Raw genomic sequence first — 57,671 nt, 5'->3', positions numbered from 1 at the left:
CACATTACGACGTTGACGACGAACTTTTGGCTTTTGCTCTTTAGGCTCAGCGTTTTGTTTAGTCTCAGCTTCATTCGCTTTAGCGTCTGTTTTAACTTGCTCTTTATCTGCATTACGATTGTCGTTATTACGGTTATCGTTACGCTTACGCGAGTTAGCGTTACGACGACGCTTGTTACGGTTCTCGTTTTTCTCTTGGCTTTCGTTCGCTGTAGAATCAGTTTTCACTTCTTCTTCACTAGGGCGTTCACCACGAGGTTTAGAGCGTGAGTTGTTACGACGACGCTGGTTGTTATTACGACGACGATTGTCACTGTTACCACGGCGATTGTTATTACGCGTTTGCTGTTGCTTTTCTTGCTCAGCTTTTTCTTTTGCTTGTTTTTCTTCTTCGCTTTCACTAGAGAATAACGACTTGAACCAATTACCAATAGCCGCGAGTAAACCACCTTCAACTTTAGGTACTGCAACAGGGGCTGCTGGCTTATCTACTTTAGCTTGTGGTGCAGGTGTTGAAGGCATAACAACACCTTTAAGCATAGGTTCTTCACGTACCGGCGCAGCTGCTGGTTTAGCCATTTCGAACGATTCAGGCTCTGGGGCAACAACTTGGTCGTAACTTACTGTTTCCAGTGTTTCGTCTTTACGTAAACGCATTACTTCGTAGTGTGGTGTTTCCATGTGTTGATTAGGAATAATCACCACATCACATTTGTGATGTTTTTCAATACGGTGAACGCTTCTGCGCTGCTCGTTTAATAAATAAGCGGCAACAGCTACAGGCACTTGGGCGTTTACTTGTGCAGTGTTGTCTTTAATTGCTTCTTCTTCAATTAAACGCAAAATAGAAAGGGCGATTGACTCATTAGAGCGAATCGTGCCTTGTCCGCTACAACGCGGGCACGGGCCTTGGCTTGCTTCACCAAGCGAAGGGCGTAAACGCTGGCGCGACATTTCTAGTAGACCAAAGCGCGAGATTTTGCCAATTTGTACACGCGCACGATCCGGGCGAGCCGCGTCTTTTAAACGGTTTTCTACTTCGCGTTGATGGCGTGGCGGTGTCATATCGATAAAGTCGATAACAATTAAACCACCTAAGTCGCGAAGACGTAATTGGCGGGCAATTTCATCAGCCGCTTCTAAATTAGTATTGAGTGCTGTTTCTTCAATATCACCGCCTTTAGTTGCCTTAGACGAGTTAATATCAATAGAGGTAAGCGCTTCTGTTGGGTCAATTACTATAGAACCACCTGAAGGCAAACGTACTTCACGTTGGAACGCAGATTCGATTTGGCTTTCAATTTGGTAATGTGTGAATAATGGCGTGTCGCCTTGATATAGCTTTACACGGCTCATAAAATCAGGGCGAAAACGCTCAATGTGCGCTTTAGCTTCTTCAAATACACGTGGTTTATCAATTAAGATTTCGCCAATATCGCGGCGTAAATAATCGCGAATAGCGCGAAAAATTACATTGCTTTCTTGGTGTATCAAAAACGGAGCTTTAGCACTATCGGCTGCTTGTTGAATAGCATCCCAATGGACTAAAAGCGCTTTTAAATCATAGTTTAATTCTTCAAACGATTTGCCAACACCTGCGGTACGTACAATTAAGCCCATGCCTTTTGGTAGTTCTAAACGGCTAAGTGCTTCTTTAAGGTCTGTACGCTCATCACCTTCGATACGACGAGAAATACCGCCTGCACGAGGATTATTAGGCATAAGCACTAAGTAACTACCCGCTACGCTGATAAAAGTAGTAAGGGCTGCGCCTTTTTGGCCGCGCTCTTCTTTATCTACTTGTACTATTACCTCTTGGCCTTCTTTAATCACGTCGCGAATATTAGGACGACCATGAAAAGTGTAACCTTGCGGGAAGTATGTGCGGGCAATTTCTTTTAAAGGAAGGAAACCATGACGATCGGCGCCGTAATCTACAAAAGCCGCTTCTAAAGAAGGTTCAATGCGTGTAATTTTGCCTTTATAAATATTGGCTTTTTTCTGTTCGTGACCTGGGCTTTCTATATCTAAATCATATAGGCGCTGGCCATCAACCAGTGCTACGCGCATTTCTTCTTGCTGCGTTGCATTGATTAGCATACGTTTCATATTGTTACTCTACTTATTTTGTGTCGCTGACATGACGAAACGTGTTCGCCTGTTCAGTTGTTCCCTTTTTTAGAATGTGCAGCCTCACGACTGGGTCTGTTACGGAACGCTCTGTAATGTGTATGCAGTATTTTTTAAATGCTGGCTAACAATAACGTACGCTTACGTTATTAAATTCTTTATGGTGCTAAAACTGTTGGCTCTTACGCTCTTTACAAGTTTTACCCAGAAGTTGGCCTGTCATATCAATCTTTTTAGTACGTTTATGTTAGGCGCGTAGGGCTCGTTAAGTTGCGTAAATACGATGAGTATTTTCTAAGTACTTACGAGCAAAGTTCGCTGCCGAATGTTAATAAACGCTTATTTGCTAGATTTTTAGTTCTAAATAAGCTGCTATACGGTACTACATGTGAGCAAATGCTGAACAACGTATTTACGTCGTCACTATCAAACAAATTATTTGTTCATTGCTTTTATTTTTACATTAAATGTCAATTCATGTTCAAACTTAATCAGTAATATATTACGCGCATTACTGTTAGTTGAGCGCACGTGTTAACTGAGTAGGCATAAAAGCTTTGGAAAACTTAACTCGGATCTGTATGATCGGCTACCCAGAATGTGCATCACGAAAGTTTTAATGTGTTAAAAAGCACCGTTGTTATTTTGCAAATACTAAATATTTGCGCTGCTGATTATCCCACTATTATAACCGTGTTAGCAACTAAATTATTTTACTTAAATCAGTGATTAGGCAATGTCAGAAAAAACCGGCTTACAAGTAACTTTTGTCACAATCAACGAAGACCATTTAGGTCAGCGTATTGATAACTTTCTTATTACCCATTTAAAAGGGGTGCCTAAAAGCGCTGTTTATAAAATTTTACGCAAAGGCGAGGTACGCGTTAATAAAAAACGCATTAAGCCTGTTTATAAATTACAACTTAATGATGTCGTGCGTATTCCGCCAATTAAAGTAGCAGAACGCGAAGAGTTTGTGCCTAAAAAGCTAGATAAAGTAAAACAATTAGAAAGCGCCATTTTATTTGAAGACAAGTACCTTATTGTTATTAATAAACCTTCTGGCATGGCTGTACATGGTGGTAGTGGCTTAAGCTACGGTTTAATAGAAGCGCTGCGCGTATTACGCCCAGATGAGCGTAATTTAGAGCTCGTGCACAGACTTGATAGAGACACATCGGGCTGTTTATTAATTTCGAAGCGTCGCTCAGTGCTCACTGCGCTGCATGAGCAGCTGCGTGAAAAAACCATGGAAAAAAACTACTGGGCATTGGTAACAGGGCAGTGGGACTCATCGGTTAAAAATGTGACCGAAGGCCTGCGTAAAAACACGCTCAAGTCGGGCGAGCGCGTGGTGCGCGTAGATAATGTTGAGGGGAAACCTTCACATACTCGCTTTAGAGTAATTGAGCGTTTTAACGAGTGCTCACTAGTACAAGCTTCTCCTGTAACAGGGCGTACTCACCAAATACGTGTTCATACCCAGTGTAAAGGCCATCCTATTGCGTGCGATGATAAATACGGCGACCAAGGTTTTGATGAATCAATGCGTAAAATTGGTTTAAACCGCTTATTTTTACACGCTCACGATTTAAGCTTTTATCACCCTAAAAACGAAACCACTCTGCGTGTAGAAGCACCGCTTGATAACGCACTTAAAAATTGTATTTTAAAATTAAGAGATGCTAAAGCGTAATGACTGCCGCTGTTTTTAAAAAGTATAAACTGGTTATTTTTGATTGGGATGGCACTGTCATGGACTCAATTAGCAAAATTGTTAATTGTATTCGTCACAGTGCACTTGCGCTTAATATTGAACCGCCAAGCGACACTGCAATTAAAAATATAATTGGTATGTCGCTTGAACTTGCCATTGAGGTACTTTTTCCTGATGACGTAGCGCAGCATCCTGCATTAATTAACGGCTATAAACAACAATACCGTGTTGATACTACCCCAACACCTGTATTTGATAATGTGGAAAATGTACTAAGTACATTAAAAGCGCAAGGTGTTATTTTAGCGATTGCCACCGGTAAAGGGCGCGCGGGGCTTGAGCGCTTGCTTGATGAAAGCCAGCTGCGCGTATTTTTTAGTGCAAGCCGTACCAGCTGCGAAGCGCAGTCTAAGCCATCTCCCGACATGCTTTACCAACTTTTAGATGAGTTGGAGGTTAATGTAGATGATGCCCTTATGATTGGCGATACAAAAATAGACATGGCAATGGCAAAAGCAGCGGGCATGGATAGGATAGGTGTGACCATGGGGGTCCATAACGCAGAGCAATTAAACGAATTTACCCCTGTTGCAACCGTTGATAGTTACCAACAGTTGCAACGTATTTTAGTTGGTTAATTTTTTGTCTGCTCGGCAAGTATATCAAGATTAAACTCAGCTAATAGCTGGCTGAGTTTAATTAGTGGCAAGCCTATTAAACTATTTGGATCGTCCCCGTTTAACTTTTCAAATAAACAAATGCCTAATCCTTCACTTTTAAAGCTCCCAGCGCAGTTATAAGGTTGCTCTGCATCGCAGTAGGCGTCTATTTGCGCTTTGGTGAGTGTTCTAAATACCACTTCAAAAGGCTCTATTAACGTTTTTGCTTTATCGCTCGCAATATCGTAAACACACAGGCCGGTTAAAAACGTAACGGTTTGACCGCTAAATAGCTCAAGCTGTTTTAAGGCGTTTTCTTTATTATGAGGTTTACCAAGAATTTGCCCGTTAAACACAGCTACTTGGTCAGAGCCGATAGCTAAACCTTGGTCAAAGTGATTGCAGGCTGCTCGTGCTTTGCCTTCGCTTAAGCGCATTACGAGTTGCTCAGGGGTTTCGTTTGGTAAGGCGGTTTCGTCAATATTTGGCGAAAAAGTACTAAAGGGCAGATTAAATTTTTGCAATAAAGACTGCCTAAATGGCGAGCTTGAGGCTAATATAAGCGGGTGCTTCATAAATTATTATCCTAATTAAAATTAGTTTGAGTTAGGATAAATCAGATCCGTAATGAAAACACGTGAAAAACCATGTAAAAATGCTTTTTTGCTTTGACTAACCTATTAACTATCTATATGATGCAGCCCCTATGCAAAAGGTAAAAATTCCCATCACTCTTCATCCTGGGAAAGCAGCGCAACACCGTTTATCTTACGATGGTATTGTACCGCTTGAAAAACTTGCTCGTTTACGAGGTGTTGTACAGGAAGAAGTAGGTGAAATAGCGGTAAAAATTCAGTGCAAAACTGATGAGCAAGGTTTAGTTGTGATTAGCGGCAATTTGTCCACGCACGTAACTGTAACTTGTCAACGTTGTAATGATGATTTAGGGTTGGATTTGGATCAAGACTTTATGTATTCGCCAGTTGGTTTGGATGCTGAGTCAGATGATCTTCCTGAAGTCTACGATGAAGTAGAGCTTGATGAAAACGGCGAAATTAACGTATTTGAGTTAATCGAAGACGAACTAATTTTAGCAGTGCCATTAGTGCCTACACACAACGAAGCTTCGTGCAATTACTCGTCAAAGCCTGCTAGCTTTGGTGTGTTAAAAGCGGAAGATGATAAACCAAATCCATTTGATATTTTGAAACAACTTAAGAAAGATTCTTAGGAGAAGACTAATGGCTGTACAAAAAAGCAAAAAGTCTCGTGCAAGACGCGGCATGCGCCGTTCACACGATGCGATCAACGGTCCAACTTTAACAGTTGACCAAACTTCAGGTGAGACTCATCGTCGTCACCACGTAACTGCTGACGGTTACTACAAAGGCGTTCAAGTAATTTCTAACTAAGAGATTGCTTTATGCTGACTAATCTAACCATAGCGTTAGATATGATGGGGGGCGATTATGGCCCCCGTTCATCTATCCCCGCTGCCGTTTGCGCAGTAAATGCTCATGCCAATTTAACGCTTATTTTGTGCGGCAACGAGCAAGTTATTACAAATCAATTAGAATCCCTCGATTCGCTTTCACACCCACGTTTAATTATTCGCCATTGCAGTGAAGTTGTTACTAATGCTTGCGAACCCGCTTTAGCTGTACGTTCTAAAAAAGATTCTTCAATGCGTGTTGCCCTTGATTTAGTTAAATCGGGTGAGGCGCAAGCTTGTGTAAGCTCAGGTAACACAGGTGCTTTATTTTTTATGGCTCACTATGTATTAAAAATGTTACCAGGCGTTAAACGCCCCGCATTAATATCTGCTGTGCCTACAGAGCGAAAAACCCCAGTGTATTTGCTCGATTTAGGCGCAAATGTGCATTGTGATGCAGAAATACTTTATCAATTTGGCATTATGGGGTCGGTGGTCGCTGGTCAAGCACTTGGCTGTGATAGCCCAAAAGTGAGTTTGCTTAATATTGGCTCAGAAGACATAAAAGGCCACGAAGACATAAAACAAGCCGCACAGCTTATGCAACAAAGCCCTTATATTAATTACACCGGTTACAGCGAGGGCAGTGATATATTTTCGGGGAAGGCCGATGTTATTGTGTGTGAGGGGTTTGTAGGTAACGTTGCGTTAAAAACCTGCGAAGGCATTGCTAAGCTAATTATGAAAAAGTTTACAAGCGCCCTCGAAAAGCACTTAATTTACAAATGCATGGCGTTTATTTTAAGTCCTATCATAAAAAAACTCTATAATCGGGTGAACCCCGACCAGTATAACGGTGCTTCTCTGGTAGGATTGCGCGGTATTGTCGTTAAAAGCCATGGAAATGCATCAGCAAAAGCATTTCAAGCAGCAATCGATGAAGCGGTAAAAGAAGTTGAACGCCAACTTCCAGATAAAATAGCCGCTATTTTCGAAAAAACACATTCTAAAAACTCGGCGGCCGAATAAACGTTAGGTGCCGTAGTTACATTAAATTTTTGTTTAATTAAAAAGAGCAAAGTATGGCACAAAAAATTGCACTTCTATTTCCAGGTCAGGGCTCACAAAGCGTTGGCATGTTAAGCGAGCTACTAGAGAGCTCTGACATTGTAAAATCAACCTTTAGTGAAGCGTCAAGCGCACTTGGCTACGATTTAGCAGCGCTGGTACTAAATGGCCCAGAAGAAGAACTCAATCAAACTCATCGCACTCAACCTGCATTATTAACAGCCAGTGTGGCAATTTACCGCCATTGGTTAGCTCAAAACCCTGATGCCGAAGTTGTTATGGCTGGTCACAGTTTAGGTGAATACTCTGCACTTGTGTGTAGTGATGTTATTAGCTTAAGTGAAGCGGTAAAACTGGTTGAAAACCGTGGCTTATACATGCAAGAAGCTGTGCCAGCAGGCGTAGGGTCTATGGCCGCTATTATTGGTTTAGGTGATGACGAAATAAAAGCTGCGTGTGAAGAGTCTGCACAAGGTGAGGTCGTTTCACCTGTAAACTATAACTCACCAGGCCAAGTGGTTATTGCAGGGCACAAAGCTGCGGTAGATAGAGCTTCGCAAGCGTGTAAAGACGCAGGCGCAAAACGTGCCTTACCACTGAGTGTAAGCGTGCCTTCACATTGTGAATTAATGAAGCCAGCGGCTGAAAAACTAGCTAACGATTTAGCGGCTTTAACATTTAATACACCTAAGTGTGATGTAATTAATAATGTTGATGTAAAAGCTGAAAATTCAGCCGATGCCATTAAAGATGCATTGGTGCGCCAACTATACAGCCCAGTACGTTGGACAGAAACAGTGCAAGCTTTAGTTGCCCAAGGCATAACACAAAGCTACGAATTTGGCCCAGGTAAAGTTTTAACTGGCCTTGCAAAACGAATTGATAAAGCAATGGTATGTGGTGCAGTAAACGATGCTGCCTCTATCGACGCTGCAAAATAAGAGTATATAAAATGACTAATTTATTTTCATTAGAGGGCAAAGTTGTCCTAATTACTGGCGCAAGCCGTGGCATTGGTAAAGCAATTGCAAACACCTTAGTAGCACAAGGCGCAAAAGTAGCAGGTACTGCAACAAGTGACTCAGGCGCAGCTAAAATTAGCGAATATTTAGGTGATAATGGTAAGGGTTATGCTTTAAACGTAACCGATCCTGCATCGATTGAGGCAACTTTGGCTGCAATAAAAGCGGATTTGGGTGATGTTGATGTGCTTGTAAATAACGCGGGTATCACCCGTGATAATTTATTAATGCGTATGAAAGACGGCGAGTGGGACGATATTATCGACACTAACCTAAGCTCTATTTTCCGTTTATCTAAAGCGGTATTACGCCCAATGATGAAGAAAAAGAACGGTCGTATTATTAATATTGGCTCAGTTGTGGGCACTATGGGTAATGCAGGTCAAGCTAACTATGCGGCGGCAAAAGCAGGTGTGATTGGTTTTTCTAAATCGCTTGCTCGTGAAGTTGCATCACGCGGTATTACTGTAAATGTAGTAGCCCCTGGTTTTATTCAAACCGATATGACCGATGAGCTAACAGAAGATCAAAAAGCGGCCACCCTTGCAAATGTACCAGCAGGTCGATTAGGCCAGCCTGATGAAATAGCAGCGGCAGTGTGTTATTTAGCATCTGACGCGGCTGCGTATGTATCGGGCGAAACTTTGCATGTAAATGGTGCGATGTACATGGTTTAAAAACCATTGCCTGTACTTTGAAAGCAAAATAACTTAAGTAAGTGGCCTCAAAAACATTGAATTTTTTGTGATCTTGCTTTAAACATACTTGAAATCGCTGTGAAAATAAGCGATAAAAGACCTAACAAACACTCAGAGGTTTGACCAGACAATTATTTATGGTCAAATCATTGAATCAGAGAATTATGCGGCGTAAACTACGCCGCAATCTGAAAATAACGCATTGGCGTTTTTAATAAAGGAAAGAAGAATGAGCGATATCCAAGAACGCGTAAAAAAAATTATCATTGAACAACTAGGTGTTAAAGAAGAAGAAGTTAAAAACGAAGCTTCTTTCGTAGATGACCTAGGTGCAGATTCTCTTGATACTGTTGAACTAGTTATGGCTCTAGAAGAAGAGTTTGATACTGAGATCCCAGATGAAGAAGCTGAAAAGATCACTACAGTACAATCTGCAATCGATTACGTATCAGCTCACGCTGAGTAATTAATCGCATATTAAAGGCAGCATTCGCTGCCTTTAATCTATATATCCAAACCACCTCAAAGTTCATGATTCAAATTCACCCGCTTTTACTCTCTACTACATTTATGTGTAATAGCATATCCTTACTTGAATTTGAGACTCGCACTTTGAGGTCGCTTGGGTATGAATTCCCTTTGTAATGCCAATAGATTTAAACTTAGTAAGACAAACTGCTTACTAAATAACAATACATTAATCGATTGGTTTAAATATCCCTTATTGGAGGCAAACCGTGGCTAAACGTCGAGTCGTCGTAACTGGCTTAGGAATGTTGACGCCGCTAGGTAATGATGTGCAATCAACCTGGCAAGGCTTATTAGATGGTAAAAGTGGTATACAAAACATAACCCACTTTGACACATCAAAATTTGGTACTAAATTCGCTGGACTCATCAATGACTTTGATGCAACTGCATACATGTCGGCGAAAGATACTAAAAAAATGGACTTATTTATTCAGTATGGCATTGCAGCGGGTGTTCAAGCCTTACAAGATTCAGGTCTTGAAGTAACTGAGCAAAACGCAACACGTATTGGTGTAGCAGTAGGTTCGGGTATTGGTGGACTCACCCTCATTGAAGAAAACCACATAAAACTGCTTAACAGTGGCCCACGTAAGCTTTCGCCATTTTATGTGCCATCAACCATTATTAATATGATCTCAGGCCATTTATCAATGATGCATGGTTTACGCGGTCCTAATATTTCTATTGTAACGGCATGTACTACAGGCTTGCATAATATTGGCCATGCAGCGCGTATGATTGCCTACGGCGATGCAGATGCCATGGTTGCCGGCGGTGCAGAAAAAGCCTGTACGCCAATTGGTATGGGTGGCTTTAATGCTGCACGCGCGCTTTCTACACGCAATGATGACCCACAAGCGGCATCTCGCCCGTGGGATAAAGACCGCGATGGTTTTGTATTATCTGATGGTGCAGGCGTGGTAGTAGTTGAAGAATACGAACACGCTAAAGCCCGTGGCGCTAAAATATACGCTGAACTTGTTGGTTTTGGTATGAGTGGTGATGCATACCACATGACCTCGCCACCGGAAGACGGTGCAGGCGCTGCACTTGCAATGCAAAATGCACTAAACGATGCACAAGTAAATGCAGAGCAAGTAGGCTACATTAACGCACACGGTACATCGACTAACGCAGGCGACAAAGCCGAAACGCAAGCTGTTAAAACTATTTTTGGCAGTGCAGCTAAAGATGTAATGGTTGGCTCGTCTAAGTCGATGATGGGTCACCTATTAGGTGCAGCGGGTTCAGTAGAGTCTATTATTTCTATTTTATCGCTGGCCGATCAAAAAGTATCGCCAACCATTAACCTTGATAACCCAGATGAAGGCTGTGACCTAGATTACATAGCCCACACTGCACGTGATGCAAAACTCGACTTTGCATTGTGTAACTCATTTGGTTTTGGTGGGACTAATGGCTCGTTGCTATTTAAAAAGGTATAATCTTTTTTAACAACGAACCACATTATAAGAGCTCAGTTGTTTAACTGGGCTTTTTTTATGCAAGCCATTTAATATGCAAACAATAATAACAACCGATGATACAAGTGCGATAAATACGCGCGATAGAGGCCTTAACTACGGGGATGGCTTTTTTACCACTGCCAAAGTAAGTGCAGGGCAAGTAGAGCATTGGCAATACCATAAAGCACGTTTGATAGAATGCGCCGAGCGTTTAGCGTTTCCTGCCATTAATTTTATTGAGCTTGAGCAGCATATTAAAACAGCCATTACTGGCTGCAAATTAAATGTCCTTAAAGTAGTTGTTACCCGCGGAGAAGGTGGGCGAGGTTATGGATTACCACAACACACCCATTTAACCATTTTAATTACAGTATCAGCGTTTCCACAAAACTACTCAGCATTAGTTAAAAGCGGGGTAAATTTAGCTTTAAGCCCAATTAAATTAGCATCTCAGCCATTACTTGCAGGCTTAAAAACGCTTAACCGTTTAGAGCAAGTGCTTATTAAAAATGCCATGGCATCTCAACAGTGCGACGATGTTTTAGTGCTCGATCATCAAAACAATGTCATTGAAGCGTCAGCCGCTAATGTGTTTGCAATTGGCAATAATACACTCTACACACCTAGCCTTGAGCAATGCGGTATAAAGGGGGTTTATCTGCAATCGTTATGTGATAAATTAGCGGTTGAATTTAAGCACGTTAGCCTAAATGAGCTAACCCAAGCACGCGCTGTATTTATATGTAATAGTTTAATGGGTGCAGTGCCCGTTAACCGTATTGAGCAACACCCCTTTAATGTTGAGCAAAGCATGCGTTTATTAAATGAATTACTAGCCAAGGAGGCTAAGTGTTAAAAGTTATTTTATCGGTATTATTGTTAGCTTTAGTGACAACGCTAGTAGGGTATCAACAATTACAAGCAACAATAACAAGCCCGCTAAATATAGCTACCCCTGTGCAATTTGAAGTAAAAAAAGGTATGGGCTTTAACCAACTTTGTAAGCAATGGGAGGCTAATAATTGGTTAAAAAGTTGCTGGCGTTACCAAGTGATTGCAAAGCTTGACCCAACGCTAACTGATTTAAAAGCGGGTTTATACCAACTAACCAATACAAGTGTTATAAATAACATAAAAAAAATAAACAACGGTGAACAAATTAGCTTTAGCTTTACCATTATTGAAGGGCAAAACTTACGGGAAGTATTAGCTGCCATTAATAGCGCGCCGCATTTAACTAATAACTTAAATACAAAGCAACTTTCGCAGCAAATAGTAGGCGAAAAAGGCCATTTAGAAGGGTGGTTATTTCCAGATACGTACCATTACCACAGCGGTGATACGGCCAGTAGTTTACTAAAGCGCGCAGCCGTTAAAATGCAGCAAACACTTGAGCAAGCATGGCCAAAGCGCGCCAAAAATCTACCCTATAAAAACGCATATGATGCGCTAATTATGGCCTCTATTATTGAAAAAGAAACCGGCCTAGCCAGTGAGCGCCCGCTAATAGCCGCTGTATTTATAAATAGATTAAACGCCAATATGCGCCTTCAAACAGACCCAACCGTAATATACGGCCTAGGAGCGGATTTTGACGGCGACATTAAGCGAAAAGATTTACGCGATTACACACCCTATAACACATATCGCATTAACGGGCTGCCGCCTACACCCATTGCCATGCCCTCAAAAGCCGCTATTTTAGCAGCGCTTAACCCACCGCAATCAGAGTATGTTTACTTTGTGGCTAAGGGCGATGGCAGTCATCAATTTTCAACCACGTTAAAGCAACACAACGCGGCAGTTAAAACGTATATATTAAATAAAACGAATTAAACCTTATATGAAACCAAAATTTATTGTTATTGAAGGCCTTGAAGGTGCGGGCAAATCAACGGCTATTTCGTTATGCCAAGACTTTTTAAACAAAAAACAAATAGACTTTATTAACGTGCGCGAGCCTGGGGGCACGCCGCTTGCGGAGTCTTTACGAACGCTTGTAAAAGCAGAGCACAAAGAAGACATAGCCTTTGAAACCGAGTTACTTATTATGTACGCAGCGCGCTCGCAACTTATGCATAATGTAATTAACCCAGCACTTAATAACGGGCAGTGGGTATTAGCCGATCGCCACGATTTGTCATCTCAGGCCTACCAAGGAGGCGGGCGCGGCATTAGTGCTAATACCTTATCGTCTTTGTCGTCTATGGTGTTAAAAGGATTAAAACCTGATTTAACCATTTACCTAGATATAGACCCAGTAATCGGTCTTGAGCGTGCTAAAGGCCGTGGTGAGCTTGATAGGATAGAGCAAGAAGCCATAGAGTTTTTTCAGCGTACCCGTATGCGTTATGTTGAGCTGGCAAATGACGATAGCTCAATAAAAACGGTTGATGCCAATCAAAGTATTGATAAAGTACATCGCGATATAACCAATGTACTACGCACCTTTTTTGAAGGGTTAAAATAGTAATGGCATTGCCGTGGCTTAATAGCGTAGAGCAACAGCTCGCGCAAAGTTACAAAGCACAGCGTTTTCACCATGCGCAGCTATTATGCGGGCCTATTGGTGTGGGAAAGTTTGAGCTAAGCGAACAATTAGCAAATAGTTTATTATGCCAAAATATTAATACCCACATGCAGCGCGAAAACAGCACGCTTAGCCCTTGCGGCCAATGTAAAAGTTGCGCATTAACGCATGCGGGTAACCACCCCGACAAACGTGTAACGCAAGTTGAGGGGCAAAGCATTGGTGTAGACGATATTCGCGCGATAAGCGATTTTATGAACCACTCTGCTGCACAAAATGGCAATAAAGTAGCCATTATAGAAAACTGCGAAAAAATGACCACGGCTGCGGCAAACGCATTACTAAAAACGCTAGAAGAGCCCAGCAATAGTCGCTTTTTAATTTTAACAACAAGCAATACCGCGCAGTTACCCGCCACTATTTTAAGCCGCTGTGCCAAAACAGACATTAAAGTAACTAACCCCAATGAAGCTAAAAGCTGGTTAGCCAACTTAAATATAAATGATCATGTGTGGTTACCTTTATTTTATACGCAACCACTATTAATTAAACAGTGGCAAGCGCAAGAACAACTGCAACACATTGATACTTTATATAAATTTGCAACTGAGTTTAAACAAAGCCATAATTTTAGTCCGCTTGTTAATATAATTAATAAACAACCTGAGCTAATACGCATTTTTACATTATTTTTAAGCGAGCAATTAAAACAGCAGCTTATAAAAGGTTTAAGTTTTGACGCGTACCAAAGCGCGCAGCAAGCGGTGAATGAATTTTTACAAAATAGCACAGAGGTACTCGGGCTTAATTTACCTCTAGCAGTGTCGCGTTTAGCGCATGCCCTGCGTCACATTTAATAGGAATACTTATGCAAGAGCTTTTAGTTGATGTAGACAACCTTGACGAACTTTACCGCTGCTACATGCCATATTTAAAACAAGGGGGCCTTTTTGTGCGTACCAACATGCGCTACGAAATTGGCTACTCGTTAGCACTAAGAGTGACATTACCAGATGCGCTAGAAGATGACGTTGTAACGGGTAAAGTTGCATGGGTAACGCCTCAAGGCGCACAAAGCTCTAACCCACCTGGTATAGGGATTAGTTTTTTAGATGACAAAACAAATCTAAACGCTAAAATCGAAAAGCTATTAGGCACTATGTTAAACTCTGGTAACCCAACATATACCATGTAGCTTAATGGGCTATTTTGCCCGTTAAATCGTAATACCAATGTGCTTAATTAAGTAATTTTTTTTGGTAATAAAATCGGTGCAATAACAAACTAAACATTTCGGTATTTAGTCGTTCTAAATCAGAAATTTTTAATCTATTAGCGCCAGTTTTAGCCTCTAAAATTGATTAACTCTTATTGTGGATTGGTAAAACTTAACATTCAAAACAATACAGGCCGTATAGTGATTGTAGATTCTCATTGCCATTTAGATCGTCTTGATTTTGACAAACTAGATTTAAACTTAGATCAAGTACTCGACAACGCCCGCGCAAAGCAAGTAGAGCATTTTTTATGTGTAAGTGTAACGCTTGATCAATTCCCAAGCATGCTCGACAAAATTAAACACTACGATGATGTATCGGCCTCGTGTGGCGTGCATCCGCTTGATCAAAAAGATGCCCTAAATAAACAGCAGCTTATTGATTTAGCATCGCATGAAAAAGTGGTCGCAATAGGCGAAACAGGCCTAGATTACTATTATTCGAAAGACACGCACGCAGTGCAACAGGCAAGCTTTGTTGGCCATATTGAAGTAGCAAACGAGTTACAAAAGCCGCTTATTATTCATACCCGCGACGCCCGAGCCGATACGATTAACTTAATGCGTGAGCACAAAGCAGAAAATTGCGGTGGTGTACTGCATTGTTTTACCGAAGATTGGGATATGGCTAAAAAAGCCATCGACATGGGCTTTTATATTTCTATTTCGGGCATAGTTACTTTTAAAAATGCCGTAGAGCTTAAAGAAGTAGTAAAGCAAATCCCACTCGATCGATTACTTATTGAAACTGATTCGCCGTATTTAGCACCTGTACCGTACCGTGGTAAAACAAACCAGCCAGCGTATGTAGAAGATGTTGCCTACTACATTAGCGAGCTAAAAGGCATAAGCTTTAACGAGCTTGCAAAAGCCACCACAGATAACTTTTATTCACTTTTTAAATTAGCAGCAAAAGGCTAACACATGACTACTCAATCGGCGCAACTCCCGCTTTTATTAATGGGGCCCATGGTGCGCCGAGCTGAGCAACGTAGTATATGTATTCAATTTGCGACGTCACGCCCTGGCAATTGCCAAATTACACTCGTACACCATCAAAGCTACAGCGAGCAGCAAAGCATTGCACTAGGTAAACACCTTTACCTGCATTTTATTATTATAAAACCCGTTGATAACCCGTTTCCGCTCGATACTTTATTAGCCTATACATTGCATATTAACGAGCAGCAAATTGATTTAGCACCGTGGTGTTTTAAAGGGCAAGCAGCGCCTTCGTTTGTTATTGCTAATAAGCTAACCCATATTTTACATGGCTCGTGCCGTAACGCGCATCATCCTGCAAAAGACAGTTTAGTATCTGCAAGCGAGTGGCAAAATACACAACGTAGTAATAATCAGCAGGGCGCACAGCTTTTATTACTTAGTGGCGATCAAGTGTACGCCGATGATGTAGCCGGCCCTATGCTATTGGCAATTCATCAGCTAATAGATGTATTAGGACTTTATAAAGAGCAGCCGCTTGCGCTTAACTTACCAGCAGATATAAACGATCAGCTTTTTAACCGACACCATTACTTACCCAAAACGCCATGGCAAAAACGTTCAAAATTGGGTGTAGGGTATTGGCTAAAAAAAGACGAGCCTCATTTTTCTAGCGTAAAAGCGCATAATCACTTAATTCACTTTGAAGAATTTGTTGCGCTGTACTTGCTTAACTTTAGCGCTGCTGCATGGCAATGCGTTAATATTAATAATATGCATTACACGCAAGGTAATGAAAAAAACACCGCCATTTTTAACGCAGAAAAAAAGGCCTTAATAGACTACGCAAAAGGCTTAAATAGCGTAGAGCGATTATTTGCTAATGTATCTACCTTAATGATGTTTGACGATCACGATGTAACCGATGATTGGAACCTAACGGCAGGGTGGGAGCAAGCAATAAATCAAAACCCAAATAGTAAACGCATCATTAATAACGGGCTGATAAGTTATTGGTTATTCCAAGGGCTCGGTAACGACGCGCTACATAAAACCGGAGCATTAATAAACGATTTTAAACAAAGTCGTAGCGCCAACAATATTTGGCAGTTTAAAGCCTTTGATAAACCGCTAAATGAGTTTAATTATTGGCATTATGAGCTTAACACTACACCAAAAGTGGTTGTGCTCGATACCCGCACACACCGCTGGCGTAACGAAAGTAACTTTAACGAACCCTCAGGATTACTTGATTGGGAGCGCTTAACAGAGCTTGAAGAAAGCCTACTGAGCCACAGCAAAGTAATTATTGTATCACCAGCACCGGTATTTGGTGTTAAATCAATAGAGGCAATTCAAGCGGCATTTAATATGTGCGGCCAGCCGCTTATGGTAGACGTAGAAAACTGGATGGCACACGAAGGCTCCGCCAAAAAACTGCTTGATACATTTAGACGCACAGACACACCCAACGAAACGCTTATTTTATCGGGCGATGTGCATTATTCTTTTTGTTTTTCGGTGCAAAAGCGTTTTGGCGATCACCCCAATAGAATATGGCAACTCACCGCCAGCGGTATCAAAAACGAATTTCCGCGTAAGCTCATTAATGTACTCGATAAGCTCGACTCAATATTATACGGCCCCAAAAGCCCACTTAACTTTTTTACCAAACGCTGGCACATGGAAGTAGATAAACACCAAACCGTAGGCGAAGGCCAAAAGTATTTAGTAAGCGACTCAGCCATTAGTTTAATAACATTAGAGCAGGGCGACTTAGCCCGCTATCAACTAATCCACGGCGACGGCCATTTAACTGAGTTTGATTTAGAGCATAAATAAAACGCCCAGAGCCATTGTAAATAGCTCTGGGCTATAAATGGCTCTTAGTTGAGCCTTGCGCTAACTAAATACACTTTCGAAATTCTTAGGGAGAAGAAGAAAGTACCTTCTAGTGTAGTTAACTAACCCGTAAAACTCTAAATTTTGTTTGTTTATTAACCTAAAATAATAACAAAGGCTTAATGGAGTTGTGCACAGGTTAACTAATGTATTGCTTGTTTTATACCCAGCTTATTAACTGCGTATTTTGCACAAGATCGCGTGGCAAAGAGTTTTTGATCTTATTTTTTTGCCATTTACCCAGCCCAATAGGGCAGCCACACAAAGTTAATATTACTTCGCCGGTGGCTTTTGTAACGTCTTCTAGGCGCACATCTTTACCATTAAAGTAGTCGTTTGCTTGCTCGTTTGTTAAAGCATAGGTATTGCTTTTGCATTCATTACCAAACACGGTTGCAAATTCGTGAGTAAGCCTTACACCATTTTTATGAATAATCCCCAGCTGAATACCTAAACGTGCGTATTTAATTTTATTTTGCACGGCTTCAAACCCATCAGGAAACAACCACAGCTCTTTATCGCGTTGCATTAATTTACCTGGCAGCGCTTTTAAACCAAACTGCTTTTTAAGCTGGCTCATAAATAACGTGGTTTGCTTTTTATCAAACTCGTTAAACGGAAACGCACCTTTTTTAACTGTTTGGGCTGGGTTATTACAGCTTGCTCGTTTTTTAAATTTAGCAATAAAAAAGCCTTCACTGTCGTACGTTTGTGGCCACACATGTAAGTAGCCCTCGGCGGTGGTGGCTTTTTCTGCGCCTTCAAATAAATCATTAAGCGACTGCGGCTCAATGTAGTCGCCAAATTCACTGAGTAAATAATCACATACTTGGTGGTTTTCGAGCGGGGTGAGCGTACAGGTTGAATACACCAGCGTACCGCCTGGTTTTAATGCGTAAAAGGCGCTTTTAATTAAGTCTTTTTGTACTTGAGCAATCTCAATATTTGATTCTATTGACCAATTTTTAAGTGCGTCGGCGTCTTTTCGTACTGTTCCTTCGCCTGAGCAAGGCGCGTCGAGCAAAATGCTATCAAAGCATTCAAACATGTAGTTACCAAATATAACACCATCAAAATGCGAAAGCGCACAGTTACCTACACCCATACGTTTAAGCGTTGCGCTCAGTACTTTTAAGCGAGACGACGAAAGCTCGTTGGCAACCAGTACGCCTTGGTTATTCATTAGTGCGGCAAGTTGTGAGGTTTTAGAGCCTGGGGCTGATGCCATATCTAGCACATAGTTATTATTTTCGTCTGCGTTTTCAATACTTTTCTTAAGTGCCATAGGCGGTAGCATTGAGCTTGCCTCTTGCACGTACATGGCACCGCTTAGGTGTAGGTCGGTATTGCCCAGTGCTAAATTTTGCTCTTCATCGCTTGGGCGCTCTAGCCAAAAACCCTCGCTACACCAAGGTATAGGGGTAACTTGCCAGTTTTTTTGTTCTGCGCGCTTTAAAAATTCTTCAATCGAAATTTTTAATGTATTTACACGAATAGACTTTCTGAGCGGGCGACGACACGCGTTTATAAAGTCGTCTAAATTGAGGTGAGCAGGTAAATAGGTTTTTACGTCGTCAATAAAGTGCTCAGGAATATAAGTGTTGGCGTTCACGCAGTGGCTCGTACATTAAAAAATAAAGCGTGATATTAGCACTTTTAAAGTGTTTTTTCAGCGCTAAATAGCGGTTTTATAATTTGCTAGCATGTCGACATATTGTGTTTTTAGTTTAATTTTAAAGCAGTTTTATACGACTTTAGATTAACTGTGTCGACAATAGATGTGTTTTTTACTCATTTTCAACTTGTTTGGGGTTGACATGTTTTTTTATTAAGCACATAGTTAGCTCATTAATTGTCGACAATTTATTTATAAAGCCATGACGCAACCTTTTTTAATCGATACACCAATTACTACAGCTTCTGATCAAGTGTTTGTAGATATGCGCCGTGAAATAGTAGAGGGCAGCATAGAGCAAGGTAGCAAAATTTCAGAGCCAGAACTTGCTAAGCGTTACGGTGTAAGCCGCGCCACGCTTAGAGAAGCGCTTAATCGCTTAGAAAGCTGTTACTTAGTAGAGCGTAAAGCAAACGTGGGCTGCCGTGTAGTGGCACTCACTGCAGAGCGTTTAATTGAGGTTTATCAAGTACGCAGTTCTCTTGAAGGTTTAGCATGTAGGCTTGCTGCCGACAATATGGAACCCGATGAGGTTAAAGGTTTAAAGCAATTACTTAATCAACATTTGCAAACTCAACGCGTTAAAGAGGGCGAGTCGTACTATCAAGAAGCGGGCGATTTAGACTTTCATTATCGCATTATTAAAGGCAGTAAAAACGCGCACCTTATCCATTTGTTGTGTAATGGGCTTTACCAGTTAATACGTATGTACCGTGTGCAAATGGGTATGGTGGGGCCGCGTGTATCTAAAGCGTTTGACGAGCATTTAGCCATTATAAACGCAATAGAAAACCACGATGGTGAACTTGCTGAAATGCTGATGAAGCGACACATAAGTGCATCGCAAGCTAATATTCAAACCAAATTTGATGTATACCAATCAATATGAGTATTCGAACAATTTAACTGATTAAATCGCTCTATAACGTCGTTAAGAATTTTTTATTTAGAACCACTAAACATAAAAATTATTGCCTAGTTACAGAACGATTTTCTTAGCGTTAAATAGACCTCATACACATACAGATTGGTATTTGTCATAAACAAAAACTTTATAAAAGCTAAAGGTTAAAGGTTAAAGGTTAAAGGTTAAAAGCTAACAGCTAAAAACTAAAAAACAGTCACAATTTAAAATTAAAACACTAAGTTACTCCATGTAGCAACCGTTCAAAGTCAGGAGAAAGTAATGTCAGCAGGATTAAAATTTAAACAGGCTATTGCTAATAATCGCCCATTACAAGTTGTAGGTACTATTAATGCTTACACAGCCATGATGGCTGAAAAAATGGGTCACCAAGCTATTTACCTCTCAGGTGCCGGTGTGGCAAATGCCTCTTACGGTATGCCAGATTTAGGCATGACCAGCCTTGATAACGTACTTGAAGATATTCGCCGTATAACCGGTGCCAGCGATTTACCACTACTTGTTGATGCCGATACCGGTTGGGGCGGCGCGTTTAATATTGCGCGTACCGTTAAAGAAATGACTAAAGCCGGTGCGGCGGGTTTTCATATTGAAGACCAAGTAGCGCAAAAGCGTTGTGGACACCGCCCTAATAAAGAAATTGTAAGCCAAGGTGAAATGGTCGACCGTATTAAAGCGGCCGTTGATGCTAAAACCGATAGCGATTTTTACATTATGGCTCGCACCGATGCATTTCAAAAAGAAGGCTTAAATGCCGCAATTGACCGTGCCGCTGCCTGTGTAGAAGCGGGCGCAGACGCTATTTTTGCTGAAGCCGTGCATGACCTTGCCGATTACCAAGCGTTTTCGGATGCGTTAAACGTGCCTATTTTGGCTAACATTACAGAGTTTGGCCAAACGCCTATTTACACCAAAGAGCAGTTAAGTGAGGTAGGTGTTGAAATGGTGCTTTACCCACTTAGTGCGTTTAGAGCCATGAACAAAGCCGCGCTTAATGTGTACTCTGCCATTTTAAATGAAGGTTCGCAGCAAAGCCAAATTGAAAACATGCAAACACGCGCAGAGCTTTACGAATTTTTAGATTACCACACATACGAAAACACACTTGATAACCTTTTTTCATCAAAATCTGACAAATAATAATTATTAAAATCACACACAAATTTAAGATAGGAGAAGATCATGGTAGATAAAGCATTAGGCGGTGCAGGCTTACGCGGCCAAGTAGCAGGGCAAACAGCATTATGTACAGTAGGGCAATCAGGCTCGGGTTTAACGTATTGTGGTTACGATATTAGTGAACTTGCCGAAAAAGCGCAGTTTGAAGAGGTGTCTTTTTTACTTTCGCGCGGCGAGCTACCTACAGCCAATGAACTAGCTGACTATAAAGCTAAATTAAAAAGCCTACGTGGCCTGCCAGATGCACTAAAAACCGTGCTTGAAAATATTCCTAAAGACGCGCACCCAATGGATGTTATGCGTACCGGTTGCTCTATGCTCGGTAACCTAGAAATGGAACTTGATTTTAGCCAAGCAAACGATGCGATTGACCGTATGGTTGCAGTATTCCCAAGTATTATTTGTTATTGGTACCGCTTTACTCACGATGGTGTACGCATTGATACACAAACCGATGACGACTCAGTCGGTGCGCACTTTTTAACTTTATTGCACGACAAAGCACCGAGTGAGTTGTTTGCACAAGTAATGAATGTGTCGCTAATTTTATACGCAGAGCATGAGTTTAACGCCTCTACGTTTACGGGGCGCGTATGTGCATCTACTTTGTCTGATATTCATTCTTGTGTAACCGGTGCAATAGGCACACTGCGCGGGCCACTGCATGGTGGTGCAAACGAAGCGGCTATGGATATGATTCAAGGTTTTACAAGTGCTGATCATGCCGAGCAAGAAATTATGGGTATGCTAGAGCGTAAAGACAAAATTATGGGCTTTGGCCACGCTATTTACCGCGAGTCTGACCCACGTAACGTTATTATTAAAAAGTTCTCTGAAAAGCTGGCTAAAGAGGTGGGCGATGATGTGCTTTACCCTGTGTCGGTTAGGTGTGAAGAGGTTATGTGGCGCGAGAAAAAACTGTTTTGTAATGCTGATTTTTTCCATGCATCGGCGTATCACTTTATGGGTATTCCCACTAAGTTATTTACGCCAATATTTGTGATGAGCCGTGTTACAGGCTGGACGGCACATGTTAAAGAGCAGCGCGCTAATAACCGTATTATTCGCCCAAGTGCAGATTACACAGGGCCAGAGGCACGCAGTTACACGCCAATTGAATCAAGAGGCTGATTAGTCAGTATGTAAGGTGAGCAATACGCTCACCTTTTGCCTTTTATTTCCCGTCACTTATTAGCGAACCTGTATTATGACCATAATTAATAACACCCAATACCGAAAACCCTTACCCGGCTCAAATGTAGATTACTACGATACGCAAGAAGCCGTTGATGCAATAAAGCCTGGTGCGTATGCCACTTTGCCTTACACCTCACGCGTACTGGCCGAAAACCTAGTGCGCCGCTGTGAGCCAGATATGCTAACCGATGCGCTTAATCAGCTTATTGAGCGTAAACAAGATTTAGACTTTCCGTGGTATCCGGCGCGTGTAGTATGCCACGATATTTTAGGCCAAACCGCCTTGGTTGATTTAGCTGGCCTGCGCGACGCCATTGCTGCAAAAGGTGGGGATCCGGCAAAAGTGAATCCGGTGGTACCTACACAGCTTATTGTTGACCACTCTTTAGCGGTAGAGCACGCAGGTTTTGACCCAGACGCATTTGAAAAAAACCGTGCCATAGAAGATCGCCGTAACGATGACCGTTTTCATTTTATAAACTGGACTAAAACCGCCTTTAAAAATATTGATGTTATTCCGCCTGGTAACGGCATTATGCATCAAATTAACCTTGAAAAAATGTCGCCGGTTATTCAAAACCGCGATGGCATTGCATTTCCTGATACCTTAGTGGGTACCGACAGCCACACCCCTCATGTTGATGCACTTGGCGTAATTGCTGTAGGTGTAGGCGGGCTTGAAGCCGAAAGCGTTATGCTTGGCCGCGCCTCTTACATGCGCTTGCCTGACATTATTGGTGTTGAGCTAACAGGCACTCGCCAACCTGGTATTACTGCTACAGATATAGTATTGGCTATTACCGAGTTTTTACGCGAGCAGCGCGTGGTATCGACCTATTTAGAGTTTTACGGCGAAGGTGCAGATGCACTAAGCTTAGGCGACAGAGCAACTATTTCAAACATGACGCCAGAATTTGGCGCCACTGCGGCCATGTTTTACATAGACGATAAAACAATAGACTATTTACGTTTAACAGGGCGAGATGAAGAGCAAATAGCGCTGGTAGAAAACTACGCTAAAACAGCTGGTCTTTGGAGCGAGAGCTTAAAAACAGCTAAATATGAGCGCGTGCTTAAATTTGATTTATCAAGTGTAGGGCGCAACATTGCTGGGCCTTCAAACCCACACCGCCGAGTATCTACTAGCGATTTAGCCAAAGAAGGTATATCTGGCACGGTTGAAAACGAGGAAGGCTTCATGCCTGATGGCGCATGTATTATCGCGGCTATTACAAGTTGTACTAACACCAGTAACCCGCGCAATGTAATTGCTGCCGGCTTACTTGCGCGTAACGCAAATGCTAAAGGGTTAATGCGCAAACCCTGGGTTAAAACGTCATTAGCGCCAGGTTCTAAAGCGGTACAATCATACCTTGAAGAGGCAAATTTACTCCCTGAACTTGAAAAGCTCGGCTTTGGTATTGTGGGCTTTGCTTGTACTACCTGTAACGGTATGAGCGGCGCACTTGACCCTGTAATTCAACAAGAAGTAATTGATCGCGATTTATATGCAACAGCGGTACTTTCGGGCAATCGTAACTTTGACGGGCGTATACATCCGTATGCTAAGCAAGCGTTTTTAGCCTCACCGCCATTAGTGGTGGCTTACGCTATTGCCGGTACTATTCGTTTTGATATTGAAAAAGATAGTTTAGGGCAAGATCAAAACGGCAACGAAATAACCCTTAAAGATTTATGGCCAAGCGATGAAGAAATAGACGAGGTAATAAAGCAAAGCGTTAAGCCAGAGCAATTTAAAAAAGTGTACGAACCTATGTTTGATTTAACCGTAGATTACGGTGAAGAGAACGATCCCCTTTATAACTGGCGCGAGCAAAGTACGTATATTCGCCGCCCGCCATATTGGGAAGGTGCCCTTGCTGGTGAGCGCACTATGACGGGCATGCGCGCCCTTGCTGTACTTGGCGATAACATTACAACGGATCATTTATCGCCTTCAAACGCCATAATGGCAAGCAGTGCGGCGGGTGAATACTTAGCTAAAATGAACGTCCCTGAAGAGGATTTTAACTCGTACGCAACGCACCGAGGCGATCATTTAACAGCACAGCGTGCCACGTTTGCTAACCCTAAATTACTTAACGAAATGGTACGTGATGAAAACGGCGAGGTTAAACAAGGTTCATACGCACGTATAGAGCCTCAAGGTACTCATACCCGTATGTGGGAAGCAATCGAAACTTACATGCAACGTAAGCAGCCGCTTATAATTGTAGCGGGCGCAGATTACGGCCAAGGCTCGTCTCGCGACTGGGCTGCAAAGGGGGTAAGGCTTGCAGGCGTTGAAGTGATAGCCGCAGAGGGCTTTGAGCGTATTCACCGCACAAACTTAATAGGTATGGGTGTATTGCCGCTTGAATTTAAACCCGGCACTACCCGCAAAACGCTTAACATTGATGGCAGCGAAAGCTTTGATGTAAAAGGCGAACCTACACCTGGCGCTACCATTGATTTGGTGATTACGCGTAAAAATGGTGAGGTACTAACGGTACCTATGAAATGTAGATTGGATACCCAAGAAGAGCTTTCTATTTATGCTGCTGGTGGTGTATTACAGCGTTTTGCACAAGACTTTTTAGAAGCAACCCAATCAGCATAAGGAGTGTGCATTATGTTTAAACCACAAATAAAAGTACCGGCAACTTATATGCGCGGCGGCACGAGTAAAGGTGTATTTTTTAAATTAACCGACCTACCCAAACCTGCCCAAGTGGCAGGTGAGGCACGCGACAATTTATTGTTGCGCATAATTGGTAGTCCCGACCCATATGGCAAACAAACTGATGGTATGGGTGGTGCTACATCAAGTACCAGTAAAACGGTTATTTTAAGTAAAAGCGAGCAAAGCTATCACGATGTGGATTATTTATTTGGCCAAGTGGCCATTGATAAAGCCTTTATAGATTGGAGTGGTAATTGTGGTAATTTAACCAGCGCAGTGGGTGCGTTTGCAATAACGAATGGCCTAGTTGATAAAAGCAGAGTACCCGATAACGGTGTAGCCGTGGTGCGAGTGTGGCAAGCTAATATTAAAAAAAGCATTCTGGTTCACGTACCTATTACTAATGGCGAAGTGCAAGAAACAGGGGATTTTGAACTTGATGGCGTAACCTTCGCCGCTGCCGAGGTAAAGCTTGAGTTTTTAAACCCTGCCGACGGTGAAGGGGCGTTATTCCCTACAGGTAATGTAGTGGATGACTTAGAAGTACCAAGAATTGGTACCTTAAAAGCCACGATGATCAACGCGGGTATTCCTACTGTGTTTATTAACGCAAGCGATATTGGCTACAGCGGCACTGAGCTGCAAGATGACATAAATAATGATATCGACGCACTTAAAAAGCTTGAAACAATACGTGCCCATGGTGCGGTAAAAATGGGCCTGATCAGCAATATTAGCGAAGCACAAACACGCCAGCATACACCCAAAGTCGCTTTTGTGGCAGCGCCATTAGACTATAACGCGTCCAGTGGTAAATTTATTGAAGCTAAAACAATTGATTTATTAGTACGTGCTATGTCTATGGGCAAGCTGCATCACGCTATGATGGGCACAGCTGCAGTGGCTATTGGCGCTGCCGCTGCTATTGAAGGTACACTTGTTAATGTGGCCGCAGGTGGCGGCTCATTGAACGAAATTAATTTTGGACACCCCTCTGGTACATTAAAAGTAGGAGCCGAAGCTCAACAGATAGAAGGCGATTGGCAAGTAACAAAAGCGAGCATGAGCCGCAGTGCGCGCGTGCTGATGGAGGGCGTAGTGAGAGCACCTCAATAGTATTTAACAAAATTAACCTGAATTCTGGATAATAAACCTATCTCTATCAGCTATATTAAACGCTAACTGCGTTGGATTTACTTAAAATTTCTGGTTAGAGAAAATAAATCTAAATATCACCATGATTCGATATGTTAGTAAATATCTTAGCCAGAGTTCAGATTAATTAACAAAGCTAAAACATAATGTTTTTAATCTATTTGTTATTTTTGTAAAATATAAATAAGTCCTTATTTTAATTTAAGGACTTATTTTCAAAAATAAAGGGATTTAAAATGAATAAGATGGTTATTGGAGTAGCTTTTACAGTTTCATCGTTTGGCGCACTTGGCGAAAGCGCTGATAGTTGGCCAGAAGGTGGTGCAATGCATACAGGCAATATTTATAATTTAGAGGGTAATAGATACAAAACTAAAATCAGTAAAATGATGGATGAAATCTACCCACAACTAACTGATGATTACCAAGTAGATGCAGTTAAAGCGCAAATAAAAGCATGGGAGCACTATATAGATGCAACATGTAATGTTGTTGGCATAGCAACAGGTGCTGGTGGGAGTTGGCCTTCAACGTATAGTGTTAAATGCGAACGAAGCCTCAGTTATGATCGATACTTTGCGACTAAAAATGCGCTAAAGTGTGTTAATAAACTGAGCGAAGCAGATTTTGTAGGACGTAGCGAAAAGCTAAATTGTTTAATTCAAACACTAAATATAAAAATATTTTAAGAGTAACAGCAGTGCTACAGCCATATTATAAAGTTAACTGTAGCATTTTAGCATTACAAAAATTCTATTTCTACGGTTTCGTTTTTTTCAATATTGCCACTTTCTGCGGGCACTACAATAAGGCAATTTGCATGACTAAGCGATGAGAGTACCCCTGAGCCTTGCTTATTTATAGGCGTTACCAACAGGTTATTTTTTTCGTCGGTACTGGCAATACCGCGTTGAAAGTCGGTACGGCCGGGGCGCTTTTTAATCAGTGTGGTTGTAGTCGCTTTTAAACGTAACTTAGCAGTATGCTCATTTCCTGAAAGCTTTGTAAGAGCGGGTTTTACAAGTCGATCAAGCGTTACAGCCGCTGACACTGGGTTACCTGGTAACCCAAAAAAGTAGCTGTTAGGTAATTGACCAAAAGCAAAAGGTTTGCCCGGTTTCATGGCAATTTTCCAAAAATGGATATCGCCAATCTCATTTAATACTTCTTTGGTAAAATCGGCTTCACCAACCGATACGCCTCCAGAGCTTATTACAGCATCAGCTTGCTCATTTGCTTTTAAAAACGTGTTTTTAATCAGGCTTTTATCATCAGCGATAATGCCAAAATCAATAACTTCTATATTGCTATCATTAAGCTCGCTTAAAATAACAGCTCGATTACTTTCATAAATAGCGCCAGCAGGAAGCGCATTGCCCGGCTCTATAAGTTCATCTCCGGTAGAAAACACCGCAACTTTAAGTGTTTCATATACGCTTACTTGGCTAATGCCAATAGAGGCAAGTAAGCCTACATCGACTGCTTTTAGTTTTCTGCCAGCTTTAAAAACAACACTATCTTTTGCAATGTCTTCACCTGCAAAACGTACGTTAGCATTGAGTTCAATTTTGCCTGTAAATGTTATTTCGTCGTTATTTACAGTGGCGTTTTCTTGCATCACTACCGCATTAGCGCCAGAGGGCAGGGCTGCACCGGTCATAATTCTCACGCATTGCCCAGGGGTTAAGGTACCCTCAAAGGTTTGCCCAGCAAATACACTGCCTACTTGCTGATAAGTTGTTAAGCCTTCACTTAGGCAAAGCGCATAGCCATCCATTGCCGAATTATCGTGACCAGGCACATTTATATCAGATTTAATATCGCGTGCTAGAACACGGCCCACACTGTGCATTATAGAAATGGTTTCTGCGGCTTTATTAAAGTTAATGGCGTTGAGCATATTACTTATTGCGGTATCTACTGGTAATAAACCAGGTGCATTGCATACATCGTTCATATATATTGTTTTTTATAATGTGACTGATTTTTAAAACAATACTTATAATGTTAAAGCTTTACAATACATGGTGCGGTTATTTGTTGTTACTGTTCGTGCTATTTAGCAACCGCGTTAGCGCAAAAGAAACACTGCATATAGCCGTTGCGAGCAATTTTAAACCAGTGCTACAAAAGCTGATTACTGATCCTGCACTTAAAGATATAAATTTTAAAATATCGGCAGCATCTAGCGGTGTATTACACTCGCAAATTATGCATGGAGCGCCGTACGATGTTTTTTTATCTGCTGATGCGTCGCGTCCACAAGCACTTATAAAAGATGGTTTTGCAATTAAAGACAGTTTAACAACCTATGCAATAGGTTTATTAGCACTTTGGCAACCAAGTAGCAGCGTTATGAATAATAAATTAGCCATTGCGAACCCACGTTTTTCGCCTTATGGGAAATCATCAATGCATTATGCAAAAGCGTTTATAAAAACCCCCTATGAGTTTGTCTATGCAAATAATATTACTCATGCGTTTCAATTTGTTGAAACAGGCAATGCCGCTAAAGGTTTGGTTGCGTTATCTACGTTAAAGTCGGCTTATGGTAAAACTAAAAATAAAAAATATTTAAACTACACGCTTATCGACACTAAAAATTACCCTGAAATAACACAGCAAGGCGTTATTATTAGCGCGTCAAAGCATTTAACTGTTGCTAAAAAGTTTATGGCTTTTTTAAATGCCCCCGCAACCGCAAAAACATTATTAGCACTTGGCTACAAAGCAAAGGACAGTGATGCTAGCAAGTGATTTAACAGCGCTGTGGCTTACAATTAAACTTGCCTTTATAACAGCCGCTATCTTGTTAGTGATATGTATTCCGCTTGCGTGGCAACTTGCCAGTTACAAAGGTAAGTTAAAACCAATTTTAGAAGCACTTATAGCCATGCCTTTGGTACTGCCGCCTACGCTAATGGGTTTTTATTTATTGGTGCTGTTTTCACCTACGCATGCATTTGGCCAGTTTTGGTTTTGGCTTACTGGTACGCAGCTCGCATTTAGTTTTCAAGGGGTGGTTATTGGCTCATTATTTTATTCACTTCCGTTTGTGATGCAGCCGCTACTAGCGGGTTTTAAGCAAATAAATACCACCTATGACCAAGCAGCTATTGCTTTAGGAATAAGCCCATTTAAACGATTTATGTATTTAACGTTACCGCTATTAAAGCCAAGTATAGGCAGTGCCTTTGCGCTGGGCTTTGCCCATACATTGGGAGAATTTGGTTTAGTATTAATGATTGGTGGCAATATACAAGGCGAAACCCAAGTGGTGTCTATTGCACTTTACGATCATGTTGAGTCGCTTAATTATGGGGCTGCGCATCAATTATCGTTGGTGTTGCTCGCAATGGCGTTTGCGTGTTTAGTGTTGTTGTTTAAATTTAATAAAACCGTGATAAACGGAGCTGCTAATCGTGCTTAAAATACAATGCCATCAACGTTTGGACGATTTTGAACTCAATGTTGACTTAGCTATAAACCAATTTGATATTTTAGGGGTGTTTGGTCCTTCGGGCTCAGGTAAGTCGAGCTTATTACAGGCGATAGCGGGGCTTACTACGGCGAAAAAGGTGTGTATAAATAATCATAATATTACCCATCTAAAGCCAGATAAACGCCTACTTACTTTACAGCTGCAGTCGTGCCCGTTATTTCCACATTTAAATGTGATGGGTAATTTACTGTTTACTCACACGCATTGTAAAAATAAAAGTCACAACCTAACGCCTGATCAGGTAATTGATTTGTTAGCACTAAACCCATTACTTAATCGTGATGTGGCGGGACTTTCGGGCGGTGAGCGTCAGCGTGTAATTTTTGCCAGAACACTGCTAAGTGGGCAATCTGTTGTTTTACTTGATGAGCCATTTAGTGCATTAGATTGGTCAACGCGTTTTACTATGTTGGCGGGAGTGCAACAACTTAATAAATCCCATGGTATTAAATTTATTATTGTTAGCCACTCTTTAAAAGAGCTGCTTTATTGTAGCGATACATTAATACATATGGCGAAAGGTAAGGTGCTTAAGTGCGGTGCTACACAAGACGTGGCGCACAGTATTTATACAAATAAGAGCCAAACACCACTGAGTGTACTTAGTTTTAGTAAGTCTGAATTTAATGATGCATTTGGGCTATGTAAGCTAACCCTTAGTAACAGCTTACAACATGTATATGCAGTGCCTTCGCTGGTAAAACAAAGTCATAGGTTAATTATAGAAAGCGGGCAAATAACCTACAGCAAAGTAAAACCGTCTAACCAGTGCAGTGCAAACGTGCTAATAGGTATGCTTGAAAATACCCAGCAGCTTGATGAGCAATGGCTACTTACTGTTAATGTAGATACGCAGTTGCTGTATTGCGCGGTATCTAAAAGGCAATGGCAACAAAGTAATGTGCAACTGGGTGAGCAGGTTTACCTAACAATAAATAATTTAGAAACGTCACATTATTAGTCGGTATACAGTTTAAGTGCATCAAATTAAGCACTGCAAACTGGGCAGTGCTTATTTTTAACAATGTTAAAACGGTTAAACTCCATACTCAAACCATCTACTAGTAATAGTTGCTCAGTGAGTTTACTGTTAAGTCCTGCAATAATTTTAAGGGCTTCAGTCGCTTGAATACTGCCTATAAGTCCTACAATAGGGGAGAGCACGCCTGACTCGGAGCAGCTTTGAGTTTGTTCGCCAAAGAGCTGTGACACACACCCATAGCAATGGCTATTAGGCGCCATTGTAAAGCAGGCAACTTGCCCCTCAAACCGAATAGCAGAGCCAGAAACCAAAGGCGTGCAGGTGTTATAGCAGGTGCTATTGAGTAAGTTACGCGTTGCTAAGTTATCAGAGCAATCAATAACAACATCCACTTTGCTAAGTAAGTGCTCAAGGCGCGCGCTTTCATCTAAAAATTCATCAATCGTGTGTATTTCTATTTCATTATTTAAATGAGTTAATTGCTTTTTTGCACTGTGGGTTTTTAAGCTGCCGATATCAGTGTGTTTGTAAAGCACCTGCCTTTGCAAGTTTGTCGCATCAACCACATCGTTATCGACAAGCGTTAATGTTCCTACTCCTGAGGCAGCTAAGTACTGTGCAACAGGGCAACCTAGTCCACCTAGCCCAACTATAAGCACATGGCTTTGCCATATTTTTTCTTGCCCATCGATATCCAGCTGAGGAAGCATAATATGGCGTGAATAGCGTAATTGCTGCTGATAGGTTAAAGGCGGTTTTTGCATTTATATTTTTTCTCATAATTTTTTTAAACAATACCAATTAGTTAAATCTTAGAGCAAGTAAAGCTTAAAATTTCTTTGCACTGTTTACGCTCACAGTGGCTGCTTTAATAGTGCAAAGCAAAAAAAATAACATTTCCAAAAAATATAAGTGCATGAAAAGCCTAACTAATAATTATTGGCTTAGTAATTGCTGAAGGCGGTTAACGTTAATTTAACAATCGCCGCAGTGTTTTTACTACCAAAGTTGTATTCGCTGCGTAAAACAATAATCGTTACAAGGAAAAAAACATGCAACCGAGTACTGGGTTTAATCTCATATCGTTTAGCGGAAAAATGAAAATACTACATTTAAGCTGGATGGTGTTTTTTATCTCTTTTTTTGTATGGTTTAACCATGCGCCATTATTAGGTGCCATAGCGAGCTCGCTAGGAATATCCATGGCACAGGTTAAAACGCTACTAATTCTAAATGTCGCTTTGACCATTCCTGCACGTGTGGTGGTTGGCATGCTAACCGATAAATTTGGCCCGCGTATTGTTTATGCGGCTTTACTTATTTTATGTAGCATACCGTGTTTTATGTTTGCCATGGCGACCACGTTTGAACAAGCCGCTATTGCCCGTTTTGCACTTGGCTTTATTGGTGCGGGTTTTGTCGTGGGCATTCGTATGGTGAGCGAGTGGTTCCCAGCAAACGAATTAGGTACAGCAGAGGGTATTTATGGTGGCTGGGGTAACTTTGGCTCTGCAGCAGCTGCAATGCTGTTACCAGTATTAGCATTGATGTTTGGTGGCGAAGATGGCTGGCGTTATGCGATTGGCTTAACAGGTGTGTTAAGTGTCATATTTGGTGTTATTTGGTACTTAAATGTATCGGATACACCTAAAGGTGGCACGTACTTTAAGCCCAAAAAGGTTGGGGCAATGGAGGTAACCAGTAAAGGTGACTTTGTATTACTACTTATTATGAAACTGCCTATGTACGGCGCATTGGCGTTACTTACTTGGAAACTTTCGCCAGCGGGCGCCAGTTTACTGTCTGAAAACGTTGTAATTTGCACCTATGCCTTTTTAGTACTGCTTTATTTATACGAGGTATATAAAACCTACGATATAAACGGCCATATTTTTAAACAACCAGTGCCAGAGTCACACCGTTACGAATTTAAGCAAGTGGCAGTATTAAATATTCTTTATTTTACTACTTTTGGATCAGAGCTGGCTGTTGTATCTATGCTGCCATTATTTTTTAGTGAAGTGTTTGGCCTTGATATGGTGTACGCCGGTTTACTTGCATCTGCTTATGCATTTATGAACTTAGCCTCTCGCCCTGGTGGTGGTTGGATCTCAGATAGAATGGGTCGTCGTAAAACACTTATTGTACTAACCGCAGGTTTAGCTGTTGGTTACTTTGTAATGGGTTTAGTTGATGCTAGCTGGCCACTTTGGCTTGCGGTAGCAGCGGCTATGGCGTGTTCGTTCTTTGTGCAAGCAGGTGAAGGCGCTGTTTTTGCTGCTGTGCCACTCATTAAACGCCGTTTAACAGGGCAAATTGCAGGTATGACAGGCGCTTACGGTAACGTGGGAGCGGTTGTGTATTTAACGGCGTTATCGCTGGTGGACTACCAGACCTTCTTTATGATTATTGCAGCAAGTGCATTGTTAGGTTTGGCTGCATTATTTTTTATGAAAGAACCCGACGGTCATATCACAGAAGTTAACGAAGATGGCACCGTTGAACTTATTTCAGTGACTTAAGGTAGCGTTTAGTATGTTTGATGAAACCCAAAAAGCCAGCGCACTCACCAACGAACTTAACGTTGAGTTTGGTGGGCACAGCAGTAAAGGTATAAAAACCGAAAACCAAGATGCGTTTGCAGCCCTTAATACTCAAGCACAGGAAAAAGAGTCAAAAGGGGTGATTGCCTGCTTGGCCGATGGGTGTTCATCAGCAAAAAATGCTAAACAAGCGTCACAGTTATCGGTAACGCATTTTATAAATGAGTATTTAAATACACCACCCAGTTGGGCCGTTAAAAAGTCGGTATCTAAGGTATTGGCCAGTTTAAATCAGTGGCTGTATTCGCAATCGGTTAACTACAATCATGTTGGCCAACGCCAAGCTGATTGGATGACCACGTTTACAGCGCTTATTTTAAAATCGGCAACGGGTTATATTTTTCATTTAGGTGATACCCGAATTACGCGTTTACGTGAAAAAAATATGGAAGCAATAACACGCGACCATAAAGTAAACGATACCCTAACGAGGGCTTTAGGTGCGCAGCTTCATCAAGAAATTGATGTATACGAAGTTGAACTTAAAGCGAATGATATTTATATACTTACCTGCGATGGTGTACACGACGTGTTGCCATACAGTGATATACAAAAGCTAATTGATGAGCATACTAATTTAGAGCACGCAGCAAAAGCAGTGACAGAGCTTGCCATAGCAAGAGGCAGTGACGACAACGTAAGCTGCTTGCTTGTAAAAGTAAATAGTATTGCAAAACAAAATTTAGACGAGTTATATCACTCTTTAACGAGGCGAAAAATTCCGCCACCGTTAAAGGTTGGGCAAAAAATTGATGACTTTACTGTTATCCGCGAATTACACGCCAGTAGCCGTTCGCACATTTATTTAGTGCAACAAACACCCGATACGCCGCCAGTTGTATTAAAAGCGCCTTCGGTAAATTTTGAAGACGACGTGCACTACCTTCAAGGCTTTATAAGAGAAGGCTGGGTGGGGCAACGTATTAACCATCCCAACGTTATGAAGGTTTTAAATACCCAATCGCAAAGCCGATTTTTATATCATATTTGCGAATACATGGACGGGCAAACACTGAGTGATTGGAAGCATGATGTACCGCATCCTGAAATTACCCAAGTGCGCAGTATTATTGAACAAATAGTGCATGCACTGAGAGCATTTCAGCGTTTGGATATGGTGCATCGTGATTTAAAACTCGATAACGTGATGATAGACGCCCACGGCAAGGTAACATTAATTGATTACGGCACGGTAAGTGTTGCGGCAATGGATGAGTCAGTAAAGCAAATTGCTGATGATTGCCCACAAGGGACGGTAGATTACACCGCACCAGAGACACTTATTTCGCTGCATGCTGATTTTAAAAGCGATATGTTTTCGCTTGGGGTGATTGCTTATGAGCTACTGTGTTCAAAGCTGCCCTATAAAACATTGCCGATAAATCATACCCCTATTGATTACAGCCATTGGCAATACACAAGTATTCGTAAATACAGAGCCGATATCCCGTTTTGGTTAGATCAGGCTTTAATGAAAGCATTGGCGCCAAAACCAGAGCTCAGATACCACGCATTTTCTGAGTTTTTAGCAGATATTAATAAACCTAATCCACTTTTACAGAGTTCAGCCAATAAAATTTCAATAATGAAACGCGATCCAGTATTAGTTTGGAAGAGCATTTCGCTGTGCTTATTTATCATTTTATTGTGCGTACTCATAATTAAAAATTAAGAGATAAACATGTTAAATTATAAAAATAACTTACCTATTATTTTAATGATAGGGTGCATTGCTGCGCCTTCAATAAGTCATGCAGCACAAACCGACCTTAACTTTAGACTGCGCTTTGAAAGCGCAGAGCAAGATAACGCGTTAAAAGATGCAAGTAGCTTAACGCTGCGCACACGCCTTACGCATAAAACAGATGAAGTGAACGGCTTTTCTGCTCTTATTGAAGTTGAAGACAGCCGAAGCCTGTTAGGTGTGGACGATTATAATAATACACTAGGTAAAAATACTGATTATTCAGTAATAGCCGACCCAGAAACCACAGAAGTAGATCAAGCTTTTGTTAAGTACGCTAAAGATGCGTTATCTATTAAAGTAGGCAGGCAAGTAATAGCGCTTGATGGACAACGATTTGTGGGTCACGTTGGCTTTAGGCAAGACAGACAAACCTTTGATGCAGCAACAGTCAATTACACATTTAATGATATTAACCTCCATTATAGTTACATAAGTAAACGCAACCGTATTTTTGCCGATAGCAAAGATATTGATGCATCCGATCACCTTATTAATGCACGTTTTAAAACAAGCGTAGGTAAAGTGGTTTTATACGGTTATTTATTAAGTAACGACGCAGTAGATGACGACAGCTTAGATACTTATGGTGTTTCATTTACTGGGAATAAAACGCTCAGCGACATAAAGGTTTACTATAAGGCAGAGTACGCCACGCAATCTGCTTCAACGAGCATGAGTGATTTTGATGCTGATTACTATGCCCTTGAGGGTGGCGTTGATTTAGGCGGTTTAGGTATTAAAAACGTGACATTAAAAGCCGGTATTGAGTCGTTAGGTTCTGATAATGGTGAGTATGGTTTTGCTACGCCGCTTGCCACAATGCATAAATTTAATGGTTGGGCTGATTCGTTTTTAGCAACCCCAGCACAAGGACTTGATGATATTTATGTAAGTTTAAATGGTAAAGCCTTTGACGGTAAATGGTTAGTGGCTTATCACAACTATGATACCAACGATAATGCGAATGGGGTTGATGATTTAGGCTCAGAGCTAAACGTGCAATACGTTAAGCCTATTAATAAAACCTATGCTGTTGGCGCTAAATATGCCGATTATTCAGCAGGTGATAGCGCTGCAGGCAAAGTTGACACTCAAAAACTATGGGTGTGGGTAAGCGCTAAATTTTAAACGCTTAGGCACAGTTTAATCCTCGTAATTTAAAGCGTTACAAGTTGGTGCAATAACGCCAGCTTGTGGTGCTTTCACTTCTTTTTTACTGCACCAAGTTGGATAACTTACTGAAATATATTGATTATATATCTGGCTTGCATATTGCTATAACAGCTACATAACAAATTATATGTTTGAAGTACTAATGTATGCATTGAGAACTTTAAACAAAACAGGTGAATTTAATGCCAAGCAAGCAGCGTGTAGTCGTCGTAGGAAACGGAATGGTGGGGCATCATTTTGTACAGCAACTAGTAACGCAACAAGGTGATAGGAAAAATATTGCTATTACAGTGCTCAGCGGTGAAGACCGTCTCGCTTATGACCGTGTTCAGCTCTCGTCGTTTTTTAAAGGTAAAACCGAAGACGACTTAGCGCTTACCTCAAATAAAACCTATCAAGATTGGCAAGTGAGTTTTCATACTCACTCTAAAGTGGTTGATATAAACCGCGAAGAAAAAACAGTGACTACCTCAAAAGGTGAGTCATTTGCTTACGATAAGTTAATACTGGCTACGGGCTCATATGCATTTGTGCCACCCATTCCAGGTAAAGATCGTGAGCATTGCTTTGTTTACAGAACTATTAACGATTTACACGCCATAAAAAAATCAGCACATGCCAGTAAAGTGGGCGTGGTTATTGGTGGTGGTTTATTAGGGCTAGAAGCCGCAAATGCCTTAAAGCAGCTTGGCTTGCAAACTCACGTGATAGAGTTTGCACCCCAACTTATGGGCGTACAAATAGATGGTGCTGGTGGGCGGTTACTAAAAAATAAAATTACCGACCTTGGCGTTACAGTGCATACTTCAGTGGCGACAGAGCAAATTATTGAGGGTGAAAACAGCCGTTATAAAATGTGCTTTAAGGGTGGTCAAACTTTAGAAACCGACATGATTGTATTTTCGGCCGGTATTCGCCCATACGATAACTTAGCACGTGAGTTTAATTTAGAAATAGGTGAGCGCGGCGGTATCGTAATAAACAACCATTGCCAAACGAGTGATGAAAACATATACGCAATAGGCGAATGCGCCCTTTGGAATAACTTTATTTTTGGCCTAGTGGCGCCAGGCTACGCAATGGCAAAAGTAGCCGCAGGGCATGTTTTAAATCATTCAAGTTCAATAGATGTTGATGAATTTAGCGGCGCTGATATGAGCACAAAGCTAAAATTAATGGGTGTTGAAGTAGGTTCAATCGGCGATGCCCACGCACGCACTGAAGGCGCAATTAGCTATTACTTTGAAGATCAGCCAAACGGTATTTACAAAAAAATAGTCACTAATGAGCAAGGCAACAAACTTATAGGTGCTGTACTGGTTGGCGATACCAGCGAGTACGATAATTTATTGCAGTACCACTTAAATAATATAGAGCTTAGTGTGCCTGCAGAGTCGTTAATAATGCCGCTTGCAGGTGACGCGGGTGAACTAAGCGCTGATGATTTACCACGTGATGCCATTATTTGTGCGTGCCACAAGGTGACAAAACACACCATTGAGCAAGCTGTTATGCAAGGCTGTAGTGACTTAAATGCAGTGCAACACGCTACTAAAGCAAGTACGGGGTGTGGAGGCTGCGAAAAACTAGTGCAAAGCGTTATTAGCAGTGCACTTAAAAATAAAATAGCCACGTTAAACCCAGTAAATGAGCCTGTATCACAGAGCGCTTAACGCGAATAATAAGAGAGCAGTATGGAAACTTTAAACACATGTTCAAATAAGCCTTTGCTTAAACAAACTACTTGCGCTTATTGCGGTGTAGGGTGCGGGGTTGATATTTCATTATTAAATAATACCCCCACAAAACTTGAAGGCACGCGCGAACACCCCGCTAATTATGGCCGCTTATGTGTTAAAGGCACGCATTTGTTAGATACAACCGGCACAGACAACAGATTAACATCGCCCCTTATTGATAACGAGCCTGCCAGCTGGGATGCTGCAACCAGATATGTGGCTAATAGATTTAACGCCATTATTAAAGAGCACGGGCCAGATTCGGTTGCGTTTTATGTATCGGGGCAGTTACTTACCGAAGATTACTACGTTGCCAATAAATTAATGAAAGGCTACATAGGCTCAGGCAATATAGATACAAACTCAAGGCTGTGTATGTCATCGGCGGTTGCAGGTTATAAACGTGCGTTTGGTGAGGACGTAGTGCCATGTACCTACGAAGATTTAGAACAAACTGAGCTACTTATTTTAATTGGCTCTAATGCAGCGTGGACGCATCCGGTGCTTTATCAGCGTGTGGAGCGCGCAAAAAAACTTAATCCAAACATGAAAGTCGTGGTTATCGACCCGCGAAAAACCGATACAGCCGAACTTGCCGATACTTTTTTAAATATAAAACCAGGCAGCGACGCAGCACTTTATAACGGCTTACTTAATTATTTAAATGAACATGACTATTTAGATACGCAGTTTATTAACGCGCATACAAATGGCTTTGAAACCGCGCTTGCTGAGGCGAAAAAGTGGAGTATTAATGAGGTAAGTGACTTTTGTGATATTGACGCGCAGCAAGTGAAAGAGTTTTACGCCTTATTTGCAAAAAGTTCAACTGCTATTAGTTTTTATTCGATGGGTATTAACCAATCAAGCTCAGGGGTTGATAAGTGTAACGCCATTATAAATGCGCACTTAGCGTCAGGTAAGTTGTTAAAACCGGGCTGTGGTCCGTTTTCAATAACTGGGCAACCTAATGCAATGGGGGGGCGTGAAGTCGGTGGCTTGGCTAATCAATTAGCGGCGCACTTAGATATAGAAAATGAAGAACATCAACAGTTAGTACAGCGCTATTGGCTTTCACCAAAAATAGCTAAAAAAGCAGGCTGTAATGCGATTGATATGTTTGATGAAATAGCCAAAGGTAAAATAAAAGCGATTTGGGTAATGGCCACCAACCCTATGGTGAGCCTACCTAATAACGCAGCAATACAACATGCACTTGAGCAATGTGAGCTGGTGGTTGTGTCTGACTGTATTGCCAAAAGCGATACCCTAAAATTTGCTAATGTGGCGTTTCCATCTACCGGGTGGGGTGAAAAAAACGGCACAGTAACTAACTCAGAGCGCAGAATATCAAGGCAGCGGCCGTTAGTTGAGCCTTTCTCGGGGGCTAAAAATGACTGGCAAATAATATGCTCAGTTGCTCAAAAAATGGGCTTTGAAGGGTTTGACTTTACAGACCCAAGCGGCATTTTTGATGAATGGGCTCAGTTAACTAATTTTGAAAATAACGGCAGCAGAGCGCTTAATTTATCAGGCCTAGTAGGGCTTACGCAGCAGCAATACGATAATTTAAAACCGGTTATGTGGCCGGTACTAAAAAATGAGCCTTATAAAAATGGGCGGGTTTTTACTAATAAACAATTTAGCACCGCAGATAAAAAAGCTCGCTTTATACCTATAACGCCTAAACTTCCTGTGCAGCAAACATCAAGTGATTACCCTTTTGTAATGAACTCAGGGCGAATACGCGACCAGTGGCATACAATGAGCCGCACCGGAAAAAGTACTGCGCTTTCAACACATATTACACGCCCGTATATTGAAATAAACCCCATTGATGCCAGCAGATTAAATATAAAACCAAACGATTTAATAACCGCCAATGCTAAAACGGGGCAGGTTACAGCGCATGCAAAAGTGACCGATGCCGTGCGCAAAGGCGAGTGTTTTATGCCTATTCACTGGAACAAGCAATTTGCCTCATCCGCTACGGTAAGTGGGCTTTATCAATCGGTTGTTGATCCGATTTCGGGCCAAGCTGAATGTAAGCATGGTGCCGTTGATTTAGTCAAAGCGCAGTTTGCTCAGTACATGCAATTTTTTAGCAAAACTGAGCTTAAAATAAACAGTGATTTTTGGCTTAAAGTTAACGCAAGCAATTGTGTTAATTACCAGTTAGCGCTTAATGAGGCACAAAATGACTTACTTTATTACTGCCAAACATTAACTGGGTTACAAGGGCAGTGGTCGGCGATGAGCACGGCAAAAGCCATGCATGTTCAATGTATTCAAAACGAGCAATTAGTGTTTGTTGCGGTTATTTCGTCAGATCAAAAAGACATATCGCTTGAGTGGATAAATCATTTATTTGCAGAGCCTTTAATAACCTTTAGCCAATTACAGTCATTGCTGTATGCAACCCCCGATGAAGAGTTTACCCAAGGCGCGCAAGTATGTAGTTGCTTTAAAGTACGTGAGCAGCCCATTATAAATGCCATTAAAAGTGGTACAAATACAGTGGATCAGTTGGGGGCTAAACTAAAATGCGGCACTAACTGTGGCTCGTGTAAAACGCAGTTAAGCCAATTAATAAAGCAGCATGGTACAAAAAACGCTAACAGTATTGATGTTGCGGTTGTCATTTAAAGTGCTATTTAGAAAAATAACATAAACACCAAGGAAGCATATGCTTAATGATCAATTTGGTCGGCAGTTTAACTATTTGCGCCTCTCTATTACCGATGTGTGTAACTTTAGTTGCACCTATTGTTTACCAAACGGGTATCAGTGCGATACTCCGCGTAACTTTTTAAATAAAAATGAAATAAACACCTTAGTAAATGCCTTTGCGCAATTAGGCACTAAAAAAGTGCGTATTACAGGCGGCGAGCCGTGTTTACGCAGTGATGTAACCGACATAATAAAGCAATGTAAACACACGCCAGGTATAGAAAAAGTAGCCATAACAACGAATGGTTTTAATTTATTTAATAAAATTGATGAGTTTTACAGCGCTGGCCTAGATGCGCTTAATATTAGTATTGATAGCTTAAACCCGAGCATGTTTAAATTAATTACAGGGCACGATAAATTAGCCCAGATTTTAAAAGGGATAGACCGAGCAATTGAGCTGGGCATAAAAGATATAAAAATAAATGCCGTGCTGGCTAAGCAGTTTAATAAAAACCAATTAAAGGATTTTTTAAACTGGGTGAAACATAAAAAAGTAACGGTACGCTTTATCGAATTAATGGAAACAGGCAATGGCGCCACCTTTTTTGAACAAAATCATTTAAGCGGGCAAAGTGTTAAAACACGGCTTTTAGCACAAGGTTGGTTACAGGTAGTGAGAGGTAAATTAAACGGCCCCGCAGAGGAGTTTTGTCACCCTGAATTTGAGGGCCGCATTGGCTTAATTATGCCCTACAGCAAAGATTTTTGTAAAAGCTGTAACCGATTAAGAGTATCGTCATTAGGCAAACTACATTTATGCTTATTTGCCGAGCAAGGTATAGACTTACGCCCGCATTTAAATGAGCAAGATACGCCAGCCACTGTAAACGCTATTCAAGCGGCAATGGGCAACAAAACCATTAGCCATGAGCTTGATAAGCGCTTAACGGGCGCCACAACTCATTTAGCTATGTTAGGCGGCTAAAATGAGCAATAAAGCAGTATTTACGGGGGTTGTACTCGCGGGTGGGCAATCATCAAGAATGGGTAGCGATAAAGCCAATCTCATTTTAAAAAATAAAACATTACTGCAAAATGCCTGTGAATTATTAAAAGCAGCAGGAGCAAGTAATGTACTTATAAGTCGTAATGTACAAAGTGCTACTGCGCAATACATACCCGACATTTACCCTGATTCTGGCCCGCTTGGGGGGATTTATTCAACCTTAATGGCAACAGAGCAAGATATACTTGTAACCGCTGTTGATATGCCATTGCTTACTTGCACGTTATTATCGCAAATTGCATCTGCAGGCAGCGATAATTCCCACTTTCAATCAAATCAGCCACAAATACATGCGTGGCACTTTGAAAATGAACCGTTACCCCTGTATATTCGTAACACCCAAAGCGTTAAACGTCATTTAAAACAATTACTCATAAGCACAAATAGTCATAAATCAATTAAACAGTTTACCCGTAGTATTGGTGTACAAACGCTAAAATGTAATAAAGCGCACTCACTTGTTAATACCAATACACCGGCGCAATTTAGAGCTGTTAATGAGCAATTTGACCAACACAAACCTAATTTATTGAGAAGAACCCTATGAGCCACACAACTGAGTCACAAATCGCATTAAACATTGCCGTAATGACAGTAAGCGATACACGCGATGAAATTACGGATACGTCAGGCCATTATTTAATTAAAGCGCTAACTGAGGCAGGCCATCACTTAGCGGATAAAGACATCGTTAAAGATGATGTTTATCAAATGCGTGCAGTCGCCTCACAGTGGATTGCCGATGACACTATTCACGCTATTTTAGTCACCGGTGGTACGGGGTTTACCGAGCGCGACTCAACACCCGAGGCATTTGCACCGCTATTTGATAAAAGCGTAGATGGATTTGGCGAGCTATTTAGACATATTTCTTACGGCGAAATTGGTAACTCAACTATTCAATCGCGTGCATTGGCAGGCCTTGCTAATAATACCGTTATATTTTGCATGCCAGGCTCTACGGGCGCATGTAAAACAGCCTGGACAGGTATTATAAAAGATCAGTTAGACTCAATGCACAAGCCATGTAACTTTGCCCCGCATATTACAATTGGTAAAGAATGCGAATCGCGAGAGCAATAATATGCTAAGCCACGTAGACGAAAATGGCCAAGCAAACATGGTTGATGTATCGCTAAAAGAGGTGACTCTGCGCGATGCATCTGCCGAGGCCTATATTAAAATGAGCAAACAGGCTTTTGAGCAAGTGCTGCTTAATCAAAATAAAAAAGGTGACGTGCTAGGCGTTGCCCGTATTGCAGGTATTCAGGGCGCTAAAAAGTGCGCCGATTTAATTCCGCTTTGTCATCCGCTTGCACTGAGTAAAGTAGCTGTTGATTTTGAGCTTGATGAAGCAAATAGCCAAATTAAAGTCACCAGCTACTGTAAATTGGCGGGCAAAACGGGCGTTGAAATGGAAGCGCTCACCGCTGTATCTGTGGCGACCCTTACACTATTTGATATGTGTAAAGCCGCCGATCCGCTTATGGAAATACACGGTATGCGTGTCACGCAAAAAGCAGGAGGCAAGCATGGCAGCTGGCAGCGAGACTAATTTCAATGATACTGATGCAGCTGCAGGGCAGGTAAATGTACTATTTTTTGGCCAACTTAAAGAGCGCCTAAAGTGCGATAAGCTAACCGTTGAGATAGCGCACCCCCTTAGCGTTTCAGCGTTTAAACATATGCTGGTTGAGCAAAATCCGCATTGGCAGGCATGGCTTGAAGAGCGTGATGTTTTGTGTGCGCTTAATCAAACTATGTCATCAAGCGATGAGCTTGTAAAAGCAGGGGATGAACTTGCTTTTTTCCCACCCGTGACAGGTGGCTAATGAGTATAAGCATTAAAGTACAAACGCACGATTTTTCAGTCGGTGAGCAACACAATGCACTTTGTAGTAATAACAAAAGCGATGGTGCTGTAGTCACGTTTACAGGGCTTGTGCGAGAATTTAGCAGCGGCGATAACGTAATCGCCCTTGAGCTTGAGCACTACCCAGGTATGACTGAGCAACTACTGCAATCAATAGCCGAGCAAGCACAAACACGCTGGCAACTTGCCCGCATAAGCATTATTCATCGAGTCGGTTATTTAGCCCTTGGTGAGCAGATTGTATTTGTTGGCGTAACCTCCCGCCACCGCCAAGCCGCCTTTGAAGGCGCACAATTCATAATGGATTACTTAAAAAACCACGCTACGTTTTGGAAAAAAGAGCATTTTAAAGATTCATCAAACTGGGTTGAGTTTAAACAAAGCGACAAACAAGCACTGGATAAATGGCAAAGTATCGAACAGGATGCAATTGAGTAAATGCAGATAATCTCTACCAATATCTCTAAAATAAAAACGGTTGTTCATAACGGCAAAGAAGTTAAAACCGGTATTTTTAAAACGCCAACCAGTGAGCCTGTTGTTATTGAAAAGCTAAATATAATAGGTGATGAACAAGCAGATTTAGTTAATCACGGTGGGGTGGATAAAGCGGTTTATGCGTTTTCACATAATCATTATACTTACTGGAAACACACCCTAAAAAATGATGATTTAGCAGTCGGTGCCTTTGGCGAAAACTTTACCATTTCAGATCTTGATGAGCAAAACATTCATATAGGCGATCGTATTCGTGTAGGTACTGCACTGCTTGAGGTAAGCCAGCCGCGTGTGCCTTGCTTTAAATTGGCTATTGCACTTAATAATAAACAAAGCCTAAAACTGTTTACGCAGTATTATCACACGGGTGTTTATTTTAGAGTACTTGAGCAGGGGGTGGCTAAAACGGGTGATACAGTTACTATTGAATATAAAGCTTCGCATAATATTTCGGTTAAAACGTTGTTTCAGGCGTTCTTTGATAAACAATACCCAGATTATGAAAACGTATTATTAGCGGCACTTGAATTACCCGAACTTGCACTCGAGTGGCAAACTAAAATCAAAAAGAAATTAGGTATTTAAAAGAGCGTTATTAAAGCTGGATTACCCTTAATAAAAGCTCACTTTTAGCCAGTATTATTTAGTTTGTTAAGCAAGCGCTGATATGTATTTGCACACCAATTGGCTTAATGTGTCGTATTGATGGTTGTTGTTTATCGGCTTACTAAAATCACTACTTACTGCTACTGCGCATGCCCCCGCTTCAAACCAATCTGTTAGGTTGTCTAAGTTAATGCCGCCTACGGGCATTAATGGCACATCAGAAAAAGGCCCCGTTAGCGCTTTAAAGTAATTAACCCCCATACTGCCTGCAGGAAAAACCTTAATAATATCGGCGCCATAGTCTATAGCATTGGCGACATCGGTAGGGGTGAGTGCCCCCATTAACACAGGTAAACCATGGCGGTGGGCAAGCTCTACAACGGCTTGATTAGTATTGGGTGTAACTAAAAATTGCGCACCGGCATCAATCGCTTGTTGCGCAAGGGCGGTGTTAATTATTGTGCCAGCGCCAATCAGGGTATTTTTATAAGCAGCACGTGCTTTTGTTATTTCTTGCTCAAAGCCTGGTGTATTTGAGGTGATTTCTAGTGCGTTAATGCCTGCATTAACTAAGCAATTAATTAAGGTGGCTACATCGCTTTGTTGCTTTAAGCGAATAATAGCCACCAATTTATCTTGCCTTATTTTCTTGCTTATTTTTATTCTGTGGGCATTTAAAATTTGGCTTATAATTTTAATTCACTTTATTTTATTAAGAGACTTATCTATCAGCGTTTTTTTTAACTATAAAAAAACCGCTGATATCAGCGGTTTATTTTAAGTAATATATTACATTACACGCATACCAGGCTCAGAGCCATCATCTGGGTTAAGAATATAAATTTCTTTACCGCCAGGGCCTGCAGCTAATACCATACCCTCTGACATACCAAAGCGCATTTTACGTGGTTTAAGGTTTGCAACCATTACAGTAAGTTTGCCTTCAATGTCTTCTGGTGCATAAGCTGATTTAATACCTGCAAACACTTGGCGAGTTTCGCCGCCTAAATCAAGTGTAAGTTTAAGTAGCTTGTCAGCGCCTTCAACGTGCTCTGCTTTGGCAATTTTAGCCACGCGTAAGTCTACTTTTGCAAAGTCATCAAACTCAATTTCGTCGCTAATTGGCTCTTTTGCAAGTGGGCTATTAGGGTCAATTGTTACTTTTGATTCTAAGCTTTCTTTTGATTCTTCTACCATTTTGTTCACTTTATCCATTTCTACACGTTGCATTAACGGCTTAAACTTATTAATAGGGTGGTTTACTAGTGCATTTTGAACACCATCCCACGCTAAGTCGTCGTTTAAAAAGGCTTCTACGTTTGCAGCCATACCTGGTAATACAGGTTTTAAATAGGTAATTAAAACACGGAACAAGTTAAGACCAAGCGAGCATACGTCGTGCGCTTCTTGTTGTTTTGCTTCATCTTTAATAAGTACCCAAGGTGCTGCGGCATCAATAAATTGGTTTGCTTTGTCGGCAAGGGCCATAATTTCACGAATCGCGCGGCTGTATTCACGGTTTTCATAGTGGGCAGTAATGCTTGGAGCAGCAGCTTGAAATTCTTCAAGTAGCTCTGGCTGCATGATTGTACTGCTTAATTTACCGTCGAACTTTTTGGTAATAAAGCCCGCACAACGGCTTGCTATGTTAACTACTTTACCTACTAGGTCTGAATTTACACGTTGTGCAAAGTCTTCTAGGTTTAAATCAAGGTCAATAATGCCGCTGTTTAATTTAGCTGCGTAGTAATAACGTAAATATTCTGGGTCTAAGTTATCAAGGTAAGTACGTGCTTTTATAAACGTACCCTTAGATTTAGACATTTTTTCGCCGTTTACAGTTACAAAGCCATGTGCAAACACGTTAGTTGGCTTTCTAAAGTTAGCGCCCTCTAGCATGGCTGGCCAAAATAAGCTGTGGAAGTAAATAATGTCTTTACCAATAAAGTGGTACAGCTCAGCATCAGAACCCTCAGCCCAAAACGCATCAAAGTCGAGGCCTTTTTCGTTACACAAGTTTTTAAAGCTGGCCATGTAGCCAATAGGCGCATCTAACCACACGTAAAAATATTTACCAGGTGCGTTTGGAATTTCAAAACCAAAGTAAGGTGCATCGCGGCTGATATCCCACTGTTGCAGGCCATCGGTAAACCACTCATCTAGTTTGTTAGCCATTTCTTGCTGAATAGTACCTGAGTGTAACCACTCTTTTAGCATGCCTTCAAACGCTGGCAGGTCAAAAAAGTAGTGCTCTGAATCTTTTAAAATAGGTTCAGCACCTGACATTACCGAGCGCGGGTTTATTAATTCGGTAGGACTATAAGTTGCGCCACACGAGTCACAGCTATCGCCATTTTGGTTTTCAGACTTACACGTAGGGCAAGTGCCTGTTACAAAGCGATCGGGCAAAAATATGCCTTTCTCAGGGTCGAATAACTGTGAAATGGTGTGCTTTTTAATATGACCAGCATCGTTTAGACGGTTATAAATAAGCTCACTCAATTCTTTATTTTCTGAGCTGTGGGTGCTGTGGTAGTTATCAAACTTAATGTTAAAGTCGGCAAAGTCGCGTTGGCGTTCAATGCTTACATTTTTAACCATTTCTTCAGGCGTGATCCCTTGCTTTTGCGCATTAAGCATAATTGGCGTGCCGTGAGCATCGTCGGCGCAAACATAATACGCTTCATGGCCTTGTAGTTTTTGAAAACGTGACCAAATATCAGTTTGAATATATTCCAATAAATGGCCTAAGTGGGTAGGGCCATTAGCATAAGGTAATGCGCTGGTAATGAGGATCTTTCGCTGCGTCATAATCATTCCGAATTGAGGATAAATCACCCTTTTTACTACAAAAAAGGCGATTATCATTAATTTATCAATAAGCTTAGGACTAATAGGTCGCTTAGCTTATGGATTTTTGTTAATTGACTGGTGTTAATGCCCTGAATGTTACATAATTCTGTGGCACTTTTCATCAAAGAAACGCTATTTAATTGCTATGTTTGGACTGTCGAAACTATTCTCCTCTAAATCGGTTCAAAAACAACCGATTATTACCGCTTTAGCGGCGTATCGTAGCGCGGCGTTTGCCGTGGGTATTGATGAAAGCTTTATTGATAGCATTTCACAAAATGACGATAAATCAATACGTATAAAACTGATACTGCCTTTTGCAGCGCAATCAGAAATGCCACTTGTTGAGCAGCATGTAAGTGAAAGTATAAAAACACCAGTAACCATAGACTCTTCGGTTATCATAAATGAACCTGCAAAATTTAAAGCCATTAAACATATTGTGCTGGTTGCCTCGGGTAAAGGCGGTGTGGGTAAATCAACTACCGCGGTAAATTTAGCGGGTGCGCTTAAAAATGAAGGCGCTAAAGTAGGGATTTTAGATGCCGATATTTATGGACCATCTATTCCTATGTTATTGGGGCTTGTAGGCGCAGAGCCACAAACTAAAGATAACAAACTATTACAGCCGTTTAACGCTAATGGGATCAAAGCCCAGTCAATCGGCTTTTTAGTGCCAAGTGATGACGCAACAGTGTGGCGAGGCCCCATGGCATCTGGAGCGCTTAACCAATTGTTAAACGAAACAGATTGGGGTGAACTTGATTATCTGATTGTTGATATGCCGCCAGGTACCGGTGATATACAGCTAACTATGAGCCAAAAAGTACCAGCCAGTGGTACGGTTATTGTGACTACGCCACAAGATTTAGCTTTAGCCGATGCGCAAAAGGGCATTGCTATGTTTAATAAAGTAAACGTACCTGTGCTTGGTTTAATTGAAAATATGAGCCATTACATTTGTACTCATTGTGGTGAAGCAAACCATGTGTTTGGTAAAGATGGCGCAGAAAAACTGGCCCATAAACACGGCGTACCGGTGTTAAGCCATATTCCACTTGCTATAGATATCCGTGAATATTCAGAGCAGGGTAAACTTATTGCCAGCGATACTAGCGCAGCTATTAGCGACACATACAGTGCTGCGGCAAGACTGATTGCCAGCACGCTTTTTTATCAGCAACACCAAAGCAGTGTTGAAATTGTGATTACAGAAGATTAAAAATGAGACTTTCAGACACACATATAAAAGAATACCTAAATGACGGCCGTATTGTTATTGAGCCTGCGCCAACGAGCGAGATGATTTCGGGCGTAACAGCAGACTTGCGCCTAGGGAATAAATTTAGAACTTTTAACGCACACAATGCAGCGTACGTAGATTTAAGTGGCCCTAAAGATCAGCTTAATAAAGCTATGGAATCAATAATGAGTGAAGAGATTGAGCTTGCTGATGGGGAAGCTTTCTTTTTACACCCAGGCGAGCTTGCGCTGGCCATTACCCATGAAAAAGTAACATTACCTGCTGATATAGTCGGTTGGTTAGATGGGCGTTCATCGCTTGCCCGCTTAGGTTTAATGGTGCATGTAACAGCACACAGAATCGACCCAGGTTGGAGTGGCAATATTGTTTTAGAATTTTATAACTCAGGTAAGTTACCACTAGCGCTGCGCCCAATGATGAAAATTGGTGCAATGAGTTTTGAAATGCTTTCAGGCCCGTGCGAAAAGCCATACAACATCCGTAAAGATGCAAAATATAAAGATCAAAGCAGTGCGGTAGCAAGCCGCATTAGTGATGATAACTTATAACAATATAAAGTTTTTAAGCGTTTAAATGGCCGTGTTGTTAGCTAGTTTAAACGCTTAATTACTTAACTGAGCGAACTAATATTAAATCTGTTTTTTATTTCTGGCTTTATAAACGAGTAAAAGCTCTACTACAATAGATAGTAAAATTACAATAATTACAATACCTTGAATAGTATGTAGTTTTTTAATTCGATCAACACTTTCTTTTTCGTACTGTATAACCACCGCATTAAATGCTTTTAAAAGCGGCTCTTTTGCTAAAGAAAAAAAGCTTTCTTGAGCTGTATCTAAATTAAGTGTTTGTGTTTTTATTTTCAGTACCTCTTCAACTCTATCTGAAAACATCCTTAATTTTTTATCAACATTAATTGGCTCTTTAAAATACATTGCTAATAGCTCGTCTGATAGTGGGCTTTCGTTACCTAATACTTGCGCCCCGTAGTGCTCACTCAATAAGTACTTATGATTATTTTTTAAAGAGTTTAAAGCATTAATGGCCAGTAATTTTGAATCCTGCGAGCCATACATTAAATACTCTAATGTAAACATGCTTACCCGTTGTGAGAGCATTCTTTGTTGGCCACTTACATTAACTATTTTCCCCGTATCGGATTGCGCTTCAATGACTTCTTCAAGCATAAAGTGTATACAAATAGATAAAATCGCTATAACAGTTAAAGGAACAATATAAACAAAAGAGATAGCACTGCGCTTTTTATATGTAGGATCAGTATTTACCATTTAAATGCTACTTATTTAAACTATTTATTCTTTAGGATAGGATAGTTTAAATATAAGATTTTTCACGTAAATAAAATTTACAAGGTAGCTTGTGACTTATTGAAATTGATGAAGTGCATAACCTAGTAGTTCAAAATAATGGTTAAGCGCTTTATTTGCTTTATTAACATGTTCAGCACTTGGATATATTAAATTACTGCTTTTTAAGCCACTGACTAAAAAGCTATTTTGAATAGTGCTGTGGGCATCTATGCAGGCTTCAAAGCAGCGTGCTGCTAACTCCTCAGGCATGCTCATGTAGTTCATGTTATGCGCTTGGTCGTGTTTAATGCATGTTTGTACAAATTCATTTGCATCTTCTCCATGACAATCTAAAAATACTTCTTTGTAAAAATCGTTTAGCGCTTTATTTAGAGGGTGAGCTAAGTTAGGTGTATTTGAAAGCCATAATTTTGATGCAAATCCAAAGCGAGGTTTAGCTGCAAATAAATGCTCGCTTATATGGTGGTCAAATGCATGAAACCACTCGTGAGCAAGTGCGCCACCGCCCGCGTTTTTAGCAAGCGCAAGGGTTTGTGAGGCTGCGTTATAATGCGCTTGCACACCTTTTTGTCCACCGTGCCCAAAGGCAAAATTTAGTTTGCCGCGCAGGCCAATGGCTTTGGGCGGTAAATGCAGTATTTGAGCAAGGTCGGCGAGGGCATCGTAAATTAAGTTTGCACTAATAAAACGCTCTTCTTTGGTTACCCATTTACCGATCACCATAGACCTAAAACCAAAGGTGTCTCTAATATCGCTAAAGTCGACTTGGTCGTCAAAGCGGTAATCGGGGCCTTGGCGAGTAAAGCCTCGTTTTAGTCTGTTTGGGTAACTACGCATTATAATTTAAGTGTGGTTAATTTAAGTATCGGGCTTTTACGTGTTCAGGCATGTGTTGGGTTTGTTTTTTTATTAATTCGTCTAATAAATTATAAAGTGGAGCAGGGTCTAGCTGTTCTAATAAAGACAAACTATGTGCAACGGCCTCAAGTGTAGAGAGACTATCAGCTCTGGGGGCTTTTCGAATAGCATAACGGTTTTTCGGCAACTGCTTAAAGCTCACGGTTTTGAACTTACTTAGCAATGGGGTGAGCTGTAAAATTTTATAGGCTTTTTTCCATGTGCCGTCTATCACAATTAAATGAGTGATATTGTTTATCTCAGCGCTGCGAGCTTTCTCATCTAAATTTATAGCCTGCTCATTAGGGTAAAGTAAAACTGTAGATTCTAAAGGTAGGCTTTTTAGTATTGCAAAATCGTTATTATTTTCACCTTTGACTATTTCGCAACCAGTAAGGCTTAAATTAACTAATTTTGCAGTGTTTTTAGCTATTTTTTCTTCGCTTGGGTGTTGTAGAATAATAACTCTAACTTTGTTATTTATACGTGAAACAGCCTTGCATATACAGGTTGAGGGCGTGAACTGACAGCGTTCACAAATTTTGCGACTCATTACTTAAACTTTTTATAGTGAGAGTATTCTGATAATTATACATTTATAAAGCAATAAAGTTGGATTTTTTTACGCATAGATATACAGTAATACTATTAATTATAAAATGACACGGAATGTTAAAAAGGGCTTAAAATATGACAGAAATACAAATAGATGACGCTGCCTTGCAAAGTATGCAGTCGTTACTGGGCGAGCAGTTTAAAGATACACTTGAATTTTGCTGTAGTGAGTTCGAGCGCCTTGCAAATGAAGTAATAGCGACTATTGGTAACGATAAAGAAGCGGCTATACGTCACGCCCATAGTTTAAAATCGAATGCAGCTCAGTTTGGTGCGACGAGTTTATCTGAGGTGGCCCGAGAAGTTGAGCTTAATTTAAATCAAGATAATGTAGAAAAAGCAGTTAACGCATCTACTGATTTGTTAGCTCAAGTAAGTGGTTCACAAGCGCAGTTAAGAGCTTGGCTAGAGGCTAACTAGCATTATTTGCCAACGTGAATTTATTTCAGTACTAAGCAACTAATTACGCTAGCATTTTACGCCTTTACTAGGGTAGTCTTAGAACCGTTTAGTGCGTGTTTGGCCTCTCGATAATAAATTAAAGATCGCATAGCCTAAGGAGCATCCTTGGGCTGATACCACAATTTTAACGATTATACCCCTCGCATTACCAAGTTTAATTTTTATACTATAAAGCCAGTTCGCCGCAAAGAGGTAAAAATGTCAGATATTAAAAAGAGTCACAAATTAGAAGGTGTATGCTATGACATTCGTGGGCCGGTTTTAGCGCAAGCCAAAAAAATGGAGGACGAGGGTCAGAAAGTACTAAAGCTTAATATTGGTAACCCTGCTGCATTTGGTTTTGATATGCCAGAGGACATGCACCGCGATATTATTCGTAATTTGTACTCGGCTCAGGGCTATTGCGACTCTAAAGGTTTATACTCAGCTCGTGTAGCGGTTTATCAGCATTATCAGCAACGGGGTTTACATAACCTTGATGTTGATAATATTTATATTGGTAATGGGGTGAGTGAACTTATTCAAATGATCACCCAAGCGCTATTAAATAACGATGACGAAGTGCTTATTCCAGCACCTGATTACCCGCTGTGGACTGCGTCAGTTAAATTAGCGGGCGGCAACCCTGTTCATTACTTGTGCGATGAAGAACAAGATTGGTTTCCTGATATTGCAGATATAAAAAGCAAAATTACGTCAAAAACCAAAGCACTTGTGCTAATTAATCCCAATAACCCTACTGGCGCGGTTTATAGTGACGATTTATTAAAAGAGTTAATTAATGTAGCACGCGAGCATAAGCTGTTATTGCTTAGCGATGAAATCTACGAAAAGATTTTATATGATGGCATTACCCATACCTCTATTGGTGCACTGTGTGATGACGTGCCTATCATTACCTTTAATGGGTTAGCTAAAACTTATCGTGCGGCAGGTATACGCATGGGGTGGATGGTACTAAGTGGGCGCACCTCAGCAATGGAAGATCTAAGTAAAGGGCTAGATATTTTATCGTCTATGCGCTTGTGTGCCAATGTGCCAGCTCAATATGCAATTCAACAAGCATTGGGTGGCGTACAATCAATAGACAGCTTAATAGACCCAGGCGGGCGATTGTATGTTCAACGTGATATTGCTTGGCGTGGGCTTAATGCGATTGAAGGTATAAGTTGTAAAAAGCCAAAAGGGGCGCTTTACGCGTTTGCCAAAGTAGACACAGCGCATTTTAATGTAACAGATGACGAAAAAATGATGTTTGATTTACTCAAAGCAGAAAAAATATTACTCGTACATGGGCGAGCATTTAACTGGCCTGAGCCTGATCACTTTAGATTGGTGTTTTTACCTAATAAGGATGATTTGTCTAGTGCCATGCTTAAAATGCAGCGCTTTTTTAAAGACTATCGCCAAGTTTAGTTAATTCAAACTAACGCGTTGTAAAATAAAAAACGAGCTTAAATAGCTCGTTTTTTATTAAAGTGAAAATGCTGGTACGGTTTGTTAGTAAGCGCGGTCTACTCTTACAGTATTATCACTTAAATAAACAAGGCGTACGTTATCACCTTTACTAAAGCGCATTGACTGATCTTGGTCTTGTACCACCATGTATTGGTCGCCGTTTTCTACTTGAATCAGTAATTCGACTAGGTGCGTTTGTTTATAATAACTTTTTTGCTGATTATTATGGGCAACACTACCACCAATTACAGAACCCAAAATAGTGGCGACCGTTCGCCCGCTTCCACCACCAAACTGATTACCGACAACACCGCCAAGTAGGGCACCGCCAAAGGTTTTCCAACCACTGTTCTTATCTTGGACGAGTTCTTGCTCAGTTATTTTGCGAACAGATTTTACATCACCAAATAACACTTGCTGCACGGGCACGGCTTTGTTTCGCTCATAGTTTGCAAAACTGGGTGCACTGAGTGTGAGCAATGCACACATTGCTATGGTTAAGGCTTTCATAGATGTCTCCTGTTGGTGCTACGCAAAGGCAATATTTAGCCTTTGTGTGGGGTTTATTACCAACCAAATGTCGATTTTTCTTTCGTTTTACGAATTTCAGTTTCGTCTGCCCACTCTACTAGGCCACTTTCCATATCCATTAAGCGCATTGTAAATTTGTAATACACATCAGATTTATCGGCATTTGACTTAACAATGCTCGAAAGGTTGCCATATAGCATGTATTGCGCACCAATTTGTTTTCCAAAGGCTACAGCTGTGGCTGGGTTTACGAGCGCATCTTCATTTTGAAAGTTAAGCTGCTCACGTACTGATTCAACGCGGGTCATGTCAACAAAACGAAATTTACCGCTGCGTAATAACTGCGTTGAGATTGAGTCGGTGATAGATTCGGTATCTATGTGTTCGCTAGTTTTATTTTTAATGCGCTCAACAAACACCACTGGGCGTTTATTTTGTGTCATTGTGCCAACAACGGGCGAGCTAAGCAGTGAGTCGGTCATTTGGCTGGCTACTTTTTGCAAATCGGTAGAGCCAAAGTTTATATCGGTGGTTTCTACAGCTTGTGCATCACCGTAACTGACTACGGCTTTATTAGCACAACCGCTTAAAATGAGTGCGCTGAGGCCAATAGCAGCATAACTTGATAACGTTTTAAATTGCGTAGTGATCATCTTTATAACCCTTATTCTTTAAATTCTTGTGCGTCGGTCGACACTTCTCTTACAGCAAGCGAAAATGTAACCGCATCCGGTGTAGGCGCTAAGCCGGCTAATTGTGTTTTAGAAAAACCAAACAGTGTTAAGGCTTGCCAAGGTGAGTGGTTTCCTTTAATTACAAAACCATCTTTGTCGTACCAATTAAACTGATACTGTAAATATTGCGATTTTTTATATTGGCTGCTTAGTGTTACTACCACGTCGGTTAACTGGTTTGTTTGGCGTGTTTTCACATCGGTAATGGCAAGCTTTTCACCTAGAGCAGGATTATCAACATGTAACTGTTCGTTAAATGTATTTTTGCTTTGCTCAACCGAAATACCTGATGTATCAGGTTGGCTTGCACATGCCCCAAGCATTAATGCGGCCACTAATGGCAAAGTATATTTCATGATGACTCCTAAAGTTGAACCACATGGTAGTTAAAGTAGTTATTAATAGAGGTTAGGTAAATTAAGGTTAACCCTTGCTTACTAACGGTAAAATTAATAGGCGCATGGTTGCCTATTAAAAGTGAATGCGACCCTGCATTTAAACTGCTTCGTGCCACGCTTATTTGATTAGGTAAAGTAAGCCAGCTGCGTGTATCGGCCTGCTCAGACGCCAAATTGTAAATATTAGCAATAATATTGCCTACATCGCCTGTGCTACGCGCAAGCTCTGCGCGCACTTTTTCTTTGGCTACCAAACGCAATACTTGCCTAGATACACGAGCCGGTATTTGCTGCTCTAATGTTTTAGCTGCTAATGCTTCTATATGCACTAATGGGTCAAGTTCTAAATTTTGCGAATTTATATTTACGCTATTAATATTAGGTACAAACGCATTATCTTTATAAACTGGCATGGCTAAACTGTAAAAACGCGCATCGCCACCTGAGGTGTAAATAGGTAAGCGTAGTTTAAATTCATCTTGTTTAGGCACTAAGCCTTGTTCAACCAATATAACCACTTCACCGTGTGTAGAGGGGAAGGGTTGTAATGGACTAAAGCGGCGTTCAAACTCTTCTAAATCTTGGCTAAAACCTTGTTTTTTTGCTAATCGCATTACATCTTGCTGTAAGTAGTGATTATCAGGTTGAATCTCTAATGCTTTTTTATAGTCGATGTAAGCGTCATCATATTGTTTATCACGTTGGTACAACAGTGCAGATAAATAAAACGTAAAAGCATTTTGAAAACCATTTTTTATATCGCGTGTCACATTACTCATACTTGGGTAATGCTGTTGTGCTTGCTCTATTGTGTCGTTTCTTTGTGTTTGATTATCAGCAAGTGCATCTACTTGTACTTTGTTAGCGCGGCGTATCTCAACCAAGGCGCTTTCTAAATCATTGTTGTATACATAATTAAGCGCTTTGTAGCTATGTAGCATGCTCATTTCATATGCCGGTGGTACATAAGTAATGGCAGAATCGTTAGTAAATAAAGCATTACTTTGTTCAAGCCCAGCACTTAGTTGAATTTTGGCAGCTTCTCGTTTTGTTTGTACCTGGGTGTATACATTTTCAAATTGTTGTTGTGAAACACTTTGCTCGTTAGCAAGGTCTTTCAAACGGGCTTGCTCTAATTGGTTCAGTAAATAGCTACTGTGTAATTTACTGTTATTTGCAATAAGTGATTTGGCCTGTTCAATATTGTTATTTTGAATTGCGTTTCTTACGGGCGTCATTTGGCTTGCATAGTCGTTAAATAAATCATTAAAGCCTATGGTGCTGCATCCACTTAATATAAAACAAACACTTAAAATTATACTTTGGCGCACTGAGCACTCCTATATAGTTAGGTTTTAAAGATTAACATACTCTGGTTTTAGATTTGTGTGAAATAGTGTAAAAAAGCGTAGCCTACTTTAGGGCATATAGACCGGTGAGGATTAAAAGCTATTCTCCCCAAGGTCAGCACGCGCAGGGCGTGTATTTAAGGTAGGCAAATCATCATGAATAGCCTGTGAATATGTGAGGAGAGGCGTGTAATTACAGCAATTTGGCAGTATAGAAAGTTATAAAGAATCGATTAAAAGTATAGTAAATACAATAATGCGGCTTTACAGCTAAATGGCTCAGCTGCTTAAATACACAGCTGGCTAAGCAAGCCAATTTAAAGCATCTCATTGTAAGGTTTTAGCTAAGGAGCGATTTTGAAAGCCACGTTATACACCCTAGTTGCATTAATTGCCTTTGCGGCAAACTCTTTACTTTGCCGTATGGCGCTCGCGCAAGGGTATATTGATGCGTGGAATTTTACTCTAATTAGGCTACTGAGCGGAGCCATTTGTTTGGGGGCAATTATGGCTGTATACACGTATAACCTAAATCGTAAGGGCATGCTTAATAACGCTATTTTAAGCGATACGGGAAGTTGGCGTAGCAGTATTAGTTTATTGATATATGCACTTTGTTTTTCTATTGCTTATATAGAGCTTGATACGGGCACCGGTGCGCTCATTTTATTTTCGGCGGTGCAACTTACCATGATTGGTTGGGGCATATATAAAAAAGAGCAGCTGAGTAAGTTGCAGTGGGGGGCTTTTTTTGTCGCATTAGCTGGATTTATATATTTAATGTTGCCCTCTGCCGCGGTGCCTTCTTTGTTAGGGGCATCGCTTATGGCGCTCAGTGGTGTTGCATGGGGTGTTTACAGTATACGCGGTAAAGCGTGTGTGTCTCCTTTACGTACCACCGCCTTTAATTTTATAAGAAGTTTAGTGGCTTTTCCTGTTTTATTAATTGTTGCAATAAGTTATTTAAAAACAGTGAGTATAGAAGGCGTGCTGCTAGCCTGCGCTTCGGGCGCTATTGCATCAGGTATAGGTTACAGCATTTGGTATGTGGCCATGCCACTACTTAAAAGTACACAAGCGGCGGTTGTACAGTTATGTGTGCCTGTACTTGCAGCATTTGCTGGGGTTAT

At 41.0% G+C, this 57,671-nt stretch carries 56 protein-coding genes (2 of these 56 cut by a window edge); 42 read left to right on the top strand and 14 right to left on the bottom strand.

Translation table 11 applies throughout. The annotated features are described in order from the left end of the window. The coding region annotated (rne, locus tag AN391_RS08810; protein WP_055015068.1) for a ribonuclease E crosses the window boundary (this coding region is incomplete at its 3' end): on the bottom strand, nucleotides 1-2,109 show 2,109 of its 2,951 nt. The annotated region extends 842 nt beyond the left edge of the window. A 757-nt stretch (nucleotides 2,110-2,866) separates the two neighbouring features. On the opposite strand from rne, the gene rluC reads away from it, so the two are divergent. Both rluC and AN391_RS08800 read left to right on the top strand, forming a co-directional pair. Then, the gene (gene rluC, locus AN391_RS08805; protein ID WP_055015067.1) at nucleotides 2,867-3,826 is read left to right on the top strand and encodes a 23S rRNA pseudouridine(955/2504/2580) synthase RluC; all 960 of its coding nucleotides are present in this window, start codon (nucleotides 2,867-2,869) and stop codon (nucleotides 3,824-3,826) included. Then, on the top strand, nucleotides 3,826-4,485 hold the full coding sequence (locus AN391_RS08800; RefSeq protein ID WP_055015066.1) for an HAD-IA family hydrolase: 660 nt from the start codon (nucleotides 3,826-3,828) through the stop codon (nucleotides 4,483-4,485). Before rluC ends, AN391_RS08800 begins: the two co-directional genes overlap by 1 nt. Here AN391_RS08800 and AN391_RS08795 read toward each other — a convergent pair. Beyond that, nucleotides 4,482-5,081 carry a nucleoside triphosphate pyrophosphatase gene (locus AN391_RS08795; protein WP_055015065.1) on the bottom strand — a complete coding sequence of 200 codons (600 nt, stop codon included), beginning with the start codon at nucleotides 5,079-5,081 and terminating at the stop codon, nucleotides 4,482-4,484. The two genes, AN391_RS08800 and AN391_RS08795, sit on opposite strands and share 4 nt — an antisense overlap. A 131-nt stretch (nucleotides 5,082-5,212) precedes the next feature. Here AN391_RS08795 and yceD point away from each other — a divergent pair, with 131 nt between their 5' ends. The 14 genes from yceD (at nucleotide 5,213) to AN391_RS08725 (ending at nucleotide 17,313) form a co-directional block, all read left to right on the top strand. After that, nucleotides 5,213-5,737, top strand: a complete 525-nt coding sequence (gene yceD, locus AN391_RS08790) for a 23S rRNA accumulation protein YceD (protein ID WP_055015064.1) — start codon at nucleotides 5,213-5,215, stop codon at nucleotides 5,735-5,737. Nucleotides 5,738-5,747: 10 nt separating this feature from the next. Continuing rightward, nucleotides 5,748-5,918 carry a 50S ribosomal protein L32 gene (gene rpmF, locus AN391_RS08785; protein WP_004587686.1) on the top strand — a complete coding sequence of 57 codons (171 nt, stop codon included), beginning with the start codon at nucleotides 5,748-5,750 and terminating at the stop codon, nucleotides 5,916-5,918. 11 nt (nucleotides 5,919-5,929) lie between these two features. Then, nucleotides 5,930-6,967: a phosphate acyltransferase PlsX gene (gene plsX / locus AN391_RS08780; protein ID WP_055015063.1), complete on the top strand. Its 1,038-nt coding sequence runs from the start codon at nucleotides 5,930-5,932 to the stop codon at nucleotides 6,965-6,967. A gap of 53 nt (nucleotides 6,968-7,020) precedes the next feature. Then, nucleotides 7,021-7,947 (top strand): ACP S-malonyltransferase, encoded by a 927-nt coding sequence (fabD, locus tag AN391_RS08775; RefSeq protein ID WP_055015062.1) that lies wholly within the window; start codon nucleotides 7,021-7,023, stop codon nucleotides 7,945-7,947. Between the two features lie 11 nt (nucleotides 7,948-7,958). After that, nucleotides 7,959-8,705 (top strand): 3-oxoacyl-ACP reductase FabG, encoded by a 747-nt coding sequence (fabG, locus tag AN391_RS08770; RefSeq protein WP_055015061.1) that lies wholly within the window; start codon nucleotides 7,959-7,961, stop codon nucleotides 8,703-8,705. A gap of 250 nt (nucleotides 8,706-8,955) precedes the next feature. Further along, nucleotides 8,956-9,192 carry an acyl carrier protein gene (gene acpP, locus AN391_RS08765; protein WP_004587690.1) on the top strand — a complete coding sequence of 79 codons (237 nt, stop codon included), beginning with the start codon at nucleotides 8,956-8,958 and terminating at the stop codon, nucleotides 9,190-9,192. 271 nt (nucleotides 9,193-9,463) lie between these two features. Next, nucleotides 9,464-10,702: a beta-ketoacyl-ACP synthase II gene (gene fabF, locus AN391_RS08760; RefSeq protein WP_055015060.1), complete on the top strand. Its 1,239-nt coding sequence runs from the start codon at nucleotides 9,464-9,466 to the stop codon at nucleotides 10,700-10,702. 73 nt (nucleotides 10,703-10,775) lie between these two features. Next, nucleotides 10,776-11,579, top strand: coding sequence for an aminodeoxychorismate lyase (gene pabC, locus AN391_RS08755; RefSeq protein WP_055015059.1), 804 nt, complete (start codon nucleotides 10,776-10,778; stop codon nucleotides 11,577-11,579). Continuing rightward, a complete protein-coding gene (gene mltG / locus AN391_RS08750) occupies nucleotides 11,573-12,559 on the top strand; it encodes an endolytic transglycosylase MltG (protein ID WP_055015058.1) in 987 nt (328 codons plus the stop codon). Before pabC ends, mltG begins: the two co-directional genes overlap by 7 nt. Before the next feature lie 7 nt (nucleotides 12,560-12,566). Further along, the gene (gene tmk, locus AN391_RS08745; protein WP_055015057.1) at nucleotides 12,567-13,193 is read left to right on the top strand and encodes a dTMP kinase; all 627 of its coding nucleotides are present in this window, start codon (nucleotides 12,567-12,569) and stop codon (nucleotides 13,191-13,193) included. 2 nt (nucleotides 13,194-13,195) lie between these two features. Next, the gene (locus AN391_RS08740; protein WP_055015056.1) at nucleotides 13,196-14,110 is read left to right on the top strand and encodes a DNA polymerase III subunit; all 915 of its coding nucleotides are present in this window, start codon (nucleotides 13,196-13,198) and stop codon (nucleotides 14,108-14,110) included. 11 nt (nucleotides 14,111-14,121) lie between these two features. Beyond that, nucleotides 14,122-14,448, top strand: coding sequence for a PilZ domain-containing protein (locus AN391_RS08735; RefSeq protein WP_055015055.1), 327 nt, complete (start codon nucleotides 14,122-14,124; stop codon nucleotides 14,446-14,448). Nucleotides 14,449-14,670: 222 nt separating this feature from the next. Then, nucleotides 14,671-15,450: a TatD family hydrolase gene (locus AN391_RS08730; protein WP_055015072.1), complete on the top strand. Its 780-nt coding sequence runs from the start codon at nucleotides 14,671-14,673 to the stop codon at nucleotides 15,448-15,450. A gap of 3 nt (nucleotides 15,451-15,453) precedes the next feature. Continuing rightward, nucleotides 15,454-17,313, top strand: coding sequence for an alkaline phosphatase D family protein (locus AN391_RS08725; RefSeq protein ID WP_055015054.1), 1,860 nt, complete (start codon nucleotides 15,454-15,456; stop codon nucleotides 17,311-17,313). A 220-nt stretch (nucleotides 17,314-17,533) separates the two neighbouring features. Here the strand turns inward: AN391_RS08725 and rsmF are convergent, their stop codons facing one another. Beyond that, a complete protein-coding gene (gene rsmF / locus AN391_RS08720) occupies nucleotides 17,534-18,985 on the bottom strand; it encodes a 16S rRNA (cytosine(1407)-C(5))-methyltransferase RsmF (RefSeq protein WP_055015053.1) in 1,452 nt (483 codons plus the stop codon). 265 nt (nucleotides 18,986-19,250) lie between these two features. On the opposite strand from rsmF, the gene AN391_RS08715 reads away from it, so the two are divergent. The 6 genes from AN391_RS08715 (at nucleotide 19,251) to AN391_RS08690 (ending at nucleotide 26,876) form a co-directional block, all read left to right on the top strand. Next, on the top strand, nucleotides 19,251-19,937 hold the full coding sequence (locus AN391_RS08715; protein WP_055015052.1) for a GntR family transcriptional regulator: 687 nt from the start codon (nucleotides 19,251-19,253) through the stop codon (nucleotides 19,935-19,937). Between the two features lie 297 nt (nucleotides 19,938-20,234). Beyond that, the gene (prpB, locus tag AN391_RS08710; protein WP_055015051.1) at nucleotides 20,235-21,113 is read left to right on the top strand and encodes a methylisocitrate lyase; all 879 of its coding nucleotides are present in this window, start codon (nucleotides 20,235-20,237) and stop codon (nucleotides 21,111-21,113) included. A 42-nt stretch (nucleotides 21,114-21,155) separates the two neighbouring features. Further along, nucleotides 21,156-22,283 carry a 2-methylcitrate synthase gene (prpC, locus tag AN391_RS08705; protein WP_055015050.1) on the top strand — a complete coding sequence of 376 codons (1,128 nt, stop codon included), beginning with the start codon at nucleotides 21,156-21,158 and terminating at the stop codon, nucleotides 22,281-22,283. A gap of 76 nt (nucleotides 22,284-22,359) precedes the next feature. Then, nucleotides 22,360-24,969, top strand: coding sequence for a Fe/S-dependent 2-methylisocitrate dehydratase AcnD (acnD, locus tag AN391_RS08700; RefSeq protein WP_055015049.1), 2,610 nt, complete (start codon nucleotides 22,360-22,362; stop codon nucleotides 24,967-24,969). 12 nt (nucleotides 24,970-24,981) lie between these two features. Next, nucleotides 24,982-26,148: a 2-methylaconitate cis-trans isomerase PrpF gene (gene prpF / locus AN391_RS08695; RefSeq protein WP_055015048.1), complete on the top strand. Its 1,167-nt coding sequence runs from the start codon at nucleotides 24,982-24,984 to the stop codon at nucleotides 26,146-26,148. A 275-nt stretch (nucleotides 26,149-26,423) separates the two neighbouring features. Then, on the top strand, nucleotides 26,424-26,876 hold the full coding sequence (locus AN391_RS08690; RefSeq protein ID WP_055015047.1) for a hypothetical protein: 453 nt from the start codon (nucleotides 26,424-26,426) through the stop codon (nucleotides 26,874-26,876). A 53-nt stretch (nucleotides 26,877-26,929) separates the two neighbouring features. Here AN391_RS08690 and glp read toward each other — a convergent pair whose 3' ends face one another. Further along, nucleotides 26,930-28,144 (bottom strand): gephyrin-like molybdotransferase Glp, encoded by a 1,215-nt coding sequence (gene glp, locus AN391_RS08685; RefSeq protein WP_055015046.1) that lies wholly within the window; start codon nucleotides 28,142-28,144, stop codon nucleotides 26,930-26,932. Nucleotides 28,145-28,224: 80 nt separating this feature from the next. On the opposite strand from glp, the gene modA reads away from it, so the two are divergent. From modA to AN391_RS08670, 3 genes are read left to right on the top strand one after another with little or no spacing between them, the layout of a single operon-like run. Beyond that, nucleotides 28,225-28,944: a molybdate ABC transporter substrate-binding protein gene (modA, locus tag AN391_RS08680; protein WP_235576478.1), complete on the top strand. Its 720-nt coding sequence runs from the start codon at nucleotides 28,225-28,227 to the stop codon at nucleotides 28,942-28,944. Further along, nucleotides 28,931-29,617 (top strand): molybdate ABC transporter permease subunit, encoded by a 687-nt coding sequence (gene modB / locus AN391_RS08675; protein ID WP_055015044.1) that lies wholly within the window; start codon nucleotides 28,931-28,933, stop codon nucleotides 29,615-29,617. The genes modA and modB overlap by 14 nt, the downstream gene beginning before the upstream one ends. Continuing rightward, entirely contained in the window at nucleotides 29,610-30,650 is a 1,041-nt protein-coding gene (locus AN391_RS08670; RefSeq protein ID WP_055015043.1) for an ATP-binding cassette domain-containing protein, read from the top strand. Before modB ends, AN391_RS08670 begins: the two co-directional genes overlap by 8 nt. A gap of 26 nt (nucleotides 30,651-30,676) precedes the next feature. Here AN391_RS08670 and moeB read toward each other — a convergent pair whose 3' ends face one another. Continuing rightward, nucleotides 30,677-31,435, bottom strand: a complete 759-nt coding sequence (moeB, locus tag AN391_RS08665) for a molybdopterin-synthase adenylyltransferase MoeB (RefSeq protein ID WP_055015042.1) — start codon at nucleotides 31,433-31,435, stop codon at nucleotides 30,677-30,679. Nucleotides 31,436-31,723: 288 nt separating this feature from the next. On the opposite strand from moeB, the gene AN391_RS08660 reads away from it, so the two are divergent. From AN391_RS08660 to AN391_RS08605, 12 genes are all read left to right on the top strand, one after another. After that, a complete protein-coding gene (locus tag AN391_RS08660) occupies nucleotides 31,724-33,193 on the top strand; it encodes a NarK family nitrate/nitrite MFS transporter (RefSeq protein ID WP_055015041.1) in 1,470 nt (489 codons plus the stop codon). Nucleotides 33,194-33,206: 13 nt separating this feature from the next. Then, the gene (locus AN391_RS08655; RefSeq protein WP_055015040.1) at nucleotides 33,207-34,946 is read left to right on the top strand and encodes a bifunctional protein-serine/threonine kinase/phosphatase; all 1,740 of its coding nucleotides are present in this window, start codon (nucleotides 33,207-33,209) and stop codon (nucleotides 34,944-34,946) included. A 9-nt stretch (nucleotides 34,947-34,955) separates the two neighbouring features. Further along, nucleotides 34,956-36,149: an alginate export family protein gene (locus AN391_RS08650; RefSeq protein ID WP_055015039.1), complete on the top strand. Its 1,194-nt coding sequence runs from the start codon at nucleotides 34,956-34,958 to the stop codon at nucleotides 36,147-36,149. A gap of 227 nt (nucleotides 36,150-36,376) precedes the next feature. After that, nucleotides 36,377-37,867 (top strand): FAD-dependent oxidoreductase, encoded by a 1,491-nt coding sequence (locus AN391_RS08645; protein WP_082429315.1) that lies wholly within the window; start codon nucleotides 36,377-36,379, stop codon nucleotides 37,865-37,867. A 21-nt stretch (nucleotides 37,868-37,888) separates the two neighbouring features. After that, on the top strand, nucleotides 37,889-40,579 hold the full coding sequence (locus AN391_RS08640) for a nitrate reductase (RefSeq protein ID WP_055015037.1): 2,691 nt from the start codon (nucleotides 37,889-37,891) through the stop codon (nucleotides 40,577-40,579). Between the two features lie 40 nt (nucleotides 40,580-40,619). Then, a complete protein-coding gene (gene moaA / locus AN391_RS08635; protein ID WP_055015036.1) occupies nucleotides 40,620-41,591 on the top strand; it encodes a GTP 3',8-cyclase MoaA in 972 nt (323 codons plus the stop codon). A 1-nt stretch (nucleotide 41,592) separates the two neighbouring features. After that, nucleotides 41,593-42,219 carry a molybdenum cofactor guanylyltransferase gene (locus AN391_RS08630; RefSeq protein WP_055015035.1) on the top strand — a complete coding sequence of 209 codons (627 nt, stop codon included), beginning with the start codon at nucleotides 41,593-41,595 and terminating at the stop codon, nucleotides 42,217-42,219. Next, a complete protein-coding gene (gene moaB, locus AN391_RS08625; RefSeq protein ID WP_055015034.1) occupies nucleotides 42,216-42,755 on the top strand; it encodes a molybdenum cofactor biosynthesis protein B in 540 nt (179 codons plus the stop codon). The genes AN391_RS08630 and moaB overlap by 4 nt, the downstream gene beginning before the upstream one ends. Before the next feature lies 1 nt (nucleotide 42,756). Next, on the top strand, nucleotides 42,757-43,227 hold the full coding sequence (gene moaC, locus AN391_RS08620; RefSeq protein WP_004587754.1) for a cyclic pyranopterin monophosphate synthase MoaC: 471 nt from the start codon (nucleotides 42,757-42,759) through the stop codon (nucleotides 43,225-43,227). Then, nucleotides 43,205-43,504: a MoaD/ThiS family protein gene (locus AN391_RS08615; RefSeq protein ID WP_055015033.1), complete on the top strand. Its 300-nt coding sequence runs from the start codon at nucleotides 43,205-43,207 to the stop codon at nucleotides 43,502-43,504. Before moaC ends, AN391_RS08615 begins: the two co-directional genes overlap by 23 nt. Next, entirely contained in the window at nucleotides 43,504-43,983 is a 480-nt protein-coding gene (gene moaE / locus AN391_RS08610; RefSeq protein WP_055015032.1) for a molybdopterin synthase catalytic subunit MoaE, read from the top strand. The genes AN391_RS08615 and moaE overlap by 1 nt, the downstream gene beginning before the upstream one ends. After that, nucleotides 43,984-44,628 carry an MOSC domain-containing protein gene (locus AN391_RS08605; RefSeq protein ID WP_055015031.1) on the top strand — a complete coding sequence of 215 codons (645 nt, stop codon included), beginning with the start codon at nucleotides 43,984-43,986 and terminating at the stop codon, nucleotides 44,626-44,628. It begins immediately after the preceding gene. A gap of 66 nt (nucleotides 44,629-44,694) precedes the next feature. Here AN391_RS08605 and AN391_RS08600 read toward each other — a convergent pair whose 3' ends face one another. Next, the gene (locus AN391_RS08600) at nucleotides 44,695-45,339 is read right to left on the bottom strand and encodes a bifunctional 4-hydroxy-2-oxoglutarate aldolase/2-dehydro-3-deoxy-phosphogluconate aldolase (RefSeq protein WP_055015030.1); all 645 of its coding nucleotides are present in this window, start codon (nucleotides 45,337-45,339) and stop codon (nucleotides 44,695-44,697) included. 99 nt (nucleotides 45,340-45,438) lie between these two features. Next, entirely contained in the window at nucleotides 45,439-47,460 is a 2,022-nt protein-coding gene (gene metG / locus AN391_RS08595; protein WP_055015029.1) for a methionine--tRNA ligase, read from the bottom strand. 187 nt (nucleotides 47,461-47,647) lie between these two features. On the opposite strand from metG, the gene apbC reads away from it, so the two are divergent. Then, nucleotides 47,648-48,724: an iron-sulfur cluster carrier protein ApbC gene (gene apbC / locus AN391_RS08590; RefSeq protein ID WP_055015028.1), complete on the top strand. Its 1,077-nt coding sequence runs from the start codon at nucleotides 47,648-47,650 to the stop codon at nucleotides 48,722-48,724. Nucleotides 48,725-48,726: 2 nt separating this feature from the next. Continuing rightward, entirely contained in the window at nucleotides 48,727-49,314 is a 588-nt protein-coding gene (dcd, locus tag AN391_RS08585) for a dCTP deaminase (RefSeq protein WP_055015027.1), read from the top strand. A gap of 81 nt (nucleotides 49,315-49,395) precedes the next feature. On the opposite strand, the gene AN391_RS08580 is transcribed toward dcd, so the two are convergent. The 3 genes from AN391_RS08580 to AN391_RS08570 form a co-directional block, all read right to left on the bottom strand. Continuing rightward, entirely contained in the window at nucleotides 49,396-50,055 is a 660-nt protein-coding gene (locus tag AN391_RS08580) for a type IV pili methyl-accepting chemotaxis transducer N-terminal domain-containing protein (protein WP_055015026.1), read from the bottom strand. Between the two features lie 96 nt (nucleotides 50,056-50,151). Continuing rightward, the gene (locus AN391_RS08575) at nucleotides 50,152-50,934 is read right to left on the bottom strand and encodes a CLCA_X family protein (protein WP_055015025.1); all 783 of its coding nucleotides are present in this window, start codon (nucleotides 50,932-50,934) and stop codon (nucleotides 50,152-50,154) included. A gap of 16 nt (nucleotides 50,935-50,950) precedes the next feature. After that, a complete protein-coding gene (locus AN391_RS08570) occupies nucleotides 50,951-51,547 on the bottom strand; it encodes a tRNA-uridine aminocarboxypropyltransferase (protein ID WP_055015024.1) in 597 nt (198 codons plus the stop codon). Nucleotides 51,548-51,684: 137 nt separating this feature from the next. Here AN391_RS08570 and AN391_RS08565 point away from each other — a divergent pair, with 137 nt between their 5' ends. Together AN391_RS08565 and AN391_RS08560 are read left to right on the top strand one after the other, a co-directional pair. After that, nucleotides 51,685-52,029 carry an Hpt domain-containing protein gene (locus AN391_RS08565; RefSeq protein ID WP_055015023.1) on the top strand — a complete coding sequence of 115 codons (345 nt, stop codon included), beginning with the start codon at nucleotides 51,685-51,687 and terminating at the stop codon, nucleotides 52,027-52,029. Between the two features lie 240 nt (nucleotides 52,030-52,269). Beyond that, nucleotides 52,270-53,487 carry a pyridoxal phosphate-dependent aminotransferase gene (locus AN391_RS08560; RefSeq protein ID WP_055015022.1) on the top strand — a complete coding sequence of 406 codons (1,218 nt, stop codon included), beginning with the start codon at nucleotides 52,270-52,272 and terminating at the stop codon, nucleotides 53,485-53,487. An 84-nt stretch (nucleotides 53,488-53,571) separates the two neighbouring features. On the opposite strand, the gene AN391_RS08555 is transcribed toward AN391_RS08560, so the two are convergent. Genes AN391_RS08555 through AN391_RS08540 form a run of 4 tightly spaced genes read right to left on the bottom strand, consistent with a single transcriptional unit; the run spans nucleotide 53,572 to nucleotide 56,523 of the window. Next, on the bottom strand, nucleotides 53,572-54,039 hold the full coding sequence (locus AN391_RS08555) for a glycine zipper 2TM domain-containing protein (protein ID WP_055015021.1): 468 nt from the start codon (nucleotides 54,037-54,039) through the stop codon (nucleotides 53,572-53,574). Between the two features lie 56 nt (nucleotides 54,040-54,095). Then, the gene (lpoB, locus tag AN391_RS08550) at nucleotides 54,096-54,713 is read right to left on the bottom strand and encodes a penicillin-binding protein activator LpoB (RefSeq protein ID WP_055015020.1); all 618 of its coding nucleotides are present in this window, start codon (nucleotides 54,711-54,713) and stop codon (nucleotides 54,096-54,098) included. Between the two features lie 11 nt (nucleotides 54,714-54,724). Next, nucleotides 54,725-55,150 carry a YcfL family protein gene (locus tag AN391_RS08545; RefSeq protein ID WP_055015019.1) on the bottom strand — a complete coding sequence of 142 codons (426 nt, stop codon included), beginning with the start codon at nucleotides 55,148-55,150 and terminating at the stop codon, nucleotides 54,725-54,727. An 8-nt stretch (nucleotides 55,151-55,158) separates the two neighbouring features. Beyond that, the gene (locus AN391_RS08540; protein ID WP_055015018.1) at nucleotides 55,159-56,523 is read right to left on the bottom strand and encodes a COG3014 family protein; all 1,365 of its coding nucleotides are present in this window, start codon (nucleotides 56,521-56,523) and stop codon (nucleotides 55,159-55,161) included. A gap of 375 nt (nucleotides 56,524-56,898) precedes the next feature. Here AN391_RS08540 and AN391_RS08535 point away from each other — a divergent pair, with 375 nt between their 5' ends. Beyond that, nucleotides 56,899-57,671, top strand: the 5' portion of a protein-coding gene (locus tag AN391_RS08535) for a DMT family transporter (RefSeq protein WP_055015017.1). The gene runs 91 nt beyond the window's last position; only the first 773 of its 864 coding nucleotides appear in the window; it begins with the start codon at nucleotides 56,899-56,901; its stop codon lies beyond the right edge, outside the window.

Source organism: Pseudoalteromonas sp. P1-13-1a, assembly GCF_001401875.1.
In the GTDB taxonomy this organism is placed as follows: Bacteria; Pseudomonadota; Gammaproteobacteria; order Enterobacterales; family Alteromonadaceae; genus Pseudoalteromonas.
The sequence above is the reverse complement of the archived record's forward strand: the minus strand, read 5'-3'. Positions and strand labels throughout refer to the sequence as shown.

What these genes read in the sequence shown, in the direction of transcription:
- AN391_RS08615 (WP_055015033.1), top strand. Translation starts at nt 43,205, where the DNA reads ATGGCAGCTGGCAGCGAGACTAATTTCAATGATACTGATGCAGCTGCA.
- AN391_RS08565 (WP_055015023.1), top strand. Translation starts at nt 51,685, where the DNA reads ATGACAGAAATACAAATAGATGACGCTGCCTTGCAAAGTATGCAGTCG.
- moaA (WP_055015036.1), top strand. Translation starts at nt 40,620, where the DNA reads ATGCTTAATGATCAATTTGGTCGGCAGTTTAACTATTTGCGCCTCTCT.
- rpmF (WP_004587686.1), top strand. Translation starts at nt 5,748, where the DNA reads ATGGCTGTACAAAAAAGCAAAAAGTCTCGTGCAAGACGCGGCATGCGC.
- prpF (WP_055015048.1), top strand. Translation starts at nt 24,982, where the DNA reads ATGTTTAAACCACAAATAAAAGTACCGGCAACTTATATGCGCGGCGGC.
- AN391_RS08795 (WP_055015065.1), bottom strand. Translation starts at nt 5,081, where the DNA reads ATGAAGCACCCGCTTATATTAGCCTCAAGCTCGCCATTTAGGCAGTCT.
- AN391_RS08630 (WP_055015035.1), top strand. Translation starts at nt 41,593, where the DNA reads ATGAGCAATAAAGCAGTATTTACGGGGGTTGTACTCGCGGGTGGGCAA.
- modB (WP_055015044.1), top strand. Translation starts at nt 28,931, where the DNA reads ATGCTAGCAAGTGATTTAACAGCGCTGTGGCTTACAATTAAACTTGCC.
- AN391_RS08800 (WP_055015066.1), top strand. Translation starts at nt 3,826, where the DNA reads ATGACTGCCGCTGTTTTTAAAAAGTATAAACTGGTTATTTTTGATTGG.
- moaE (WP_055015032.1), top strand. Translation starts at nt 43,504, where the DNA reads ATGAGTATAAGCATTAAAGTACAAACGCACGATTTTTCAGTCGGTGAG.
- AN391_RS08715 (WP_055015052.1), top strand. Translation starts at nt 19,251, where the DNA reads ATGACGCAACCTTTTTTAATCGATACACCAATTACTACAGCTTCTGAT.
- AN391_RS08655 (WP_055015040.1), top strand. Translation starts at nt 33,207, where the DNA reads ATGTTTGATGAAACCCAAAAAGCCAGCGCACTCACCAACGAACTTAAC.
- yceD (WP_055015064.1), top strand. Translation starts at nt 5,213, where the DNA reads ATGCAAAAGGTAAAAATTCCCATCACTCTTCATCCTGGGAAAGCAGCG.
- moeB (WP_055015042.1), bottom strand. Translation starts at nt 31,435, where the DNA reads ATGCAAAAACCGCCTTTAACCTATCAGCAGCAATTACGCTATTCACGC.
- rluC (WP_055015067.1), top strand. Translation starts at nt 2,867, where the DNA reads ATGTCAGAAAAAACCGGCTTACAAGTAACTTTTGTCACAATCAACGAA.
- moaB (WP_055015034.1), top strand. Translation starts at nt 42,216, where the DNA reads ATGAGCCACACAACTGAGTCACAAATCGCATTAAACATTGCCGTAATG.
- moaC (WP_004587754.1), top strand. Translation starts at nt 42,757, where the DNA reads ATGCTAAGCCACGTAGACGAAAATGGCCAAGCAAACATGGTTGATGTA.
- AN391_RS08560 (WP_055015022.1), top strand. Translation starts at nt 52,270, where the DNA reads ATGTCAGATATTAAAAAGAGTCACAAATTAGAAGGTGTATGCTATGAC.
- prpB (WP_055015051.1), top strand. Translation starts at nt 20,235, where the DNA reads ATGTCAGCAGGATTAAAATTTAAACAGGCTATTGCTAATAATCGCCCA.
- AN391_RS08580 (WP_055015026.1), bottom strand. Translation starts at nt 50,055, where the DNA reads ATGGTAAATACTGATCCTACATATAAAAAGCGCAGTGCTATCTCTTTT.
- metG (WP_055015029.1), bottom strand. Translation starts at nt 47,460, where the DNA reads ATGACGCAGCGAAAGATCCTCATTACCAGCGCATTACCTTATGCTAAT.
- fabD (WP_055015062.1), top strand. Translation starts at nt 7,021, where the DNA reads ATGGCACAAAAAATTGCACTTCTATTTCCAGGTCAGGGCTCACAAAGC.
- AN391_RS08575 (WP_055015025.1), bottom strand. Translation starts at nt 50,934, where the DNA reads ATGCGTAGTTACCCAAACAGACTAAAACGAGGCTTTACTCGCCAAGGC.
- AN391_RS08605 (WP_055015031.1), top strand. Translation starts at nt 43,984, where the DNA reads ATGCAGATAATCTCTACCAATATCTCTAAAATAAAAACGGTTGTTCAT.
- AN391_RS08735 (WP_055015055.1), top strand. Translation starts at nt 14,122, where the DNA reads ATGCAAGAGCTTTTAGTTGATGTAGACAACCTTGACGAACTTTACCGC.
- prpC (WP_055015050.1), top strand. Translation starts at nt 21,156, where the DNA reads ATGGTAGATAAAGCATTAGGCGGTGCAGGCTTACGCGGCCAAGTAGCA.
- fabG (WP_055015061.1), top strand. Translation starts at nt 7,959, where the DNA reads ATGACTAATTTATTTTCATTAGAGGGCAAAGTTGTCCTAATTACTGGC.
- AN391_RS08555 (WP_055015021.1), bottom strand. Translation starts at nt 54,039, where the DNA reads ATGAAAGCCTTAACCATAGCAATGTGTGCATTGCTCACACTCAGTGCA.
- AN391_RS08645 (WP_082429315.1), top strand. Translation starts at nt 36,377, where the DNA reads ATGCCAAGCAAGCAGCGTGTAGTCGTCGTAGGAAACGGAATGGTGGGG.
- acpP (WP_004587690.1), top strand. Translation starts at nt 8,956, where the DNA reads ATGAGCGATATCCAAGAACGCGTAAAAAAAATTATCATTGAACAACTA.
- AN391_RS08690 (WP_055015047.1), top strand. Translation starts at nt 26,424, where the DNA reads ATGAATAAGATGGTTATTGGAGTAGCTTTTACAGTTTCATCGTTTGGC.
- dcd (WP_055015027.1), top strand. Translation starts at nt 48,727, where the DNA reads ATGAGACTTTCAGACACACATATAAAAGAATACCTAAATGACGGCCGT.
- glp (WP_055015046.1), bottom strand. Translation starts at nt 28,144, where the DNA reads ATGAACGATGTATGCAATGCACCTGGTTTATTACCAGTAGATACCGCA.
- AN391_RS08545 (WP_055015019.1), bottom strand. Translation starts at nt 55,150, where the DNA reads ATGAAATATACTTTGCCATTAGTGGCCGCATTAATGCTTGGGGCATGT.
- plsX (WP_055015063.1), top strand. Translation starts at nt 5,930, where the DNA reads ATGCTGACTAATCTAACCATAGCGTTAGATATGATGGGGGGCGATTAT.
- AN391_RS08640 (WP_055015037.1), top strand. Translation starts at nt 37,889, where the DNA reads ATGGAAACTTTAAACACATGTTCAAATAAGCCTTTGCTTAAACAAACT.
- tmk (WP_055015057.1), top strand. Translation starts at nt 12,567, where the DNA reads ATGAAACCAAAATTTATTGTTATTGAAGGCCTTGAAGGTGCGGGCAAA.
- apbC (WP_055015028.1), top strand. Translation starts at nt 47,648, where the DNA reads ATGTTTGGACTGTCGAAACTATTCTCCTCTAAATCGGTTCAAAAACAA.
- acnD (WP_055015049.1), top strand. Translation starts at nt 22,360, where the DNA reads ATGACCATAATTAATAACACCCAATACCGAAAACCCTTACCCGGCTCA.
- pabC (WP_055015059.1), top strand. Translation starts at nt 10,776, where the DNA reads ATGCAAACAATAATAACAACCGATGATACAAGTGCGATAAATACGCGC.
- lpoB (WP_055015020.1), bottom strand. Translation starts at nt 54,713, where the DNA reads ATGATCACTACGCAATTTAAAACGTTATCAAGTTATGCTGCTATTGGC.
- AN391_RS08740 (WP_055015056.1), top strand. Translation starts at nt 13,196, where the DNA reads ATGGCATTGCCGTGGCTTAATAGCGTAGAGCAACAGCTCGCGCAAAGT.
- AN391_RS08650 (WP_055015039.1), top strand. Translation starts at nt 34,956, where the DNA reads ATGTTAAATTATAAAAATAACTTACCTATTATTTTAATGATAGGGTGC.
- AN391_RS08660 (WP_055015041.1), top strand. Translation starts at nt 31,724, where the DNA reads ATGCAACCGAGTACTGGGTTTAATCTCATATCGTTTAGCGGAAAAATG.
- AN391_RS08725 (WP_055015054.1), top strand. Translation starts at nt 15,454, where the DNA reads ATGACTACTCAATCGGCGCAACTCCCGCTTTTATTAATGGGGCCCATG.
- AN391_RS08570 (WP_055015024.1), bottom strand. Translation starts at nt 51,547, where the DNA reads ATGAGTCGCAAAATTTGTGAACGCTGTCAGTTCACGCCCTCAACCTGT.